The following is a 57,671-nucleotide window of genomic DNA, read 5'->3' on the forward strand; positions in this document are numbered from 1 at the left end:
GCCCCCCCCCCCCCCCCCCCCCGTCGCGATCCACCTCCTGACCGACCGCTTCCGGACCGGCGCCCTAATCAACATGGGCCTCACGACCGGGGCGCACTTCGCCATGCTGTTCATGATCGCCCTCTACCTCCAGCGGACGCTCCACTACAGCCCACTGCTGGCAGGACTCGCCTTCCTGCCCCTAACTCTGACCGTCTTCATCTTCACCAGGTGGGTCCCGCGACTCGTGGATCGCTTCGGCAGCCGCCTCGTCCTCGTCAGCGGCGGTGTGCTCGTCACCGTGAGCCTTATGCTCTGGTCTTCCTTAAGCAGCACGAGTACCTACATCGGCGTGCTCCTGCCGCTCCTCGTCCACGCCTTCGGCGTCGCTCTGATATTCACCGGCGGCACGCTTGCGGCCATGGACCGCGTGGCCGACAGCGATGCAGGGGCCGCATCCGGAATGCTTCAGATGGTGCAGCAACTCGGCGGTTCGCTCGGAATCGCCGTCGTCGTCTCCGTCTACGCCGCCCACGCCACTCCGGGCAAGTTCCTCCCCGGCGTCTCCGTGGCGCTTCTCACGGCCGGAGGGCTGGCAGCCCTAGGCGGAATCGTGGCGGTCGTGATGCTTCGACGACGCCCCACGCCTCTCGTCTCCGATAGTCGGTCTCGCCGTTGAACGGCCTGTGCTGAGGGACGCTAGTAGCCAGCAAAATGGATGGGGGTACTCATGGTGAGTCCTTCGTTCGGTGCTGCCCGGTGGTGGGTCGATGTCGTCTCGCAGGGAAGCTACCCCTGGAGGGTGGGACGGACGATGATCTCGTTGACGTCCACGGACGACGGCTGCGTCACGGCATAGGCGATCGCCTCTGCGACGGCCGAGGCTGGCAGGCCGAGCTGCTCGGACGCGGCGCGGGCGGCGGCTCGAGTGGTCTCGTCTCCGCCACGGTCGGCGAGTTCGCTGATCGTGTAGCCGGGGCTGATGATGGTGACGCGGACGACGGTGCTCTCCTGGCGCAGCCCCTCCGACAGAGCTCGTACGGCGAACTTCGTGGCGCTGTAGACGGCCGCGGTTGGGTCGACGCGAAGGCCGGAGACCGACGCGACGTTAATGATGTGCCCGTGGCCCTGCGCCTCCATGAGGGGCAGCACGGCTGCGATTCCGTGCAGGGTGCCGCGCAGGTTCACGTCGATCATCTGATTCCATTCGTCGATCCGTAGCGCACTCACCGTGGACAAGGGCATGACCCCGGCGTTGTTGACGAGCACGTCGATGGTGCCGTTCGCTTCGCGGGCGGCGCCGACGAATGCTCGGACGCTGTCGATGTCCGTGACGTCGAGTTGACGCGAGTCGGCGCGACCGCCGGCCTCACGGATCTCATCGACGATGGTCGTGAGGCGGTCGGTGCGTCGGGCCCCGAGGAACACCGGATAACCGAGGGAAGCGAGGTGCCTGGCCGTGGCCTCCCCGATGCCGCTGCTTGCTCCGGTGATGAGGACGGCGCCGTCGTGCGAGGTGGTCGTTGCAGTCATGAATACTTCTTCTTTCTGTAGGTGGTGCGGGTGATTCGTGCGTAGACCGTGGTGGCAGCGAGGAAGAGCGCGGCTCCTCCGGCCGCGGAGATCCAGCTGAAGGATCCGGGCGGTTCGCCGCTCCCAAGGCGTTCGATGACGCCACCGAGCCCGAGGGAGACGAGCAGGATCCCAGCGACGATTCCGAAGTGCAGGTAGGTGCCGATGGTTGCGATGGCCGTCCTCCGATTGCCGACCAGGGTGTCGATATGACCCTCGGCCGAACTGGAGACGCGGCCGAAGTAGATCCACCACATTCCGAGGGAGACGGACACTGCAGCCAGGGAGACGAGCACGGTGCTCGGGGTGAGGTCCAATCCCGATGCCGCCAGGCCGATCGAGATGATCGACTCTCCGAGGGCGAGGATGACGACGAGTCCGTGACGTTCGGCGTAGTGAGCGGCCGAGGGCAGTTGCCACGCGCCGCCCTGGGAGGTTGCGAAGACGGTGATGCCCTCGAGGGCGACCGCTGCAAGCCAGAGGACGATCTGCGGGATCCCGCCGACGAGGGCGCCCACGATCAGTGCCGCGGCGACGGGGCCGACAGTCGCGCCCATGGTGCGAATGACCTGCCTGCGAAGGGGAGAGTCGCGTCGCGCGGCCACGACATTCACAGCCGTGTAGGCCAGCGAGAGAAGAACGAAGCCGATGGCGAAGAGCAGAGCACCGGATCTGCTTTCAAGCGTGTGGGGATAGGTCTTGGGGATGGCGATCGAGAGCACCAGCACGATGGCAATTGCGACGAGGATCCCGACCCGGACGGCGCCGCGGTCGGCGATCTGCTGGTTGGCCAGCCAGGCATGAGACGCCCACGACCACCAGAGAACGCCGAGAACGGCGAGCCCGCTGAGCACGCTTCGGACACTCTCGCCGTCGGCCATCAGGTGAGTGACTTGCGTGAAAGCGAACACGTAGACGAGGTCGAAGAAAAGTTCCAGGGGTGTGGCCCGGTTGGATGACGCGAAACCGGTGGCTGTTGATGCCGCCTCAGACATCTCAGCTCGCGTCGATGCCGTGGGCCAAGGTCGTCAGTTTCCAGTCGACGGTGGAGTGGTCGATGCTGGCATGGACGGGCGATGCCGCCATTTCGTCGCTAATTCCGGCGGCTCCCGAGCGGGCGTGTTCCATGCTGTCGTAGGCGACGATGTCGATGATGGTGCCGTCTGCGCTCTCCATGATGCGTCGCCATTCGAACCCGGGCTGTCGCTTCAGGTACTCGTCGATGTCGGCGTTCGCCGCGACGAAGTCCGCTGTGCTGAGGCCGGTGGACAGTCGGAGGGTGGTGACTTCGAGCGTTTCGGTCATAGTGTCAGTTCCGTTCGGTGTTGAGCATGTTGAACTTGCTGCAGAGCCCGGACGCGTCGAAGTGGAGCGTCCAGACGTTGTCGAAGTCGCCGAGCTCGACGTAGTGGCCGATTCCGGTGATCAGGACGGTAGGACCATCGATGCTGGCGATCGACCAGTCAGAGTCCCATCCGCCCTGCTGCCAGTCCCAGCGGCCGCGCCATCCCTCGACGATCGCGTCGCGGCCGATCCACTCCGTGTCGAACGGTGCCTCGTGGTACTCGGCGTCTTCCGTGAAGAGGTCTTCGATGTCCGCCTTCTCGTTGCTCCTCCAGGCGAGAAGGTAGGAGTCGACCCATGTCGTGATGGTGTCGGTGGTCGGCGGGAAGGGGAACGTGTCGGTCGTCATGTCGATTGCCGTTTCTTGTCGTCGGGCACGGGCGAAGATTTTGCTGTGGCGAATGGCTCGCTGAGACGAGTCTTCGGGCTCGGCAACATCGGAGGAAGGTCGCGACAAGGGGGGTGCGGCACACCCTCCATCACACGGTTGCCGCGCTGCGGAACATGTGCGAACGGCGCACGGGTTATGCACCCATCGCCGGGTCTTTTTCGCCGCAGCGAACGGCGGCGTCAAGCTGGCCGCGCGGACGACCGGGGCTGCTCAGGCGGCGAGCGACGCCAGGAAAGCGAGCGAGTCGGCACTGCGACTGCCAGGCGCTGCGGTGCCGACGAGCAGCTGCTGACCCGGTGCGTCGTGCACGTCGAAAGTCTGGTACGTCAGCTCGATGCGCCCGGCCTCCGGATGCTCGAAGACCTTGAAGGCGCGGGTCAGGCCGCCCACCTTCTGGTTCTCCCACTCCTCGCGGAAGTCGCTCGACACCTCGAGCATCTCGGCGACGAGCGTCGAGATGGACCTGTCGCCCGGGTAGAGCCCCGAATTCAGGCGCAGGGCGCTGACCGTGGAGCTCGCGACGACCGGCCACTCGGTGAAGACGACGCGCGACTCCGGGTCGGTGAAGAGCACGCGGACCATGTTCTGCGTGCCGGCGAAAGGCGCCAACAGAGCGGCTGCGATCGCGTTCGTCGCCAGGACGTCGAACGAGGGGCTCAGGACGTAAGCGGCCGACGTCGGAAAGGCGTCCAGAAGACCCAGCAGCGCGGGGTGGACGAGGGTGCGGCCGCTTTCGGGCGCCATGCTCGGGTTGAGACCGGCGATGCGGAACAGGTGCCCGCGAGCGTCGGCGTCGAGACGGAGGGCACGGCTGATGGCCGTGATGACCTGCGGCGACGGGTTCGTCTCCCGCCCTTGCTCTAGGCGTGCGAAGTAGTCCGAGCTGACACCGGCGAGCACGGCGACCTCTTCGCGCCGGAGGCCCGCGACGCGTCGGGTGCCACCACCGGGCAGTCCGACCTCCGAGGGTTCGATCCGACCCCGGCGGGCTCGCAGGAAGTCGCCGAGTTCGTTCACCGCGCGCGCCGTCATGACCTCCACGCTACGGCTCTCGCCGTAATCCTCTCTAGGTGCGTCGCACCCCGGCTCACCCGGCCACGCGGTCGCGGCCCCGGTCTGCCACGGTGGGCCCATGCCCTTCGCAGACGAACTCATCGGAACGCACACCGCCCTTGCGCTCATCCATGCCATCGAGGTCGCCGCGCCCGACCGTCCGCTGACTGCCCTTCGGGCTACGCCTTCGCTCCTGGCTCCGCTCGCCCTCCGCGAACGTAGCGATCTCCTCCGGGATGCCCTTCTCACCGACCTGGACACGACCTACCCGGCGTTCGTGGCGGTGATACAGCGGGCGGCTGCAGGCTCTGCCCACTTCGCCGGCTGGCTCATCTGGCCCGTGACCAGCGCGGTGGCGGCGCGCGCCGTCGAGGACGGCAGCGACGCCGCCTTCGATGACGCTTTGGCGCTACTCGCGCAGCTCACGTCGCGGCTTTCGTCGGAATTCGCCGTCAGAACCCTCCTCAGGCACGACCTCCCCCGGGCGCTGGCCGTGATTCTGCGCGACTGGGTTGGATCCGATGACGTCGATATCCGCCGACTAGCCTCCGAGGGAACACGCGCCTACCTGCCCTGGGCCACGCGCGTTCCCGGTCTTCTCCAGGATCCCGCGGCCACCGTTCCAATCCTTGACGCCCTCTATCGAGACAACAGCGAGTACGTCCGCCGCTCCGTCGCCAACCATCTCAATGACCTGAGCCGGGATCACGCCACCCTCGTCGTGAAGACGGCCGCCGCGTGGCTCGAGAACGCCGACGAGAACACCCCTCGTCTCGTCGGCCGCGCCCTGCGCACGCTCGTCAAGCGCGGCGACGCGGGCGCTCTTGGCCTCCTCGGATTCCATCCGGCGCACGTGGACGTCACCGCTTTTACGCTTGACCGCCCGAGCATCAGAATCGGGGAGGCCATTATGTTCGCTGCGGTCGTCGCCAACGTGGGCGACGAGCCCGCACGTCTATCGATCGACTACGTCGTCCACCACCGCAAGGCCAACGGCCTGACCACCGGCAAGACCTTCAAGCTCGCGGTTCGGATGTTGGAGCCCGGCGAGCACTTCGACGTCACGAAGACGCACTCGTTCCGAGTCATCACAACTCGCACCTATTACCCCGGCGTCCACGCGATCGAGTTGCTCGTGAACGGCATCTCCGCTGGCCTGCGGGAGTTCGAGCTCACTCCGGCGTGACGCCTCGTTCTAGTCCTCAATCGCTGCGGCCAATAGTTGCGGTGAAGTCCTCGGGGATGTGAGCCTGACGGACTTTGTCAGCCGGCACTGGAGGTCAAACTCCCCTCGAAGGGCGTCTCAAAAACACTATTTTCGGAGACGTCCCAAGCGATCACCGTGACCATCTGATTGGCACAGCCACTCCCCCGCACTTGCACGGCTGTCAGGGATCACTGACTGTCCTGAAATGTTGTCTGGACGGATTTGCTGACGTTGAAGCGCTCCTAAAGCTTGTCGAGACACGATCAGCGCACAGGACCGCTCTCCCGGAGCCGCACCAGAGAACCACAGCTCCAGATCGATTCACGCCCCTCCGCGTCTTCGGGTGTCCGAATAACTGACGGGCTAGACCACGCGCCGGAAAGAGTGGCGAGGTTTCCCCGTTGTATCCGCAAGTCGGCTCTGATTAGCTCGCAACATGAGACACACGTTGAATGGAAGTCAGCGACGGGACGGCAGCGTCGTCGCGCTCACATGGGCCGTCGTCGTCTCCTGGCTCCTGGCCGTGGCGGTGGCCGCCTGCATTCTCGTACTCCTCAGTCACGCGCCAGATACATCCCCGGCCAGAACCCTCCTCATCCTCGGCGGAGCGTGTGGTGTCTTCGCGATACCAGCGGCCGCGGCGACTGTGGCACTTATCGTCATCCGAGTTCGTCAGCGGCGTTCGCTAATGACGGGCTAGGGAACGCAAGAGAGTGCTCTCCCGCCGGCGTCAGGGGTTCGACCTCAGCCCTCGGAACCACCTTGCCGACGACAGATCGAAGGCCGCTCCCGATAGGAGTGCGATCCGTACAGGCCGGAAGCTGAACCCCAGAAGCACCAGACACCCACAAAACAAGAAAACCCCCGTCTGAACGGGGGCTTTCTGTGGCGGCTGATCCGGGCCTAGTACCTAGCCCCGCATTCATAGGCATGCCTGAGGACATCGAAGGCGGTGGAGCATATTTCCGGAAGCATGTTTGGCATACATCACCGCGGATTGTTGAACCGGGATGGGCATGGAGCCGAGTGTCGCCCATTGCGCGTCGCTGCCTTCGCGCGGAACATGGACGCTAGGAACGGCTTTTACGCAAGGCGCCCAGGTGGCTGGCGGAACAGATCGAGGCCGAGTCCGGCCATCGGGAGTCGTTCGAGACGGTTGACAACATGATGCGCCGGCCAGGAGTCTACGAATGTCAGGTGTCCGTAGGTGAAGCTGCGTCAGATTCTTGAGTCACCTTCGATAGATGCGATGAGGGTCCGCAAAACCGTCAGATCAAGCGATTCACTCTGTGTAGCAAATTTGTTCTCCGCTGCATCCACGGAATCGTGCGGTAGTCCGGAGAGGACGCTCCCCTTATTGGGCACGCTGATGTCCCAAATGGCGGCTTGGATAACCTGCAGATTTTTGGCCCTGAAAAACGATCCTGTTCGTACGCCGTCAAACTCGGGTTGAGACAACCGCCCTGTCATATGGAAGACCACATTAAGACTGAGGGGGGAGCGCAAGCCGCGTCCGATCTCCTGAGAACGCATGTGGAGCCTCCCGATGATTGGCTGCCACAGCAGGCTCTGAGAGTCGGAGTCTCCGAACACGGCCCCGATGGCGAGGGGTGACTCCACGTGACTCAGCTTTCTTCCCAAAGCTCCGGACGAGGAAGCGCGTTGCTCTATCTAGCGCGCTTTTTGGCTATGGATTTCTTCAGTAGAGCCCGCGCCTCGCGCGCCAGCTCCTCGTCTTCTACGTACCTCTCGACCGTAGCGCGAGCGTCTTGTCCACCCAGAGTCAGGATGGGCCGCAGGAACAGAACTCGCGACTCCCCATTTCGCGGCTCGTCCGCGAGCTGAATGAGATCATGCACTTCGGTTGCTGTGGCAATGGCGGCAAGCGCTGCAGCCAACCCATCCCTGCGGTCTCGCGTTTTCGACGCAGAGTAGAGCGCTACAAGGTCCTTCCACGCAAATAGCGAATCCGGGACGGCCATTGCTCTCGCTAGACCCTCATCTATTCGTGCGGGATAGTCCCCGTGCTCCAGGTGCCAGAGCAGAACCGGCAAGGCCTCCGGGTAAGGTTCAGCCCGCGGCACCAAATCCCATACGGACTCGATGTCGTAGCCAATGTTGCGCAGTTCGCTGACGATGTCCTTCTCGGCATCCGCCCAAACGGCTCGCTGACGGAACCTCTCGAGTTCAGGTTCTTTCGCCTCAGCGACGAACTGCAGGTTCGCCTCTAGCTCTGCCATGATCTCCGCCGCCGTCTGGCCCGTTCCTTTTGTCATGGGATGCACATTAGAGACGTTTGCATCCTGACGAACGTTTCAAGGCCTCTGCTTGAAGGTGCCTCAGGTGCGCCAGCGCCGCGGGCTTCTCTTCCGCATTCAGCGTTGCGCAAATCACGTATTCGAGTTCTCCGACCGAGGTCTCCAGCAAGCGAGCAACGGGGCTGCGCTGAAGAGATGAGGCTTCATATGCCTGAGAGAAACGAGGTTGGCGCCCTGCGGGGGGCTCATCCAATCCTTCATAGCGGGCCATGTTCCGAAGGACAGCCCACAGAGTCCACACATCGGCTTGAATCGTTTAGCGACCACAATGACGACGATCTTCTCGCTGAACTCGCCTACGACAGCGACGACTTGGTGCAGGCGGGAGCATCTCGCGAGATCCCCGACCAGAGACCATTTCGGGTAGATGAAACAGTGGGCACGTCAGTGGCTTAAACGCATAGCGCACGCACGTGCACACCTGGGTCCGGCATCGGCTGGTGCCAGTTCCGCGTCGCGCCTCTCTCCAAAATTTTTGAGAAGTGCCCAAGCATCAAAGTCGCTCCTCGGCCTTCTCGAGGAACCACATCAAGGTCGTCAACGGTATCGCCTCCGCCCGGAAGGCCGAGAATGTACGAATTTTTGTGTCGCCGTCCTCGAATACTTCCGCTACGCGCTCACCATCCACGTCACTAAGCAACTCAAGTCCCATACCGTCTCGTTCCCCGACGGAGCTGGCCAGGAGGATGTGGTACCCGCTTACGGCGCTCATGGCTCCAAGAATCCCATGAAACTACCGTCGATTTTGAATCGAAGACCTCTCCCTCGGGAATCGAAGACGTGGATGACGTTGGTAAGGGTGTCTGTTCGCTGCGCGTCATTCAGGATCTCATCAAAGAGCGCAAGCCCTTGTTGGTTGCGTTGAGGAGTGGTTCCCGTTGACAGACCCCGGAAAACGCTTCCTACACGGTCGGAGTGTTTCTGAAGAGCGCGTCCCGCTTGTGTAAAACCGGCCCGGTCGGCTGCCTGGGCGGCCTGCCTCAACTCAAGGCCTGAAAATCGTCCAAACATTTTCGCGGATGCCGCTCCACCCGCTCGAAGAAGGGTACCGGCCGCTCCACTAACCACCCGAGAAGATATGACGTCAACGGCTCCCCCGCCCGCGGCGCCCGCAACAGCACCGAAAGCAATCTCTCCTGCACTAGCTTGACGATTCTCCAAGACGGCCGGTGCCGCGTATGAATAGGCAGCGCCTGAGTAGGCGCCGACGGCTACGGCTCCCCCGAGTCCACCCGTGGCGGCAGTGAGAACGACAGTTCCGGTGACGGCGCCGGCGATGGTTCCGCCCTTGTACCAGCCGGAGGTGTAGTTGACGGTGTCCTGATAACCGAACAGGCTCGAAGCCGCCTGACGGCCGCTGCGCGTCAGCCCGAAGGTAAGTCCATCGGCCGCTCCCCAGAGGAAGTCAGAGAACGCGTTGTCACTGACAGACCGGAGCCCGAGGGGGTCAATGAGGTTGAGCGGGTTGTTATTGGCGTAGGGGTAAGGCGTGGCCGTGGCAGGATCGCCGGGCACCGGGTCGAGGGGGTCCGTGGCAGCGAAGCGGCCCGTCTGCGGGTCGTAGGCTCGCGCCCCCATGAGCGGCAGGCCGGCAACGGTGAGCTGTCCTCTGTATCCGAACGCCAGCGCGAGGTTGCTCGTGGCACCGGTATCAGCGCCCGCCCCATAGGCGTCGAAGGAGGATGCGTCCGTGATCTGCGCGGTGCCGCTGCTAGCGAGGCTTGAGCCGAGGGCGTCGCGAGACAGATCCGTACCAGCAGTACCTGTTTGAGACTGAAGGCGGGTGCTGGAGTCACCGTAGAAGAAGTCCGTAGGCGTTGCACCACTCGTGTCCGGGGCCAGTGTTGCGACCTGGCTCAGGCCTTCAAAGCTCAGCCAGTTCAGCTTGGACGTCTTCTGTGTGCTGGTGGTGGCGCCAGCGGCCTGCTGTGTGGTGGCGATCGTTGTCGGGTCGCCGTCACCGTTGCGGGTGAGGGCGGCGACAAGGTTACCGGCCTTGTCGGTCCGCTCGATTCGAATGGGCGCAGTTCCGCCGTCGTAGCCGAGCTTTAGCGCGGTGCCATCCGTGCCCGTCTGGTTGGTCAGGCGTCCGGCACCGTCGTAGGCCAGGGTCGCCGCTGCTTGCCCGCTTTTACTAATGCCGGTGAGTTCGTTGGCGGCGTCATAGGTGTAGCCCTGATCCGTGCCCCCCACGGTGCTCGCGGTCCGGTTGCCGGCAGCGTCGTAGGCGTAGGTGCTGTCGTTGTTTCCGGGGCCGTCGGCTGATGTGAGCTGGCCGGCTGCGTCATACCCGTAGGAGGTAGTTCCAGCGGAGGTGGCGAGGGTGCTGATGCGCCCGGCCGCGTCGCGGGTGATGTCCGTTGTCGCGGTGTCTGCTTGCGGGTTGAGCTGCTGGGTGTACTTCGACAGCTGGCCGTCCAAGTAGGTGAAGGTGCGAACGGCACCCGCGGCAGAACCCTCGCGGGTGACTTTCCCGTCGGGGTCGACGGAGTAGGTCAGGGAGTGTCCGTGGTTGTCGGAGACGGCTGCCAGGTTCCCGTCGGCGTCTCGCCCATAGCTGACGACGGTGCCGTCGGGGTAGTTGATGGTGGCGGGTCGGCCGTCGCCGTCGTAGGTGAACGCGAACGTGGATCCGTTCGGGTTGTCGAGTTTGGTGAGCTGGCCAGCAGCGTCGTAGGTGTATTTGGTCGTGCCGGTGCTGTCGGTCATTCCGGTGCGGTGGCCCCGGTTGTCGTAGGTCCACGACACCTTCTTGCCGCTCGGGTCGGTCCGGGAGATCAGCTGCCCCGTGCGGTCGTATCCGTAGGAGGTCTGCTTGTTGTCCGGGTCGGTGGAGGTCAGCACGTTTCCGCTGGCGTCGTATGTGAAAGCGGTCTTGCGCCCCAGGGGGTCTGTCTTGGCGGTGAGCTGCCCCGACGGGTCGTATGCGTATGTGGTCTTGTTCCCGAGAGGATCGACCTGGCTGGTCATTCGACCTGCGGCGTCGTAGCCGTACTTCGTTTTCCCTCCGGCGGCATCGGTAGCGGAGTCCATCTGACCAGATGCGTCGTATGTGTACGTGCTGGTGCCCTTGGTCGCGTCCGTGACGGAGGTCACCTTCCCGGCGGCACTGTATGTAGTTGCAACAGTCCCCTGACCCGGCTGGGAAACGGAAGTCTGGTTTCCTGCCGCGTCGTAGCCGTACTGCGTCACGAGCCCGTTGGGACTGGTGATGCTCTTCTGCCGGCCCGCCGCGTCGTAGGCGTAGGACCAGACGTGGTTGCCCGGGGTGGTCTTGGTGGTCAGGTGCCCGGACGCGTCGTAGCCAAGCTTGGTGACGTACCCCATCGGGTCGGTGGAGGTCGCGAGGAGACCGGACGGGGTGTATGTGGCGCTGGAGGCGCGTCCCAGTTCGTCTTTCGTGCTGGTGGCGTTCCCGTTGACGTCGTACCCGGTCGACACGGTGGTTCCGTCCGGAGCGACCGTTCGTGTCAAACGCCCAAGAGCGTCATACACATACTTAGTTAGGTCGCCGTCGGCGTCGGTGGACGAAATCAGGCGTCCCGCGTCGTCGTACTGCTGCGTATCAACCTGGCCGCCCACACTTGAGGCCGTCTGGCGTCCAGCGGAGTCGTACGAGTAGGTCGTCGTCTTCCCGTCGAGGGTGGATGTGGCGGCGCGACCGAATGCGTCGTAGGTCAGTGTGGTCACCGCCCCGGTCGGGTCGGTTGCCTTGGTGAGGTCGCCCTTGGCGTCGTAGCCATAGGTGGTCGCAGCACCACCGGGGGCGGTGGTCGTGGCCAAACGCCCGGCGGTGTCGTAGACGAAGGTCGTGATCAGACCATCGGCGTCCGTAGTCGACGCCACCCGCCCAGCGGGGGTGTATGCCGTTTTGGTGATCGCCCCGCGGGGGTCCGTCACCGACGTCTGACGACCGGAATCGTCATAGCCGTAAGTCGTCGTCTTGCCAGCACCATCAGTGACCGTCTTAGTCCGGCCAGAGCTGTCATACGTGTAGGCGGTGACGTCACCGGTCGGGGTAGTGATCGATGCGACGTTGCCGTTCGGGTCATACGTGTATTTGCTGACCTTCCCGTCAGCGTCCGTGCTTGCGTTCAGTTTCGAGCCGGAGACATCGAACGATGTCGTCGATCCGTCCGGCAGGGTAGCGCCGGTGGGAATGCGAGAGGTTCCCGTGAAGGTGTAGCTGACTACCTCGCCGGAAGGGCCGGTGATCTTCGTGTTCCGCCCGGCAGTGTCATAGGCGTACTTCGTCGTCGCACCGTTCCGGGTCACGGACGACACCAGCCCGGCAGCGGTGTAGGTGGTGTCGGTGGCGGCGCCGGAACGGTCGGTGGTGTGGGTGGGGAATCCGGACGCGTCGTAGGTGCGGGTGGCGGTGGTGCCATCGGCTGCCGTGACGGTCGTGAGCCTGCCCAGCACGTCGTATTCGTAGTGCATCTGAGGGGTGCCGTCCGCGGCGGTCACATCGGTGGCGCCGTGGGCGGTGTCGTAGACGAACTCTTCGGTCGGATCCCCCGGACGCAGCTGCTCGAGAACGCGCCCATCCTTGTCGTACCGGTTGGTGACGATGGTCTTGCCGTCGGCGTCCGTGGCGGTGGTGAGGTACCCGGTGGTGTCGTAAGCGAAGGTTCGCTTGCCGCCGCTCGGGTCGGTGATGGAGGTGAGGTGACCGGTGGCGTCGTAGCCGAGGGTGGCAACGCGACCATCAGATCCCTGCACCGTGGTGATCTGCGACCCGGTGTAGCCGAGGCTGATGGAGTGCCCGTCCGACGCGGTCAACCCAGTCGGCTTGTTGGCGGAATCGCGGGCGATAGAGAGGGTCCGGTTGCTGGCATCCGTGAAGCTCGTGACTCGGCCTGCCGCATCGAACTTCTCAGTGCTGCCGTCCTGACGAGAGACCGACCATCCGGTGGAGCCTTGCGTGAGCGCCGCTGTGATGCCCTTGGGCGCGGTGTAAACCGTTCCGTTCTGGACGTACTGGGCAGTGGACCCGTCCGGCCAGCGGACCAGGACCTTTCCGGATCCCTGGTCGGTGACGCTCTCGGAAAGGAGCGATGTCCAGCCCGTCCCAAAGGACCCGGCTGTTGTGTTCCTGGAGTTGTACGAGAGGGATACCCGCGGCGACCAAGCGTCCGCGAAGTCGAGAATGTCTTCGTCGTCGGTGTAGTTACCCGTGGCGACGTTCACCGGATCGTCGGAGTACCCGGCGAAAGTGGCCTTCCCGAAGAGCGAGTCGACGGAGGTCGTCATGGGCTTGCCGGACGCGTCCGTCGAGCCGCTGAAGGGCGCGACGGTCATGTTGGCGCTACGGGGGCTGTCGGCGTTGATGCTGGGGCTGAACTCGGCGACGTCGTCGAAGGCGAACCCGTAGGCGTTGCCGTTGCTCTCGGCGAGGTGCATTGCCTTGGAGTACAGGTTGGACTTCACACCCGGCGGGTAGAACGCGGTGGCGTCATAGGTCGCCTGCGTGTCGGAGCCCTTGATCGCAGCCGTAGACATGGTCCCGCGGTTGAACGCGGCACAGAGGCGCGCGCCGATCGCGAGAGCGGCGTCCTGGTTCGGTTGACCGGTCGGCTGGGTCGCGCCTTGGCACGCCAGCAGATCGGAGGTCGTGGGCTGGGTAAACGTGCCGACCGTGGCACCAGCCGCGTTGGTGAAGACGAACTTCCCGCTCTTCACCTTGCCGGTGAATTTACCGAGGGCCGTGACCACCGTCAGGGGTTTGGACGTGTAGTACGTCCAAGCGTCGGTGACGTACTGCGCCATGTAGCTGGCCGAGATGGTGCCGGCCTCGACACCATGGATGGGCGCCATCGCCCGAACCGGGGTTTTTCCGTCAGCGCGGTACTGAATCAGGTTGCCCCACCCGTAGGACTTCAGGGCGTTGAAGATCTTGTTCCGGCCGTTGCCGACGAGACGCCCCTGGGTTTCATTGGAGCCATCAGCGTTGGTGACGCTCACGGAGATCGGGACACTGAACATGTCGACCATGGTGGTGTTGATGAAGATCCGTGAACCGTCGCGCGCGAACTCGACCCAGTCGTAGATCGTGCCGTAGTTCGGGTCCGTCTTGACCCATCCAGCAGGCTCGACGAGCCCCTTGGGGGTGAGGAAGAACTTCAACTTTGTCGAGAACGACATGTAGATGCGCCCGGCAATCAGACCTGAACGCAGCTGCAGCGTCTTCGTTCCACCCGTCGCGGGGCCCGCAATCGATGTGTCAGGAGCAGCCGGCGGCGCCGTGCCACTAGGGACGCTGGTGGGGAGAGTGAACTTGTGCCAGGTCCCGGCCGCGTCGACGTAGCCCTGCGCACCGGTGGCCTGGTCCTTGGCCATGATGTAGACATACGTCGCATCGGTCAGACCCGAGTTATTGGTGACCGTGTACGGCAGAAGATCCGCCGCCGACGCTCTCAAGGGGCCGTATGACAGCCCGACCAACGCGAGAAGCAACCCTGCAACGACTGCTGCAAGCACGCGAGAGCGCATAGAAATAGCGCGCATTTTTGACCCCTGTTTCCCCTCAAACACGACCGTCCCCCACCGGGAGGTCACGACATATCGGGGCAGATCAAACATCGTCAGGAGACGTATGGAGTCCGCCTCAACTGCCAACACTTAGACATTGGCAGAACCTGTGAATTAAGTCAAAATCACATGCGAACCGCAGAATTGGTTTGGCTTTTGCGAGACGGTGCCGTCTTCCGTGAACCCGACGATCAATCACCACTTCCTAACGCTTGCAGATTAGCTGCCGTTAGAAGCACCCATGAAACCTCAACGCACGCCCGCCTACCCCTCGAACGCGCCAGATCTTCTAATGAATGAGGGAGCCTTCGTGCGTGTCACGCTGAAGGTCGATCAGATAGGTAGCGAGATCGAGATTGACGGCGCTTCGTTGACCGTTTTCAACGCCAGAAACGTCGTGTTATTCAGTATCGAATTCGGGCCTGATCGCGAAATCACGAACTTCGACGACGCTGTCGACATGGCTCGTGAGCAGATTGCACTCCTGGGGACCGCAATAGGTAAAGAGATCGAAATGGGAGACGAGATAGAGGACTTTGAATCGCCATCAGGCTCGAGGGACTTCGAAATCGTAATCACCGTTTAGGCGGACTGCCGTCAAGTCTGTCGACTCGCGTTGCAAAAAAAGGTCGGCTCCGTCCAGGTCATAGCGGACTACAGGCGGGGGAACGGATCTCGAGATGGAAGATGAAGCCAGGGATTAACCCCCGAGCCCGAGCACTATTGCCATCTGCGGCACCGCAAGGAGGCAATACGGGCGCATGACCGAGAACGACTCACACGTCGAAGTTGTCAAGTCGCACGGTTTTGGCGAAGTTGTCAGGAGAAACCCTGTCGCATGGTCCACGGTTCCTAACCACGACAGAGAGATGATCATCTCTATCTACCCGGTGCCACTGGCTTCCGCAGAACTGCGCTTGTTACGCCACGCGGCCTTGAGGCTGGCAGAGGAGCGACGTGGCGTTAGTCGACTTGACGAACGCCTACACGGGCCTCTCGTCCGAACACACCATCACCTGAACCATCGATCTCGCCCTACTTAATCCTCTTCGTACCCGAGGGTTCGATTGGATTGCGCAGCTCGCCAGACCTGACCTCGAATCCTGAGGGTAGTACTTCGATGCCAACCCGCTAGTCGCGAATACCATGGGCTCGGGCTATCTGATCGGCATCGTTATCCACGCCCCGTGCCCGCAGCTCGGCCACGAGGACGTCCCGTGGCGGCACATTGCTTGTGTACGTCTGATCACACGGTCCTACGTAGAACCTTCATCCCACTGCAACAGAAAACAAGAAGGTGGCCTACCTTATTGCAGGCCCAAGGGGAGTAGGGTTCCAGAATGGCAAAAGTTAATGTGGGCGACATCGTGGAAGTAGAGCTACCGAACCGCGGAGGACTAATATCCGGGGTGGTGAGTTCCGTCGACTCTGATGGAACATCCTTCAGCATGACTGAAGATGGAACCGGCGACGAACACTCGTTCGATTGCCAAAATTCAAACATAACCGTAACTAACCACTCTTCATAGATAGGGAAATCAGCTGAGCGCTTCATTCTCAGCGACGCCGAGAGTCTGCGGCGGTGGCTAAGAAACAGGACCTCAACATCCCGTCTTCGGCGGTATCCTGCGATCAATTATGAGGTCAAGTCGACATCAGTCTTGACACGATGTTTGCAATGCTGAGCCCAGGAGCGCTGTAGCAACCCACTCGCAAAGCTCGTCATCTCAGGAAACCCTATGGGAGCCACCATCGCAAGAGGCAGGCCTCGCCATTGCGCGCCAAAGGCTTGGCAAGCCCTTTCCGAAAACCCCTGATTAAACGCACCTCGTCAAGACCCGCAACGTCGGTCTCAGCACATATCGCTGGCGCAAGAAGCACAGCTAGCCTCTTTGGGGGCGGGCTCGAGCGAGAGCAGGAAGCCTGCAAGCCGCTTTCCAGTTTCGGGGCTTCGCGTTATTGGATGTCCGGACGAATAGTCCATTCAGCGCGGCGAGTGAGGAAAGCCCAGTTCTGGGCTGCGCTTCATTCAGATTTACCGGATGCTGACAATAGAAGCTCGGCCTCAATGGCGAGCTGTTGTCGAGACGTTCCGGCCTCTGTTCGGGCTTACTCAATGAGATCGGCAAGGGCATCGGCAGCTGCCCGCGGGCCTTTCCTGGCTCGTGCCACAGGGGTCGATGCGAGCGGACGGGGCGGCTCAGTAACCCGGCTAAACGCCGCCCACCAAGCTGGAATATCGCCCGGAGACTTTGGACGGGCACGTCGGACAAGCTCCCGACTCGTGAGGAATCATGAAGGCCCAGGGGCCTACACCTCGGGTACGACAATCTCGACTTTGTTGTTGCCCCAGGCGGCCACCGCCTGGGCCGCCTCCTGCCATGTCGCAGCTAACTCGAAATGCCTGTCGACGGGGATGTGTCCAGAGCGAATGATCTCGGTCGCCCATCGGTCGGGAGCGGATTCGTGAATAACGGCCACGGTCCGACCGTCGAGCCGAGCCGTGACCTCGATTGTGCCGTCATCCTGGGGTTCGGCTATATAGCTCGTCTTCATTTTGTCCTCCTAAGGGAAGCAGACACTTCTACCAGTTTCTGATCGGCAGCGACCTCTCCTGCCAACTCGTGGCCGTGGTCCGCGACGAGACGAGACGATAATCGCGTTCTACCTCGTCGCGACCGGCGAACTTGTCGTCGAGCATCCCCTGCCGGCCCGAGGGGTCACCCACACCAGCAATGGTCGACCCCGCGGCCCAGGGACCGCACCGTCACCAAAGTCCTGACACAGCAACCGTCACCGATGTCTCGACGCAGAAACATCACCGATGACCGGAGACATCACACTGCCAGCGTCGCGCGCAGACCCTAAAGTAGACCAGACACCGCGGCTCGCCACCACTCCTCTGTCCTGCTCCGCTCGTGCGGACCTGTTGCCCGTCCACAGATAAGCGCATGCCATGGAGGATTCGCGCGTCTTGATCCGCGTGGTGCGCTCGGCGATCCATTAGTCCGCTGGTACGCCTCTGCCCTCGTCGGTGTCGCCGTCAGTACCCGGCTGGGATACACCTTCGGCTGCCGCGATCTTCGCAGGTCCGGTATAAGTAGCGGCTTGCTCGTGGTCAGAGAATTGTGGCAACAGAAGGAGAAGCTCATCGACGGCTCTTCTGACGTCGTGTCGAGGCCCTGAAGCTCCCTGACTCCTGTGGAGCAACGAGCGAATATTCCGGACCTTGCGATCATCCCAACTAATATCTGCGGGCAACAGATCGATCTCGATGCGGGCGAGAGTCACCAACGAGTGAGCAATGTGCTTGCGAATACCCAAATTCTCACCGATAGACACGCTAAGTTTGGCATTTCGGCGCGCCGCCGGCAGGTCACGATTTCGCCTCTGGATACTGGCCAAAACGTTCAAAGCCAGAGCAGCTGGTTCGTCGCGCCTCGAAACGATCCCGCCAGTTCCGATGACTTTCTCATTGAGAACATCGAGCACTTCGGGGATTCGATCTAAATCTTTGTAGAACTGGGCCAGAACTGTTCTGGCGAAGAGCTTCTCGTCGGAGGCCGAACCAAATGCGTCCAAGGCACGCCGACCATACTCCAGAGCTGCCGGGTGGTCTCCCTGATCGAAATAAGTTTGCGCCATGCCGAGGTGGATGCGACCAAGCGACTTGGCATAATCAGCGGAATCGTCAGCAGGTGTCTTCTCCAGCGAGGTTTCTGCTCTCCTGTACTGGCTAAGAGATTCAGTCAGACGCTCAGGGTTACTCTCGGAGCGAGCCAAATCACGGAGCACCCGCCCGTGGGACGAACGAGTAATGGCAAGACCACGATTGTCATGCGTTCGCTGAAGGGCCGCTTCCGCGCGTCGAAATAGCTGCAAGGCCTGTGTACGTCCCGACTCGTGAGCTTGAACGCCCAACAGGTGTGCCGCGATCCCTTCGGCTTTGTCTCGATACTTGGTCTTGAGCACGCCTTCGAATAAGGGAGCTGCCTCACGTCGCTTCCCGGCCTGCCACAATGAAAGACCCTCGATGAACATCAAGCTGCGGTCGTCAGCTGAAGAGAAACGTCGAAGCAAAACAGCGGCCGAAGCGGAATCGTGGGGCCGTCCGAGCCGCGACGATCGATGGACGGTCTCGATCAGCTGATCAAACCGCGTCGAGTCCTCCGGTGCCGCAATGACGGCAAGGCTCTCTAAAAGGACCCGGGTTCCCCGAGGTCCAACAATCGCCTGGAGGGCGCTCCCGAGCTGCCCCTGCGCATTCTTCGTGTAGATCTCCAACGCCTCGGCAATGAGGTTGTCGTCTCGCTGGCGAACGGCCTCCAGCATCGAATCGCGAACTAACTCCGGCACACGGAGCAAATCTTTCACTGGCTCAAGAATGCCGGCTGCAGCCAACTCGAAGAGATAGTCGGCCGCCCATTTGGAAGAAACAGTGACGTCCAAACGCTCCTGGATCAAGGTCACGACGTCGACGCCAGTGTCGAAATCGAAGTAGGGAACAGCGCTCAGCAACTCAATCGCTTGCCGTTTAGCGAGGATCTGATCGAGTGCCATCTACCGAGTCCCGATCTCGCTCATGTCTTCACTGAATTTTGCCTTCATAGCTTCCTCGTAGTTGAGGAAGTACTGGGTGAGCAAGTCGGTTCGTCGGCCAAAGAACTGGGCGGCGAAATCGCGAAGTGCTCTCGGGTCCGTCTTTCCCACATTCAGAACGGTCCAAGCTGAGTCAGACACTGAGGACTCCTGTTCGCTGTGGGAGGTGATGAAGGAAGACACGAGATCAATCGCAGTCAAGTTCTTCAGGGCTTTGTTAATCAGCCAGTCTGAATCCTGCTCCGTCAAGGATTCCATGCCTGACAGGGCGAACACAATCCGGATGGTGCTTTCGGAGGCGGTGTCGAGGAGCTTCCCCAGCAGCTCGCCGCGTTGCGCCCGCTCGTCCGCGTCGTCGAAGCCGTTCGAGACCTCGGCGCGTCTTGGCGTTCTCGGCTTTGATTACAGCGAGCACATTGGCGGTGACTCGCTTATTTGGGATATCGATCCACCGTCGTGTGACTGCTACGCGGGGATTCATCTGCATCTTGCCGTTGTAGCCGGCGTCGAGTTCGCCGTCGATCATGACCATTTGGATCATGAGCTTGTCGACGATCCAGGCTTCCACTTCGGCCGCGTCTGATCGGATCAGATTGGCCGGGAACGCGAGGTCAAGGTTGATCGTGACGCCGCTACTCTCGTCGGTCAGGTGCACATGGGAGACGCACTGGTGCTTCAGCCAGTGCGCACCAGACTCGGGCGACAGGTCGGGCTGGCCTTCGTAGTCGAGAGCGCGTTCGTTGTGGAGGTCCAGCTCGTCGCTCAGGAGGAGCAGGGCGGCGAGAAGGTGGATCCGGATTTTTTCACCGCGAAGGTGTTGAACCTCGTCGGTACCGTCGAGAACATCTCGATAGAAGCTAGTTCCGTGCGCGTGGGCGACGATGCCGATGGCACTCAACAGCAGCGCGTCCTGCAGCTTGAAATCGAACTCTTTCGACTTTAGGAGGTCTCGGGTTCGTTGGGGATGGTTTCTGCGGACATCGACGGGACGGTCATCCTGGCCGGCGTTCTGCATGCCGATGTCGTGGACCCAGGCGGCTGCAACCAGGACGAACCGTTCGACGAGGTTTAGCTGAAGTCTGTCGGGGACGCCAGAAACCTCGATGAGTTCCTCGGCGCGGTTCGCCACGCGACGGGAGTGAGTATGCGAATGATCCGTGAAGCCCCATTGTGTGGCAACGCGCCACCATGCCGTGGTCTGCCGCTCCAGCTCATCGAGAACATCAGCAAGGTCGCTCAAGCCCCCACTGCGAAGTTCGTCCTGCAACAAACGCTTGATCCCCTGTCCCCACCAACCAATGTATTTCACAGTACACGAAAGTGAACTGCCGTCACATTTGTTTCGCCCGCTGCCCCAGGGCGGCTCAGGGGTCGCGCGGCGTGTTGGCGTGATCCAACGCAGTTAGGCGTCACCCACTGGCAAGTCTCTTCGGGGAGAGAATGAGTTCTCCTGTGGCTTGGCCTCGTAGTCAAACGGAATATGGAGCGGCGAGGTGGAGGAGTGCGTGAGCCAGCACTCGGCGGCCTTCGACACGAATGGGTCCAACGATCTGAAGCCGCCGACTTTGAGGGCGAACCACGCCCCGCGGGGTCGAGAGCCCGGTTGAGACGAGAGAGCGGCACCGCTTTGCGCGTCCTTCCTGGACATTCGAGTCCACCAGGACGAGGTTCCCGGCCAATACTTCGCCGCCACCCGCGCAAAGAACGAGAAGACGATCGGAAGCGTCTCCGTCTGAACACGGAGCCACACGAACAGGATGCCGTCGCTCGAGTGCTGGCCTCGCTCCTCGTCGCGCGGGGCGCGCTCGACGACCACAACCAGGTACCGCATCGCGTATGGACGCGAGCCGTCCCAGACGTTCCCGGTGTCTAGTTTGGCTACAAGAGTGTCCTAGCCGACCGTTCGGGCAGAGATCCTCGGCTCGACGGTCGCGTGTTCACCCCTCACGACTTCGAACCGGTGTTTCGCCGTCTCGTCGAGGCAATAGATGTCATGTCCGAGTCCGTCGCCCTGTCCGGCTCCCTCACTCGACGCGGCAAGCATCCGGAAGTAGATCGCTGAGTGGCTTTACCGGGGTCGCGAGCAGGGAAGAGAGGCGCATCCGTCGAACAACGCCCCGGCTTTGCTAGCCGGATCGGACGGCGGATGACGGCCGCCGAGCCCCCGGACATCTCCTTTCGGCCCCTCACACGACGGGCTGACTGGTTTGGCGGCGAAGGCGCTTGACCGATGGGCGCCGCCGTGATCAGTCGGTGGCGATCGCGGGCAACGAGGGGAACGTCACTTGCGTTCCAGGCGGAAACTGCTTCGGCCGCCGCTGGTTCGGCGAGGAAATCTTGCCTGCGAGCTGAAGGGGCACGAGCGTTCTCGTCTTCAAATGCGACGACACGTAGGGGGTCGACGTCACCACGAAATCCGCCAACGTGCTTATGTCCACTGTCTTACCGGCAAAGGTCTCAAGCAACTGGGATTGGAGGGGCGCCGTGTCCGGTTCCGGTTGGAAAAGCACCGGCTGACCGCCCAGGCTGTCTCGGAAACGAAAATCGCCGGATGGGGCTGCCTTCCACATGGCACCCTTCATTCTGTCAAACCCGACGCTGCTGTTCGTGCAGAAAAAGAGGTAGTTGATGGCCTTTCCGTTCGCGCCAAGCATCTCGAAGCTTCGCACATGCTTGAACCCGCAGACATTCTTGAGTTGCCGCTCATAAAGGTCGTGGAGAAACTGTTGACGGCCAGGGTCCCCGGCCGCGGGGGCATTCTTGAACTCAGTCGTGCCGTAGAGCGCCTCGAAGTGGACGTCCACCTGTTGGCCGGCGGTAGCGAACCTGTTCAAGCTGTTGATGTCAAAGTAGATGAACAGTTCGCTTTTGGAGTAGCTCATCAGGCGGCGGATGACATCCATCGGAACGTCCTTGTAGCCGAAGGGATCAAGGAACGCGAAGGTCGGGGCGAGGTCCTTGTGGCCAAGACTGCCGAGGATATCCTCGGCGACCTCCGTAAAGTTCTTGTTCTCGACGATGACTTTTACGTGCTCAGGCCACCCGCCGCGGGCGACACGTTCGGCCTCAACGACTTGTTCTAAGGACGCGAACCGCTCCGCATGGTTTTCGGTGAACACGAAGATGTACTCGGTGCCGGACAAGTTCGCGGCGTAGTTGTGGTCCAGGAACGTTCCTAGGGCGATGGCAGGTGACCCCGGCTCACCGTTGAGGTAGCGGCCCGGTCCGGCAAAGCCGTCCATGAACACGACGCGCCGGTTGAATTTTCCCAGGATGGGGAACCATGCGCCCAGGTACGTGCGCAGCAGGTCGTGCTTGACGCTGGTGTGCGCGGCAATGTCCCAGATAGCTTCCTTGCTCATGTGCCCCCCAAAAGGCGTAGTGGTGACTTCCCGTAGAACATTGTCACCGGGTCGAAGGGACTTCACAGCCGGCGACGCGCTCAGTCCCACATATCAGGGTGGGCCTGGTCATCCAAGGATGCTGGCGCCAGAAGCGCCTTACGGTCCCGCTGCCGCGACCGACAGTGTGAGAGGGGGAACTGGATCGTGCCGCACAGGGCGCACGCCCCTGAGGGGAAGCCGGTACGGGCATGGCCAAGCACGATGCGTTTTTCGACGTCAACAAGAAATCGGCGGCGATCCTCAAGCATGCGATTCTTCGAAAGTATCTGGCGGTCTTTGCTGCGCGGCTCGGCTCAACATTAGTCGGCCACCGAGTCGGATTCGTCGACGGATACGCCGGACCCGGAAACTACGTCAACATTCGCACCGGCACGGTCTCAGAAGGATCGCCGCAGATCGCTCTCAAAATCGCGACCGGCCTACTGGCAACCGGCCGAAAGCTGGACTGCGTCTTCGTCGAGAAAGACCCTGCGATTTTCTCCCGCCTCAACGCTCTGGTCAGCACGGCTCACACACCCGCCGTCGCGTGGAAAGGCGATATCGCCCACCATCTGCAGCAGGCAATGGCGAGACTCGACGGAGTGCCCACGTTGGTGTTCCTCGACCCGTTCGGCGCGACAGTCGACGTGGATATGACGATCAACACCATCCTTAAGCGGCCCGGCATGGTCACAACGGAGCTACTACTCAACTTCAGCCTCGATGCCCTCCGCCGCATCGGCGGCCGCCTCTTCGAAGATGATGCGGCGCCCGGACGCACCAAAGCCCTCGAACGCGCCGATGGCTGGCTCGGCGGCCCCTGGTGGCGGCAGCATTTCTTCGACGCGGCATCCACCGAAGACAACGACTTCATCGACAACGCCGCCACGGCCGTGGCCCGTGAGTACAACAAACGCATCCAGAGGGCCACCGGCTGCTCGACCTTCAGCGTTCCCATTCGGCGCCGCGCCCACCATAAGCCGATCTTCTTCCTCACCCTTTTCTTTCCCCGGAATTTGGCCGGATACGCTTATAACGAGGCCGTCAGCCTTGCATTGCAAGAATGGCGAAAGATCATGGGCGAACTGGACGTCGACGATGCAGCCAGACGCCAGGAGAAGGAAGGCTTCGTCCTCGGCGAGCCTTCACCAGAGGAGCTGACGCAGATTCTCCAAGCCGCCGCCGTCCAATTCGATGCCGACGTCATCGCCGACATCAAGGAGAATCTGCGGCAGCAGTTCGTCGAGCACGCCTCCTTGTCGGTCGAATCGCAAGTGAAACTGGTCCTCGGTAGGTCCCTCGGAGCGGGCCGCGAAAAACACTTGCGGGCTGCGTGGAACCAGCTCTACGCCGAAGGAGTCACTGCCGGAAAGGCGCCGAGCGGGAAGCTTGACCGGGTGATCATTCAGCGCCGCACGGCGCCCGTATTCCGCTGACCGCACGCCGGAGCACTGCGGCTAAGTGGACCGGGACGGCTCGTCCTGGTGAAGCATTGCCGTCTCGCGCGCGCGCTGAGCCAGCTCCCGACACCACTCCCACGCTGAACTGGCGTTCCGGACGTAAAACTTGCTGCGGGAATCTCCCGAGTCCAAGGGTGAGATCAACCCTGTTGCCAGCAACGCTTTGATCGGGTCCTGGACGTTACTCGTGGACACATCCAACGCCTTCGCGAGTGTGCTCAACGTCACCATCCCGTCGCCGGACTCGGCAATGGCGAGCATGCACTCCAGACGGTACTTCTGCCCGAAAGCGGCACGCGACAGCTCCCGCACAGCATCGACATATGCCTCCATTTCGGGTATCCTATTACACGATTCCCGTTACGGGAATCGCGTAACGGAAATTACGTAGGGGGAAGAGATGGCAGCGAAGACCGGCATCGAGTGGACTGAGGTGACCTGGAACCCGACCACGGGATGCGATCAGGTGTCGCCTGGGTGCGACAACTGCTACGCGTTGACGCTCGCGAAACGGTTGAAGGCGATGGGTGCCGAGAAGTACCAGAACGACGGAAACCCTGTGACTTCCGGTCCCGGCTTCGGTATCACCCTGCACGAGAAGGCGCTGTCGCAACCGTTCAGGTGGAAGGCTCCCCGCACCGTATTCGTAAACTCGATGAGCGACCTGTTCCACGCGAGGGTCCCCCTGGACTTCGTCAGCCGCGTGTTCGACGTCATCAGCGCCACCCCGCAGCACACCTATCAGGTTCTCACCAAAAGGTCATCGAGGCTCCCGCGCATCGCCGACAAGCTGAACTGGCCCACCAATCTATGGCTCGGAGTCAGCGTCGAGAATGAGGACTACCTGCACCGAGTCGACCACCTCCGCCAAGTGCCGGCCGCGGTGAAGTTCCTGTCCTGCGAACCGCTGATTGGGCCTCTGTCGGCCCTGGACCTCACGGGAATCGATTGGGTCATCACCGGTGGCGAATCGGGGCCGAATGCCCGCCCGCTTGATGCGGGATGGGTGCGAGAGATTCGGGACAACTGCATGGAGCACGATGTGCCCTTCTTCCACAAGCAGTGGGGTGGCCGCACGCCCAAGGCCGGCGGCCGCGACCTCGACGGCCGCATCTGGAGCGAGATGCCAGCTCTCGCCAGCGCCTGATCATCTGTTTAGCGGCTAGCATTCCGGTTCGCCGGGCTCGGCCAGTCGTCGATTCAACTCGGCACTCTTCGCGGCAATCTGACCTGCCAGGGCCGCCACCAATGTGGCGGGTTCAGCCTCGTGGTCGTCCGTCGAGTCCTCGGGCATCCTCTGCTCCCTAGGCTCGCGGACGACCGACATCAAGGTCGGCGACTAGGCATCCGCGGGCTTTTGCGAGGGACGACCCAGGGCGCGCATCAGGTCGTCCACATTGTCGGATGAACGCCTGGGCCCGGCCTGGGACACCTCGATCTGGCAACGAATTGCGTCCGTGACCCACCCGTTCGGCTGATCGTCGCGAGCATCCATGAAGTCATGGTGGACGGCGATCCGTGGTCCCGCAAGTGCCATCGCCCATCGGAGCCAGCGCGCGCTGCCGCTGCGTGGCCTCTCCGGTCACGCCCACGTCCATTCCAAGGTGTCTAGCGTCAGGACGCCGACGTTGCCCGGACGGAAGTCACGGTCCAGGGAATACACGCGTCGACCGTCGGGTAGTTTTCCGGAGGCGCGCTGGTGCAGGTGCCCGTGGAACAGCACCCGAGGCCGTACACGGTTCCACAGGTCGGTGGTGAGGCGCCGTGACTCGGCGGAGGCGGCCAGGCGGTCGGCGGGCCAGCCGTATGGGTTTTGACCAGCGGCGATCCCGTCCGTGGCGGATGTTCCTCCATCGACGGCCTCATGCGTGAGCATGACGTCCGCGTAAGCCCCAGCGGCAGCCTGGTCGAACTGCTTCGGCGAGGCGACCTCTTCGGGCCACCAGTCTTTGCCCTCGACGCGATCGTGGCGATCCAGGGAAGCTGCACCTCCGAAGGATAGGAAGGTGCGACCTCCGATTGCGAATCGGTACCCGCGGGGCAGGCCCCAGATGCGTTCCGAGATCTGAGCGGGACGCCCCTCGTGCCAGCCTTCAATGCTTTCTAGGCGCCCCCAATGGTCGTGGTTCCCCGGCGTGATGAGGAGGCGATCAATACCCTGTCCACGGCAGAGCGAGTCGGCCATGTTGACGAACGCTTTGGCGTGGCGACCCATGCCAATATTGAAGTCCCCGAGCTGCAGAAGTGTGCGCGCCACCGGGGACGCCGATCGGGCTCTTGGAATGACGTTCAGGAGCCAGCTCAGGTTGCTGTGCCAGTCGCCGGCAATGAGGACGTGTGTTTCGTCGTCGAGGTGAAACATGCCTAAGGCCTTTCAATCGAGGGGTAGGTGGAGGTGACGGTGATGTCGCGGCCATCAAATGCTGTCGAGGTCACGACGTCGTCACGGGTGATCCAGGTGTTTCCCGTGCCAAAGAGCCGCCCAAAGGTCTCCGCACCGCTCTCCGCTATCGCGGGGTTGCTAAAGGCGCTGGCCTCGACGATCTCCGAGAACCGTCGCAGGTCGAAGTCGCCTTGCCGGACGGCCTCTTGCAAGTTGTCCCGGATGGCGTCTTCGTCGGCCTGGGCAAGGACCATGTCCGCGATCGCCGTGGCAGGGCGGGCCACTGGGAGCCCAGCCGTCCAAGTCCAGTCCTCTGGCTGAATGGGGTGGACAACGACGTCGATGGACGCGGAGTCTGTTGATGTCGGTTCGGAGAAGAGGAAGAGGCCTCGGGGATAGAAGGGGAAAAAACCCTGCATACTGAGTGCCCACTGCCCAGTGATGACGTCTCGCGGCTGTCTGTACGAGCTTGTTCTTTCGTCGGCGAACTGCGCCGGATGGATCGACGCCCACTCCGCGCGGTAGAAGCTTTCGTACCAGGGCGCCTCGCTTGCGAGATGACGGTAGATGGAAGGCTCGTCAACAACTTCGACAACTTGGTCTGTGACTTTGCGGCGCAGATATTCCGGGGTGAGGCCGACGCGGCGGGCTTGTTCCGACGTGAAAGTGCCGTGTGTACTTGCGGCCAAGCGGGTCAGGCGGCCGTCCAAGCTTTCGGCCTCGTAGATCCACTCGACAACGCTCACGAGAGGACTCCGACGATGTGGCGCCGACCTGTCGCAACGGCAACGATGAGGTCGCGATTGGACGCATGGACCTGCACCAACTGACGCGTCAAGTCGGCGTTCGGAGGTCCAACATTGGCAACAGGACGGCGGTCGATGTGCGGGTCCCGGATGGTTGGGCGAACGAGCTGCTGATGAGACAAGGGCTTTACCTTTCTGGTGGGGAAGACAGGCGGTGCCAGCCGAGTAGGGCTGGCMCCGCCGCGGGTGTGATCAGCGCCGACGACCTTGCGTGACGGGCTGCGGTCCCGTCAGGCGCTTCTTGCTGCGCGCCCTGCGCTGGTGCAGCGCACGGGCTGCGCCCCTACGACGTCTCTTTGGCGGGACGTGCTCGGACTTGGTGGTCTTGATGGTGACCTTGTCGTCGTAGGCGTCGTGGAACAGGCTGACGTTGATCGCGGCGCATTGAAGGGCAAGCAGGATCGCGTTGGGCGTGGTGCCGAAAACGAAGCTGCTGTGCCGGTGCAGGACGCCGCGCCAGATCTTGAAGTTGGAGTTGACGCTCTCCACGGCGGTCCGCATGCCGTACAGCTCCGCCCACCGGGTCGTCCCGAACGGCATCGGCTGACGCTCCCGGGCGCTCTCCTGGGGGTAGACAACAATCGTCGAGCCGCAATCGCATGAGTTCGGTTGGCACTTCGTCTCGGGCTTGCTCATGGCATACCGCCTAGAAATCGCGACGTTCGGGCATCGAAGGCGGCCCGAGATCGCGGGGCCCTTGAGCTGCACGCTGCCGTCAGGCCGCACAGGGCCATTGGCCATGAACGCGTACTGCATACGGCGCTCGTACTTCTCCCGCAGCTTGGTCTTGTTCTCGTCGCTCATGTCGATGGCGAAGTTCTCCAGCTTCCGCAGCTCTTTGGGCAGGGCACTCGTGAACAGCACCCCGTCGATCCAGATCGCGGCCTTGTTGCGGATAGGCATCTTGGAACGCCGCTGGTTCGCGTGTAGGTCATGGATGTACTTGATGCCCCGCTCGTCCAGTCGGCGAACCCAGTTCTCGGCTTTGCAGTAGCTGTAGCCGCGATCAGCGGCGAGCCACTCGGCCTCGAACCCATACCGAAGCGAGTCGATGAGGGCGATGCCGCAATCGGCCTTGTAGGTTCCTGCGGGCCGGAACAGCATGCCGCGGATGAAGTAGACGATCGTTTCGTAGCCAATAAACCCTGCGTCGACCAGCAGGTGCAGGTCGTGCCCGTTGAAGGCGTGGGTGTCATGGTCTTCGGTCTGCGTCCGCCACCCGAGACGGGCATCGAGGTCCAGGGAGCACTGGAGTCGCCCGTCATAGCCGACGCGCGGCCAGCCCTTGGAGCCCCGTTCCTCTTCATCTTCCGGCTCCGGGGCGGGCGGCATGTAGTCGCTGTCGACGACCGGATCCGGCTTCTTGGGCCAGAACTGCTTCTTCGCCGGCGTTGGCACGTCGGTGGAGTCCAACGCTTGAACCTGGGCGGGCTGGAAGACCGGAGGGATGCTGGCCTCGACGATTCGGTTGCAGAACTGGTCGAGGGTCATCATTCTCACAGGGCGAGGCCTGACCTCACCGGTCTTCGGGTTGGCACGATGGAAGCTGCCTTCCGGTTCCAGCAAGCGGGCCATGGCTCTTAGGGCGGTCTCGATGTGATCAGACGTTCCAGCGAAGTCAGCAAGACCAGCAAGGGCCCTTTCTGCCCGGTTGAAGGTGTGCACGAAGCGAGCGATGTTGGACAGGTTCCAGTTTCGGCATGGATCCTGGATCTTGTAGGCGAGGCCGACGATCAGCAGAGTCCGGAAAGACACCAGACGGGACTGTCCGCGGCGCGAGCGATCAAACACCAAGGCGCCGTCGTCCAGCTCCGCCCTGTCGATGATGGTCCGGGAGACGCTCAGCGCCTTCCGGGTGGTGTGAATCGTCATCAGTGGCTGATCGGACTTCACCGGGCGCGGCGCCCGGAATCCTGCGCCCCTCACAATGATCCTCCGGCGAGGCGCATAGCCTCGTCATCGGGATCGTCGCGCTCAGTTAGGTGCGGGACGAGGTCCCGGAGGGAGTGTCCCTCGACCCCTGCCGCCTCGAGGACCGCTGAAAGGCGCACGTCACCGTTGAGGACGTTCACCATCCAGGTGGTGCGAAGGCGAGCAGGCACAAAGCTCGGCGACCAATCGGGCACCTTGAGGCACCGCTTGAGCTTGGAGGTGATGTCCTTCTCGTTCTCACGAACGTGGCCTACTAACGGGCCCTCCGGGTACGCCAAAGCCAGCTCGAACAGCTGCTGGGCGTACTCGTGACGGATTGGGACGTCACGAGGCTTGGGCCCTTCAACGCGTACCGAGACATAGCCGTCGTGGCGAGTGACGTGGTGCGCATGCACCAGAGCCACCTCCGGACCCCGCAGACCCGCCCCAAGGCACAGGTAGAGGATGGCGGCAAAGATGCGACGGGCTTTCTCCGTGGGTTGGTCTTCGAGGATTCGGTCGAAGCCGGTCGTCTGACGGACACTGTAGGGCGCCTTGAGCTTGAGACGCGTGAACGCCTCCGGCTTCGGCCTCCACGGCGCACGTCGAGTGACCTCAGGTCCGATCCGACGCAGCATGGACCTGTGCGTCGTTGCCCGGAGAGGACTAAGCCGGGCGAGGTAGTCGGAGATATACCACTCGACAGTGTCGGGATGGAACAGATCCTCCATCTCCAAGGACAGGTGGTTCTCCACAGCCCAGCGGAAGAAGTAGGACACAGCCACCATCGCGTTCAGCGCCGCACTCGGCGTCGCCGGGTTGATGGATCGCGCACACCCTTCGATGGTTCTGCGGTGCGCGACGAACCATCCCTTCTCGTGGAACCGGGGGCGGTACAGGGAGTACACCTGCTCGGGCTCGTAGATCCACACCCGCCGGAGCAGGACGCGGTTGTGACTCATGCCGCACCTCCCGCAGGACGTGGAATGGGCCCGCGGGAACGGTGTCTCCCCGGGGCGGATGACGGCCCAGGCGGGCGCCGTCGACCAGGCCGTCTGACGAGGCGGCGGGGCCCATCAGTGTCAATAGCTCGGGGCGTTGAAAAGGGAATCTGGGTACGACGCAGAGAGGCTTGCGAACCAATTACAGCTGGAGTACCTTCGAAGCATCCGGGGGCACTGGATGCTTGAAGGCTCTTGCTGGGCGTGCAGATGCACGTATCGGTAGGAGCCTTACTTGCGCCGCTTAGGCGGCTCTTCATGGGGGCAGGTGGGCCTTTCTGGTTTAGGTTGTTCGCTTTTGTCGGTAGATGCCCTTCGACACTCGCTCCAACTGCTTCTGCCGGTAGAGCTGGCTGAGAGTCGAGGCGACTTGTCCACGATTGACATCCGGTCTCGTGTCGCTCATGCGCATGAAGACCTCGGCGACCGTGGTGGGCGTGTTTCCGACGAGACGCCGGACGTGTTCAGTTCGGGACATGTGGCTCAGCGCGAGATCACTCGCTGCGGTTTCGGTCCCGAAGCTTTCGGCAAAGAACTGCCTCAGCTGAATCCACTTCACGTCGTGGGTGGGCGAGAAGTCGTTCCGTTTGGCGATCGACAACTCCAGTTCGGCTCCGAGCGTGAGCAGTTCACCCACGGCAGAAGCAAGCACATCGAGCGTTGCCACACGTTCCTCAGAAGTCATCTCGTCCCTCCACAGACCCAACATTTCCAGGCGGACGGCACCCACACAAGAAGCCAGCGACTCGACCGACTGAGTCTGACTTTTGTGTAGCAGGCGGTAATGGTCGATTACGTCGCGCATACCCATTGCCGTCTCTGGGTTCCTCAAAAAGCGCCCCACATCAGCACTTGTTAGCCAACGCGTCCCATCGATGGTTCTCATCACGCTCGACCGGCTTAGGCCAAACCGAGCCGCAAGTGCGCCCATAAAAACGGCACTCGACGTTGTTTTTTCACGTGATTGCTGCAAATCCTCGTGTTCGTAAAAGCGATCACGGAAGTAGCGGGCGGCAAAGTTCGTGACGGCCCATTCGTACGGAACCTGTTGGTGGCTAGGTGGTTCCCCGTATCCGGGCCATTCCCATTTCTTCGCCCCAGACGGCAAATCGTAAGGAACGACTTTGGGAACGCTGCTTTTTGTCACCACGGAGACACACTATGCCCGGTTCAGGAATGAACCGAAGTGCAAGGAAAGCAGTCGGCGACCCTATCCATGTCGCGACCGTCCGGCTCCCCGTTCTTGATCCCGTTCTTACGTGGGTCTTCTCGATAATGAGGGTGCAGATGAGGGTGGAGTCGCGTGATGGCGTCCACTGAAAGATTTACGGCGGAGCAGATCGTCGCGAAGTTGCGCGAGGCAGAAAAGCTTCAAGCGCAGGGCCTGGCCATCCCGTAGCTGTGCAAGAAGCTCCATGTGTCCGATCAGAGGTTTAACCGCTGGCGCTTGATTTACGGGGCATTGGAAGAGGAAGAGGCGCAGCGGTTGAAGGCTTTGTAGTCGGAGAACGCCCGGCTGAAGCGAATCGTCGCGAAGCGGACTTCTCATGGCGGAGGGAGCAGTGAATGTGAACGTGTCGAGCGGCTTCGGCGGTTAGTGCCGTTCCGGGTCCCGCCACGACGCTTGGATCGTGGTTAGAGGGCCGGCGAGATGGTCGGAAACTCCGCCTGGGCGCTACCCGTGTTCGTCCCTACGTCCACCAATCTCGTAGACCCGCTGGTGCGTGATCCGCCCACCATTGGAAGGGGCCAAGCTTCGCCTCCTGCTTTTCCCGTCAGTACTGGAAAACGCAGGAGGAGTTGTTACAACGCTAGGGGGTGCCGCGGCCCGTGAGGGCGTTCCAGATCAGCCAATGATCTTCGGCCGCTCCAGGAGATCTCGTCAACCTCAAAGCGGTCGACCATTCCGTCAGACTGCGACTGTCGATCCATTCGCGGAGCTGCCCATAGGACTGCGGAGTGCCCTGCTGCGAAGACTCCCAGAGGTACGCGGCCGCACGCGCGGAACTCCGCGGGAGCCCAACCATGCGCATCCAGATCGCCTCGCGCGTGTCGACTCCGAAGTACACCATCGAGGGCACGTGCAGCAGCAGGTCCGAGTCGCCGGTTGAGTTTTGGTGCGCCAGGCTCACCCGCTCCAGCGCGCCCAACCCCCAACTCGCATTCGTCGACAGCCTGCCGTAGAGGTAGGAGGCGAACATGGTGACTTTGTCCTCCCCCTCGCGACCGGGAGCGCCGAATTCTTCACCCAGCTCCGCGATGCTTGCCCCGCCCACCCACGCGCGAAGGGCCTGCGCGATGCGCTCCGCGTTGAACGGCCCCGCATTCTCATCCGGCGCCAACGTCATCTCGGGCACGGAGGCGATCAACTGGATGCGTTCCGTCAGGTCCGCCACGTCCGACCCGAAGAGGCGCGACGGTTCCCAGCTCTCCGGGGTGAAGTCGGTAGGCGCGTCCGTCACGGCACGCTGAATGTGGCCGACCGACGGGGTGGAGAATCCGGTGCCGTCAGCTAAAGCAACTAGGCCTTGTCTGCCCTGCAAGCTGTCGAGGTACCTACGGCAGAGTTCGATAAGACGTCGACCACCGCCGGCATTCTGATCCTGTACGTCCTGGAAAAGAAGGCTCGAGCGAAGCAGATCCTCAATGTCGTCAGATGCTGATGCTGCCCCGCTGACGTGCATTGCGTGAGCGAGATACTGCAAGAAGGCCGACAGCGTCGGGTGGTCCCGGAGGTTGGCGAAGTTAAAGTTCTGACCGATTTCGTCGGCGGCGGTGACGAGTTCTGCGAGCTGGCTGGCGATCCTCTCCGCACCTTGCTCGAAGAAGTCCACCCAATCCTTGCGTTGCTCCGCCGTGTGCACCGGATACGCCACAACGCCGAGGTCGGTATGCAGTCCTCGACCAGCGCGACCGGCCATGTTCCAGAACTGCGCATGGCTGTACTTCTTGCCGTCGCGCCCGCTCGTGCGTCCCTCGACGATGACGTTGCTGATGGGGAAGTTGACGCCCTGGGCGAGGGTGGTGGTACCGCAGACGACGTCCACTTCCCCGTCGCGGATGAGCCGTTCCACGAGGCGACGTGCTTCGAGGGACATTCCGGCGTGATGATAAGCGACGCGGTGCTCCAGGACACGAGACAGCGCGTTGCCGGCGCCAAGTTCGGCTTCCAGGAAACGACGGGTCGCGTCGCGCAGTGCTGACCCGGGGACGGCTGGTTTCGTTGCGGCGATCTCCTGCGCCCGCTGGGCTGCTTTCATGCGCCCGTAGACGACCACGAGGGTGGTGCCGCCGCGATGGCTCAGGGCATCGACGGCGGACCGAGTGATGGCACCGATACCCGAAGGTTTGTTGCCGACGGCGATCAATTCGATGTGTTCGCCGGCCGGCAGATTGGACTGCTCGACCGCCTTGGCGGTGACGAGGTCGATGAAGTTGCGGCCTCGTCCTTCGGATCGGATTTCCAGCGCGCCCACGACTCGCTTGTTGGGTCGCCAGGACACGGTGATGGGGTCCAGTTGCCTAGTGCCGCCGAGCCATCGCACCAGGTCCCGCCCGTTGGGTAGGAAGGGAGACAGGAGGAGGTAGCGGGATCCGGGGCGGTCGCGCTGGATGGTCGCTAGGACGAGTTCGAGGCGTGCACCGCGTTCGCCGTCGTTGAGGTTGTGTGCCTCGTCGACGATGACCATGGACAATTCCTGCATGGCGGGATGGTTGGTCCGAATGAGCAGGTCGAGTTTCTCGGCCGTTGTGACGATAACGCTCGTCTCCGCCGTGAGGAGCTGGTTCTCGGACGGATCCATTTCGAAGACGGGTACCCCCTGCTCGACGGTGATCCCCAACGGGTCCAGGTCCACCCGGAGGTCGTCTGTCACTTGGTTGACGAGAACGCGGGTGGGGACGACGTAGGCGATTGTCGCTGTCGGGTACAGGGCGTTCGTTTGCAGGATCGCCAGTTTGGCCAGGAGCGATTTGCCCGCGCTGGTGGGCATCTGGACGAGCAGCGCCCGCCGGTACGTGTCGAAGAAGTTGCTTTGCAGAGCCTCCTGCTGACTGGGCCACAACTCCAAAAGCGGGCTGCTGGCGTGGCCGGCGACTTGCTGGGCGAAATCGGAGAAGGACTGCCCGAGCCCGTACAGCTGGGACCAGATGGAATTGGAGACGAGGGCAGTCAGACTGCGGTGGACCAGTCGCGTCTCGGTCTCCGTGTCCATGTCTCCGGCCGCTTCGAATGCTTGAGCGGCGCGACTAGCGTGACGGTCCAGCTGCACCGTGATGCGTTCGGTGACGCCGTCACCCGTTTCGAGGAAGCGTCCCACGACGGTGACCATTTGTGCCAAGTGGTAAAGCCCCACCAAGTCCAGAGCAGCGTCGCGTTGCTGCTCGACCTGGTCGAGGAATTCGCTTTCCAAAGCTTGTTGACGCTCGCGCAGTCCGCGCAGCAAGGCGAGGGCCAACGCGATGTCCGCCCACCCGCCATTTTTCCGCGTGAGCAGGATCAGGCTGAGGCGCACATCGCCAAGAACCTGGTCGCGCCAGTTGACGTCCCGGACGGCCGTCGGCGAAGCCAGCACCTCGGAGAGTTCTTCTGCAGACGGGATTGACGTCCCGAGAACCTGACGCACCTCGGTGACGCGCTTGGCAAGGGTGCCGGACATCGCAAGACGCAAACCCGCCTCGTAAAGGTCTGCTTCGCCCAGTTCCGCCTGGCGTTCCAGAAGAAGGCGCCAGAAGGTGAACGCCTGCTCGTACAGTTCTTCCGCGGCGGCACCTTCCGTGTCGAGGGCGCGGAGTTCCAGCACGAGCGCCATCCGGCGAAGCCCCCGCAGGTCATCGACCTCGGCGAACGCTCGAAGCGGGCTGATTCGGCCCCGGATCGCGCGTTCTTCGGCGGCACGGGAGACGTCATCGAAACCGGCGGCGCGAACCACCCGGTCGATGATGTCGGTCATGACTCGCCTTCCTCGGGTGCATCGGGATCTGTCGATGCCAGCTGGTGGAACAAGTCGATCGTCGCTTCGATGTCCGCCGCGTCAGTACGGACGATCATGAAGTCCACTTTGCCAGGATGAAAGTCATCCGGCGCGCTCCGGAAGGAACCGAAATCCGTCTCCGCGCCGTGGCCTGCGGGTCGCACCAGCAATGAGGCGGAACGGAGGTGGACCTGGTCGTGATTGCCCTTCTCCAGGTGCGCTAAGGCGACCTGGAACAACATGAAGGCGTCGCCGCGCGCCCGACGGGAGGCGCCAGCGATCTTGCCGATCAGCTTATCCATGTCGGACATGTGGTCAAGGTGCTGATTCCGGAGGGAATCATCTTTCGTCTCGACGACCGCAGGTGGGCTTTTGGCCTCCGCCGACACCTTCGCCTCGCCGATCAGGACGACCACCACGTCGCGGCCTGCGGAGTCGACGCTTGTCGTCACGCCGATCTGATCGACGCCTCGGCCGGGAAGGTGGACGAGTTCCCGGTCGCGGGTCGACCGGTAGCCGTAGAGATAGCCGTGTAGTTTCTCGCCGAGGTACCCCATCAACGCTTCCGCGAGGTCGGACCGGATGACGCTGAAGTTGCCCCCAGCTCGCGGTGGAATCATCGTTCGCAAGTACCTGGCCTGGATCTGCTGGACGTCGACGACGTCGATGTCCGCGAACACGCTCGGGTCGAGCACCTCATCGGTTGACGTCCGAAGCTCGCGGTAGATCGCCGCGACGTCCATAAGCCAATCGGTTCCAGTCGCTTCCACGATGGTGAGCCGATGGTCCCCGCTCTGCTCCGACCACACACTGTCGAATTCGTCCGGAAGCGTCGCCGTCATCGTCGCCGCACAGCGGTAGTTTCCGTGTCCCCCACAGCGACGAGCGTATGGGATGGGCGACCGCACGGTCGACCCCCCGCTCGGGGCGGGCCGCGAAAGCGGCCGACGAACCGTGACCATGTTCGCTCCAATCCCCGACTGGTGTACTTATAGTGTAGCAATACTGCTACGTAATGGAGAGGTCAAAGGACAACGTGATGAGTCCCCGACCGGCGCGGTCTCCTCGCGAACCGGAGCTTTCTCGGTTGCGAGCGGCCGGCGAGCTGCGGAAAAGAGCTGACGCGAACTTGAGAGTGGCGGTGACGTCGGCGGCACGGGCCGGAGGATCCGTGAGGGAGATCGCGCGCGCGGCGCAGTTGAGTTCAGCGACCGTTCGGGCATGGTTGCAGGCGCCGAAAGAGGGCGCGTGACGAGCGCTTCTGGAACCCCAGCGCCAACGAAGTCATGCACGCTCTCGCCGGCACGACGAGACCGTGCGCGCATGCGGAGATACGTCGCCAGCGAAAGGATGGCTCCTCAGAACCGGCAGGGGCATCCCGCTCCCGAGCGAGACGCTAACTGGGTGACGGCTCGCATGAGCCACGCCCGTGCGCGCGTCTTGAATCACCGCGGTGCAGGCCTACTCACGACGAGTGGTGAGACGGGCATGCTAGCTATCCCTCGACGCGCCGAGCGATGATGTCGACGACAACCCGTGGCTACGCGCCTCATCGGTGCCCGCTTCGGCAATGCGGGTCGTCGTCGTTGCTCACTCGATCCTCCAGTGAGACGTTCGAGCGAGGGCCTGCGGCGCTCCCGTCGGCAAGCCGCAGGTTCAGTTCGCGGCTTCTGTGGACGATCGTGGCATCCAGGACTTCCACCAAGCCGGCTCGATCGAGCATCTGACCGATCGCGATCCAAACCAGCGCCGATAGAGGCGCCGCTTCGCGATGCGGACGAGGACATGAAGGTCACACCACTGCTCGTTGGCGAGAGCGACGGAGACACGACGACACAGGACCCCAGCTCGGAAGAGGTTGTGCTCGCCGACAGTTCCGCTCATTCCTCTCTCCCGTACGTCCGGCCGTCGGCCTGCTCCTCGTAAGCGTGCGGCGCCCTGGCCAAGGGCTGATTGTTCTTATACAGCCCTTCGAGATGCGATGCACTGATCCCCCGCGTTTGACATGAGGCAAATCCGCCAGCGTCTGAACGTCCACGACGGCACCGGGCAACCGCGCGGCTCCAGGCCAGGGGCGCGTCATCCCAGTCCGCAAATGGGGCGACCGCCCAAGCGCGGCTCACAAGCCACAATGGCCGTCAACATCGCGAATGCACGGCCGGGCGTCATTTCGGAATGAATGAAAAGCGCCATCATGCTCGAACGAAATGGGCGCGCAGTTCCGCATAAGTAAAGGCGGTCCGCTTCTAAAGGGCTAGAAGCGAACCGCCTAAAGGGCTGGATCAGCCTGTGGCGGTACCGGTGGGATTTGAACCCACGGTGGAGTTAACCCCCACACATGTTTTCGAGACATGATCCTTCGGCCGCTCGGACACGGTACCGAGAGCGAGTTTAGTACAGATTCGGGAGCTTGCCGAATCGCCCGGATGAGCCGACGGATCCTGCGCTTCGGCCAGGCGCAGACGGCCGAGCGGCCGCACACCCGCGAGGGCGTATCGTGCCGGAATGACCAACACGAAGGCGATCGCCGGAGCGGTCGGCGGAGCAGCCGCAGCAGCCGTCGCGGGCACGGCCTACTACCGCCGCTTCATGGCCCGCCGCCAGGTCGCGGCCGACGTGCTCAACAGCACCTTGCCCGTGCATTCGAAGTGGTGGCGCGAGCGCTTCGCCCAGCAGGGGGCGCTCAGCTACGTGGCTCTCGGCGATTCGGCCGCCCAGGGCATCGGTGCGTCGGCTCCGTCGCGCAGCTACGTCGGCCGCATCGGTCAGCACATCAAGCGCACCACCCGCTCGACAGTGGGCGTCAAAAACCTCGCGGTGAGCGGCTCCACGACGCGCCTGTGCAAGATCAATCAGGTGCCGCGCCTCGCCGATCTGACTCCTGACATCGTCACGGTCGCGATCGGCTCGAACGACGTCGGAGAGTTCAACGCCGCGAAGTTCGAGAAGAACATCCGCGCCATCTACGGGGCCCTCCCCCCGCACGCGATCGTCGCCGACCTGCCGTTCATGCTGCTACCCGACCTCGAGAAGAAGGTCGCCGTCGCGAACGAGATCGTGCGCCGTGTCGCCGGGGAGCTCGGCCTGACCGTCGCCCCGCTCTATGCGACCACCCGCCGACAGGGCTACATCGGCACCTACCGCAACACTGCGAAAGACCTGTTCCACCCGAACGACAGGGGCTACACGGTGTGGGCGTCGGCGTTCTTCCCCGCCATCGACGCCCGCCTGGCCCGGATCGCCGCCGAACGGGCAGCAGCCGACGTGACCGCGTCGCGCCGGGTCACGAGCGTTGCCTCGGCCGTCGCCGACCGGGCTCACGGGGCTGCGATCGCCCGATCCGACGACGATGTCACCGCGACTTCCTGAGCCGAACGCCAAACCCAACAAACCAAGGATCCGCGGCCACCCCCGCTCGCTCCACCCGCACCAGCCGGGCCCCTGTGAGCATCACCCGCCGGTGTCGGTGGCACCACCTAGAGTTGCCCCATGGCTCGCCCCACCTCCACTTTCCGCTGCACCGAGTGCGGCTGGTCGTCGATCAAATGGGTCGGCAAATGCGCCGAGTGCCAGTCGTGGGGCACCGTCGTCGATGCGTCGGCCGCGGTCGCCTCGAGCCGCGGCGTCAGCGCGATCGCGGTGCCCGCCGATCGCGCCGCACGACCGATCACCGAGATCCCGGCCGAGAGTGTCTCGCACTGGCCGAGCGGCATCGCCGAGTTCGACCGGGTGCTCGGCGGCGGTATCGTTCCCGGGGCCGCGATCCTGCTCTCGGGCGAGCCGGGCGTCGGCAAGTCGACCCTGTTGCTCGAGGTCGCGTCGCGTGCCGCCGCGCAGGGTGCTCGTGTGCTGTACGTCACCGCCGAAGAGTCGGCCTCGCAGGTGCGGCTCCGCGCCCAGCGCACCGGCGCCATGCACCCCAACCTCTTCCTCGCCGCCGAGGTCGATCTCGCCGTGATCCTCGGCCAGATCGAGCAGACCAAGCCGTCTCTCGTGATCGTCGACTCGGTGCAGACTGTGTCGTCGTCGGCCAGCGAGGGCATGGCGGGCGGTCCGTCGCAGGTGCGCGAGGTGGCCTCGACCCTGGTGCGCGTCTCAAAAGACCGCAACCTGCCGATCCTGCTCGTCGGTCACGTCACCAAAGACGGCAGCATCGCCGGTCCGCGCCTGCTCGAGCACCTCGTCGACGTCGTCTGCCAGTTCGAGGGCGACCGTCAGACCGCGCTGCGCTTCATCCGCGCCCACAAAAACCGCTTCGGCCCGACCGACGAGGTCGGCTGCTTCGAGATGACGGGCGACGGCATCGCCGAGGTCAAAGACCCGTCGGGCCTGTTCATGTCGCGGGGCGGCGCTCCAGTGAGCGGCACCTGCATCACCATCTCGATGGAGGGCCGCCGTGCCCTACCGGTCGAAATCCAGGCGCTCATCGTCTCCAGCACGGCGCCGCAGCCTCGCCGCGTGGTCAACGGCGTCGACGCCTCCCGCGTCGCCATGCTCCTCGCTGTGCTCGAACGCCGCGCGGGCATCCGCCTCGGCGATGCCGACGTCTACGTCTCCACGGTCGGCGGCATCAAGCTGACCGAGCCCGGCGCCGACCTCGCCATCGCACTCGCCCTCGCCTCGGCCAGCCGCGAACGCGCCTACCCCCACACCCTGGCGGCCGTCGGCGAGATCAGCCTCGCGGGCGAGATCCGACCCGTCTCCTCCGGCAAGCAGCGCGCCTCCGAGGCCGCGCGGCTCGGCTTCACGCAGATCATCGACTCGTCGTCCGAGCACCTGCGCGAAGCGCTCCGGCAGGCGTTCTCGAGCGCGTCCAGCGACCGCGACCGCGAGCTCGACGCCGCGTTCTAAGCCCCGACCGTTCAGAAGTCTGGCAAAACCGGCCGATCCGGGCCCTGGAACCGTCCCTCCGGGCTACTTCTGCCAGAGTTCTGAACCGTCAGCCTACGATTTCGGCGCTTTTAGGCCCGCAACGCGCCTCAATCGCCCGATTCGGTAGGCCGGAGGCCCGCCAGCAGCACCTACGCGCGCAACGCCCGCAGCAGATCTTCCGGGTTCGCGGCCATCGTGTGCGGCCCGGCGATGTCGAAGAACACCTGCTCCAGCACGTCCAGGTGCGCTTCGATGAAGTCGCGCAGCTTCGCCCCGTCGTAGAGCATCACGAGTCGCACCTTCTCATTCGGCACCATGGCCTTGTACGTCTCGGCCGACGAGAACAGCAGCAGGATCCGCTTGTCGGTGTTCTCCCGCCCGAAGACCCGCACCTGCTCGTCTTTGCGGTCGGCGAGCACCAGGCGCGGCACGACCACCACGTCGTTGCGGAGCGCGAACGCGACCGCGGCGACGTCTTGAGCGGCGAGCGCCTGCTCGAGCTGCTCCGAGCGGAATTCAGGTTTCGGGGATGCCATTCGATGGTGCCGTTTCAGTTCAGAATCATGAGCGCCGACGTGGCCGATTTGATCGACCCGACGGCGACGGACAGGTGGTAGCTGGCTCCGCCGGCCGGCACCGATGCCCGCGAGCTGTTGCAGGTCGACGACGAGGATCGCGTGCGATCCCAGGCGATGGCCGGGGTCGTCAGCGTCTGGCCGGCCTTCACCGTGATCTTCTGGTGGGTGCCGTTGACCTGGCAGTCTTTCGACGACCAGTACGTCTCGGCGCCGGAGGTGATCGACAGCACCTGCTCGGCCGATCCGAGGTCGAGCGAGCACGCCGACGTCGACGTGTTGGTGATCGACATCGAGATCTGCGGCTGCTCCAGCGAGGTGTACGAGGCCTGGTCGGCGACGGGCTTGAGCGTGATCGCATCCGCGTCGCAGGTGGCATTCGAGGCCGAGGCCGTAGGGGCATCGGTGGCTTTCGACGTGGCGGCGGCCGTGGGGGCGGGCTTCGGCGTGGCAGTGCGTGAAACTGCAGGATCCGACGTGGTCGGGGTCGAGGCGGGCGTCGCGTCGGATCCTGAACCCGGCTTTGCCACGATCAACACGACGATGATCACCACGAGCACCAGCACCCCGATGACGATCGCGCGGCGACGCCAATACACCGAGCTCGGTTCCGAGCCGACGGGATGCTTGATCGACGACATGCGCACAGGCTAAGCGCCTGCCGGTACCGCGACCCGGATGTGCCCGGCGAGTCACGCGGGCGTGCGGCGGATCGTCAGGCGGAGCCCCGGTCAGACGGGTCGACCGCGGCTCAGACCGGGGGCAGCACCTTGAGCATGCGCGTGTTGCCGAGGGTGTTCGGCTTGACGCGGGCGAGGTCGAGGAACTCCGCGACGCCCTCGTCGGACGACCGCACGAGCTCGGCGTAGACCTCGGGCGAGACGACCGATTCGCCGATCTCGAGGTAGTCGTGCTTGACGAAGAAGTCGACCTCGAAGGTGAGGCAGAAGATGCGGCCGACGCCGAGCGAGCGGGCGTCGTTCTCGAGCCCCTCGAGGAGCTTGTGGCCGACGCCGTGGTGGATCCACTCGGGGTCGAGCGCGAGGGTGCGCACCTCGGCGAGGTCGTCCCAGAAGACGTTGAGGGCGCCGCAGCCGATCGGCACCCCGTCGGGGTCGAGCGCGATCTGGAACTGTTGGATGCTGCCGTACAGCGTGACGTTGTCTTTGCCCAGAAGGATCCGACGGCTCACGTACGGCGCTATCAACCGTTGGATGTGGGGCACGTCGCTCGCCAGCGCCTTGCGGGTGGTGATAGCGGCAGACGTCATAGTCGCAAGCCTACGGGAACGCCGAAGGCGGCCCTCCCAGTGGGAGAGCCGCCCTCGAAGTGGTGCGGTTCAGACTTACGCCTCTTCAGCGCCCTTGTCGAGCACCAAGACCTCTTCGCGGCCCGGCTGACGCCCGGTCTCGAAGGTGAACTTGCCGTCGACGTAGTCGACCTTCACGTGGTCGCCGGCGTTGAGCTCACCCTGGAGGATGTGCTCCGACAGCTGGTCTTCGACCTCGTGCTGGATCGCACGACGGAGGGGCCGAGCACCGAGCGACGGGTCGAACCCGACCTTGATGAGCTGCTCCTTGGCCGCGAGCGAAAGCTCGGCGGTCATGTCGCGGTCGAGCAGGCGGTCAGAAAGACGCTTGACGAACAGGTCGACGATCTGGAGAAGCTCCGGCTGCGTGAGCTGCGGGAACACGATCGTCTCGTCGACGCGGTTCAGGAACTCGGGCTTGAAGTGCTTCTTGAGCTCCTCGGTCACCTTCGAGCGCATGCGCTCGTAGGAGGTCGCCGTGTCGCCCTCGATCTGGAAGCCGACGGGGCCACCGGTGATGTCTTTCGTTCCGAGGTTGGTCGTCATGATGATGACCGTGTTCTTGAAGTCGACGACTCGACCCTGACCGTCGGTCAGACGTCCCTCCTCCAGAACCTGGAGGAGCGAGTTGAAGATGTCGGGGTGAGCCTTCTCGATCTCGTCGAACAGAACCACGGAGAACGGCTTGCGGCGGACCTTCTCGGTCAGCTGGCCGCCCTCTTCGAATCCGACGAATCCGGGAGGGGCACCGAACAGACGCGAGACGGTGTGCTTCTCGCCGTACTCCGACATGTCGAGGCTGATGAGAGCGTTCTCGTCGTCGAAGAGGAACTCGGCGAGCGCCTTGGCCAGCTCGGTCTTTCCGACGCCGGTCGGGCCGGCGAAGATGAACGAGCCCGAGGGGCGCTTCGGGTCTTTCAGACCGGCGCGGGTGCGTCGGATCGTCTTCGAGAGCGCGGCGATCGCCTGCTCCTGGCCGATGACCCGCTGGTGCAGCGCCTTCTCCATGAAGACGAGACGCGAGGTCTCTTCTTCGGTGAGCTTGAAGACCGGGATGCCCGTGGCCTGAGCCAGAACCTCGGCGATGACGCCCTCGTCGACGGTGCCGGAAGCTCCGACATCGCCCGAACGCCACTGCTTCTCGAGGCGGAGACGCTCACCGAGGAGCTTCTTCTCCTCGTCGCGGAGCGAGGCGGCCTTCTCGAAGTCCTGATCTTCGATCGCGGCCTCCTTTTGGCCGCGGACGACGGCGATCTTCTCGTCGAACTCGCGCAGCTCCGGCGGGGCCGAGAGGATCGAGAGGCGCAGGCGGGCGCCGGCCTCGTCGATCAGGTCGATGGCCTTGTCGGGCAGGAAGCGGTCGGCGACGTAGCGGTCGGCGAGGTTCGCCGCGGCGACGATCGCGCCGTCGGTGATCGAGACCTTGTGGAACGCCTCGTACTTGTCGCGCAGTCCCTTGAGGATGTTGATCGCGTGGGGCAGCGAGGGCTCGTGCACCTGGACGGGCTGGAAGCGACGCTCGAGTGCGGCGTCTTTCTCGAAGTGCTTGCGGTACTCGTCGAGCGTGGTCGCGCCGATGGTCTGCAGCTCGCCTCGGGCCAGGAGGGGCTTGAGGATCGAGGCCGCGTCGATCGCGCCCTCGGCGGCACCCGCACCCACCAGGGTGTGGATCTCGTCGATGAAGACGATGATGTCGCCGCGAGTGCGGATCTCTTTGGTGACCTTCTTCAGGCGCTCTTCGAAGTCACCGCGGTAGCGGCTTCCGGCGATGAGCGACCCGAGGTCGAGCGAGTAGAGCTGCTTGTCTTTAAGCGTTTCGGGCACGTCGCCCTTGACGATCGCCTGGGCGAGGCCCTCGACGACGGCGGTCTTGCCGACGCCGGGCTCACCGATCAGCACGGGGTTGTTCTTGGAGCGGCGGGAGAGGATCTGCATGACGCGCTCCATCTCCTTCTCGCGCCCGATGACCGGGTCGAGTTTGTTATCGCGCGCAGCCTGGGTCAGGTTGCGACCGAACTGGTCGAGCACCTGCGACCCACCCTGCGGGCCAGCCTGCGTTTCTCCGCCCACTGCAACCGCCTCCTTGCCCTGGTACCCCGAGAGAAGCTGGATGACCTGCTGGCGCACCCGATTCAGGTCGGCGCCCAGCTTGACGAGGACCTGTGCGGCAACCCCTTCACCCTCGCGGATGAGGCCGAGCAGGATGTGCTCGGTGCCGATGTAGTTGTGGCCAAGCTGCAGCGCTTCGCGCAGGCTCAGCTCGAGGACCTTCTTCGCACGGGGCGTGAAGGGGATGTGTCCGGTCGGCTGCTGCTGGCCCTGACCGATGATGTCTTGGACCTGCTCGCGCACGGCGTCGAGCGAGATGCCCAGCGACTCGAGCGCCTTGGCGGCGACGCCTTCGCCCTCGTGAATGAGGCCGAGCAGGATGTGCTCGGTGCCGATGTAGTTGTGGTTGAGCAGCTTCGCTTCTTCTTGAGCGAGGACGACAACGCGACGGGCACGGTCGGTGAATCTCTCGAACATCTTCAAACTCCCTTGGTGACGGGCTGGAACGTCACCGATATGACGGTCGACGCCCCGAGGGGGTGGGCGTCGCGTATGTCGAGAGTAACCACGGCACGGGCGGGAGTCTGCCCCTGTTCGCTGGCGGCGTGACGGTCTTCCAAGCGTCGCTCACTAGCCTCGGGTCATGGGCAACTACACGGTCGGTCTCATCCCCCACCCCACGAAGCCGGTCACGCCGTCGATCGACGTGCTGCGCGAATGGCAGGGGCCGGCCGGCGCCCACCTGATCGCGCTGACCGACGATGCGGCACGGGTCGGGGAGGGCATCGAACTGGTCGACGAGGCCACGTTCGTCGAGCGGGTCGACGTCGTCGTGTCGCTCGGTGGTGACGGCACGATGCTGGGGGCCATGCGCCTGGTCTCGCAGCGCCCCGTGCCGGTGCTCGGAGTGAACTACGGCAACGTCGGATTCTTGGTCGAGATCGAGCCCGCCGAACTGCCTGGCGTGCTCGACACGCTCGCGTCGAACGAGTTCTCACTCGAGTCGCACCACGCAATCGAGGTTGTCGTCTCGTCGACCGGATTCGAATCCTCCTTCCTGGCCTTCAACGACCTCTCCGTCACGCGCCGCCCCGGCCAGGGCGTCGTCACCGCCGATCTGCTCGTCGACGGCACCCCCTACGGCTACTTCAAGGCCGACTCCGTGGTCGTGTCGACGCCCGCGGGCTCGACGGCCTACAACTACGCCGCGGGCGGCCCGGTCGTCAGCCCCGCGGTTGCCGCGACGATCGTGACCCCGGTCGCTCCGATGGCGGGGATCGACCGGACCATCGTGCTCGGGCCCAAGGAACTCCTCAAGTTCGTGGTCGGCGCGGGCACCCGGTCGGCGGCACTCGAGCTCGATGGACGCGTGGTGTCGGACGTCGGCGAGGGCGCCGTCATCAAGGTGCGCCTCCGCGAAGACGCGGGCATCGTGGCCCGCCTCGACGCGGGACGCCACGGCCGCAAGGGCCGACTGAAGCTGAGCCTGATGGACCTCCCGCTCCGAGAAGACCAACTGCTCGAGTTGGTCCCCCCGGCGGTCCGGGCCCGCTTCCTGCGCCAGCACTGACCCGCTCGCAGACCCCTCCCAGCCCAGGCTCGGGCTCTAGCTCTGGCTTGGGCTCTAGCCGCCGAACACCTCCCCCAGGCATTCCGCGAACAGCTGCTCGACGTCGCGCACGAACCCCCTTCGGGCAAACCACGCGGCTACGTTTCGGCAGTCGCGTTCGAGCAGGGCCACCCCGTTCGGATTGCTCACCACGTCGACCAGCTGCGGCAGATCGATGACCACGACCCGCCCCTCGTGCACCAGCAAGTTGTACGGCGAGAGGTCGCCGTGCGCATACCCGGCTCTCGCGAACCCGAGCAGGATCTCGACCACCTGTTCGTACAGCGGCTCGAGGTCCGCCCCGTCGGCCTTCATCTGAGCCAGGCGCGGCGCAGCGGTAGCCCCGTCGCCGATGAACTCCATCAGGATCTCCGTGCCCGAGATCTGCACCGGGTACGGCACCGGCAGACCTCGCGCGTAAAGGCGAGAGAGAGCCTCGAATTCGGCCCAGGCCCAGAGCCCGGCCTGGACCGAGCGGCCGTGGGCGGATCCTCGTGCCATCGCCCTGCCGTCTCGGGTATTGCGGGTGCGGCGGCCCTCGCGGTACTGAGCTCCGCGGTGGAAGTCGCTGGTCTCGGGGCCCCGGTATCGCTTCGCGGCGAGAACCGAGGATCCGGCACTCCCGTCGCTCGGCCTCACGTCGAGGGGCACTCGGCGTTCGATGAGAAACACGTCGGCCTCCTTGCCCGACTTGACGATGCCGAGTTCCGTGTCGATCGCGGCGGCGCTCGTCACGACCCAGTCGGGGAACGGACGCGGGCCTCGTTCGAGCGGTTGCGTGGCCGGCCAGGTCGACCAGCGTTGGCCGTCGCCGAGAGCGGCTTCGGTGAAGGTGGGTACGACGAAATCGTCGGAAAAAGTCAACGGATGTCTCCAGGACGGAGGCCACCGCGGCTTCTAGAAGGCGGCGACCTCGGGGAAAGAAGGATTCATGGCGCTCTCGTTCGATGCAGTCATGGTCTTCACCTCTTTCGGTCGCTCGTGGGCGTCTTCCGCCGGTGCTCGTCACGCTATCGCCTCCGATCCGATGTGTCGAGAGAGACGGTCGATCAGTGCCCTGGGCGCACCGAAGTCGTCGTCGGTCACTCGCAGCACTCGCCAGCCCGCGTCGTGGAAGCTCTCGTAGCGCAGCACGTCTCGACGCCACTGGCCCCGGTCGCTGCGATGCTGATCGCCCTCGTACTCGATCACCTTCTTCTGCCGCCGGTACACGAGATCGCCGTGCCCCAGCACCCGCCCGCCGTCGTCGGTGACCTCTCCGTTGAGCTCGGGTGGCTCGGGCAATCCGCCCCGCACGATCAAAAGCCTGAGCTCGGTCTCTTTCGGCGACCACACGTTCGGCCGGATCCACCCCAGGGCCTCCCGCAGCTTCCGAGCCCCGCGCCTGCTGCCCCAGCGCCGCGCCGCCGCCTGCAAGCGCTCGACCGGGAGCTCCCTCGCGGCTTCGAACGGCGACCACCGCCCGGCGAGCGCGTCGCCCATGATGACGACGTCGTCGAGCGGCAGGAGCGCGGCGCACTGCAGCCAGCACGTGACGGGGTCGACAACGGGGAGGATGTCGACGAACCGACCGCGTACACCCAGGGAGCGATGGGCGACGACACCCGGGCGGCTCGGATGCGCCCCACTCGGGCTGATGACGTGCAGCGGGCCGGATCCTGCGCCCCTGGGAAGAGGGAGACCCCATAACGCGGCGGCCGTGAGGTGGCTGAACAGATGATCCGACCGCAGAGCGGGCATGAGCGCCGCACACCGTTCTTCGATGGTGGAGACCGGCCCCGCGACGCGAATGCCGTGATGCGGCACTAGAAGATCGGGGGCGTCGATCCGTGCCCGGCGGAGGCCCAGAGCGCGTGCCTCTGCCACGGCGAAGGGAGCGCCAAGCAGGAGGGGAGGGAGGGGAGATCTCATGCATCAAGCCTGGCGATCGGGGCTACCCCCGGACGGCGAGCACCCAATTCTGTGGAGAGATGCGGGCGCGTAATTCCCTGTGGGGGCTTGGCCGCGTTCTCGAGTGCCGCCAATTGCAGCCGCCCTGCCTCGGGCGGCGGCATTAGGCGGCACTCGCACACCAGCCGCCGAACCCGCGCACCCCGAGTGACGGCAAATGCCGCCGGGCAAGGCCGGGAGGCGACATTAGGCGGCACTCGGCGGGCCGGCCGACCACCGCCCACCACCCACAGCAAAGGCCCGCCCGTGCTCAGCACGGACGGGCCTAACAACGCCGACAAACGGGACGGGGCGGCCCCGGGAGACGCTCTTACTGCAGGTACAGCTGCAGGTCTTGCGACACGGCCTTCGCGAACATGCGCAGGCGGGCTCGCGACTCGACGCGCGAGACGGCCTGGCGCGACGAGTGGACGCGCTTGGAGATCTCGTCGAGGGTCATCGGCTGGTCGTCGTCGAGGCCGAAGCGCATGCGGATCACGCGGGCTTCGTCGTCGGGCAGGCCTTCGACGAGCGAGTGGATGTCGCGGTTCAGCAGCGACGTCTCGGTCGCTTCGCCGGGCGAGGGGGTCTCTTCGTCTTCGATGAAGTCGCCGAGCTCGGAGTCTTCGGCGTCGCCGACGACGGTGTGGATCGAGACGGGCTCGTGCGAGCGCGACTTGAGGTCGACCAGGTCGGCGACCTCCATCGCGACCTCGGCGGCCACCTCGTCGACGGTAGGCGCACGGCCCAGGTCGACGGTGAGGTCGCGCTCGGCGCGAGAGATGCGGTTGATGCGCTCGACGGTGTGCACCGGAATGCGGATGGCACGCGCCTTGTCGGCGAGGCCGCGGGCGATGGCCTGGCGGATCCACCAGGTGGCGTAGGTCGAGAACTTGTAGCCCTGCGTGTAGTCGAACTTCTCGACGGCACGAACGAGGCCGAGGTTGCCCTCCTGGATGACGTCCATGAAGGGGAGGCCACGCTGCGTGTAGCGCTTGGCGATCGAGACGACCAGGCGGAGGTTCGCCGTGATCATGCGGTCTTTGGCACGCTCGCCATCGTGGATGAGCCAGCGGTAGTCGCTGCGGTCGGAGGCCGAGACCTTGCCGGCGGCGTCGAGCTCGGCGAGCTTCTCCTCGGCGAAGAGGCCGACCTCGATGCGGCGGGCGATTTCTGTCTCCTCCTGGGCGTCGAGGAGGGGCATGCGGCCGATGTGGCGGAGGTAGTCGCCGACCTGGTCGGTCGAGGCGCCTCGCACCTGCCCGAGGACTTCGACTTCGACGTCGTCGTCAGCGGAGGTGGTGGTCTGTGCGGCGGTGGTGGCGCCCTTGGTGTTCGCGCGGACGTTGCTATCGATAGTTGTCGACATGTTTTCTTCTCCATCCCTAGCGAAATCAGGCCCCTGCTGAGACCCCGATTCGACGGTGAAGCTCCGATGCTCGGATGTTTTCGCCGCACTACGAGTCTTCCGAGCGGGTACAGCCCTCCCAAAATCGTTCAGGGCGTTCCCAAGTAATCTTTGGGGACGCTCCCAGAAAAGACGGCGTAGTGGGGTACGCCACTGCACATTCTTTGACATGCAGTGCTGTTCGGGTGTACGACCCGTTCTCTCTCAACGGGGTACGCCAGACCCAGGCAATAGCGCTGATTTCCCAAGGTTCCGTACCCCCGCTCTCGCCGATTGGGGGACGCCGGGGGTCACGAAGGTGTCCGGCGCATTTCGTTCGGATGTCCAGAGCCCCGCCCAGAAGGGGGACACCAGGATCCGCGACACCGCCGCTCGACCCACCGTCCGCCCCGCACGACGACACCCCCGCACTCGAGGTGCGGGGGTGTCGGTTGCTGCGGGGGTGTCGTCGCGGAAGCCCGCTTACGCCGCCGGCCGGGCCTCTTCAGCTTCGGCCTTCGCGCGCTCTTCGGCCTCGATAGTGGCGTAGGCCGTTCGCTCGTTCTTGTCGGCGCGGAAGATCGCGCGCATGGCGAACCAGAAGATCAGGCCGACGAGGATTGTCGGGGCGATCGAGAACACGATCCCGCCGACGAGGGAATCAGGCATGCCCCAAGGGTACGGTGCCGAAGCCCGGACGCCTACCGAGCCGAGCGCCCTTCTCTCGACGTCGGCCAAGACGTCGCTACGGGGCCAGCCGTGTCTCCGGCGCGAAAGGAGACGGGCAGCACGACGCCGCCGGGTGAGCCCCCCTGCAGCAACTCGCTCACCAGTCTGCCGGCCACTCGGCCTCGTTCGCGGAGGGGTTGCTCGACGGTCGTCAGGCGTCGGTCGAGCCACGGGAGGTCCGCGCCGTCGAAGCCCGTGATCGTGAGATCCCGGGGTACGTCGAGGCCGCGGGCCGCTGCCGCGCGCAGGGCTCCGGCCGCCAGCAGGTCGTTTTGGGCGAGAAGCGCCGTCGGAGGTCGGGCGACATCGAGGAGACGGGCCGCCGCGGCTTCTCCGGCCTCGAGGTCGCGCCCACCCGCCTCGACTCGCACTGCGTCGGGGAACACTTCGGCCGTGGCGGCGAGGCGACCCCGGATCGTCCGGTTCGCGATCGCCTCCAGTTCGAATGCGATCGGCACGACCTGGCCCGCGGGCGCGGACGCACCGAGACGGGTCGTGCGCATCACCACGCCGACCCCGGTATGCCCGAGCGACCGGACGTGCCGCGCCAGCTCCGCCGCCCCGCGGTCGTCGTCGATGCCGACGAGCACGATGTCATCGGCGTGCGGTCCTTCGATGCCGACCATGGGGATCCTTCGCGCCCGGAGGCCTGGCAGCAGATCGTCGAACTGCTCGCCGCGCGCGAGAAAGACCACAGCATCGACCGGCATCGAGTCGAGGAGGCGCGACGAGCTCGCCCCCGCGCCGATCCGTCCGGGCACGAGCAGCTGGCCGACGTCGAGGGCGTCCAGCTCTTCGCTCAGGCCGTCCATGGTCGCGATCGTCACGGGGCTCTGGAACGCACGTCGGATGCTCTCCGCCACGACCACCCCGACGATGCCCGTTCGTCCACTCTTGAGGGAGCGTGCCACGGGGTTCGGCCCCGCGTAACCGAGCTCGCCGGCGGCCGAGAGGATCCGGGCACGCGTGCGATCCGTGATGGATCCCGTGGTGCGGAACGCGAGGCTGGCGGTAGAGGTCGACACTCCGGCACGGGATGCCACGTCGGCGATCGTGACGGAGGACCGCCGTCTGGTACTCGTCACGCTTCTCCTCGACTGAGCCGGGGTCGGCTCTGGCCGCCCCCGAAATCACTGTAGTGAGAGCCTTCGCCACCGTGGTCCGTGTTCGTGAGCACCACACCGAATCGCAACGTTTCGTTAAGACGGTCGCAACCGCCTCTCCCGAGAATCGAAACGGTGCGATTAGCCCCCCGAGTCGCCCTGAAGGTCGGTTCCCGCAACCTTGCGCGGAGTCCGATCGAACGAACCCCACCCCCAACCGAAGGAAGCCCCTCCCGTGTTCAGACGCCGCTCCATGCTCTCCGTCGCCGCGGCCGCGACCGTCACTCTGGCCCTCGCCGGCTGCGCGCCCACGACAAGCGCCTCCGCTGGGGGCGATTCCCAGTCCGCCGGTGCCAAGGGCACCGTCACCGTCTTCATCTCGGGCGACACCAACATCCAGACCCTCTGGCAGGACGCCCTCATCCCCGCGTTCGAGAAGGCCAACCCGGGAACCACCGTCAAGACCACCCTCGATCTGCACGGCGAACACGACGCGCAGACGCTCGCCAAGCTGGCCAGCGCCACCAAGGCCGGAGACGCCCCGGGGTACGACCTCATCGACTCCGGCTTCATCCAGGCGGCGGGCGACTCCGGGCTCCTGACCAAGGTCAGCAGCACGACGATCCCGAACCTCGCATCCGTCCCGTCGACGACCGTCGCGGCGGGCAAGGGCTACGGCATCCCCTACCGCGCCTCCAGTGTGCTCCTCGCCTACGACTCCACCAAGGTGAGCACCCCACCCAAGACTCTCGACGCGCTCCTGGCCTGGATCAAAGCCAACCCCGGCCAGTTCGCCTACAACTCGCCCTCGACCGGCGGTGCTGGAGGCGCATTCGTGACCACCGTGCTCGACCGGTACCTGTCGGACGCCGACCGCACCACCCTCGAGACGAAGTACGACAAGTCTCTCGAGTCGAAGTGGGACAAGGGCTTCACTACGCTCGCTGCTTTGAACTCCTCCGTGTACCAGAAGGGGGTCTACCCGAACGGAAACCAGCAGGTGATCGATCTGCTCGGGTCGGGCGGCATCTCGATGGCGCCGGTGTGGAGCGACCAGGTCATCTCGGCCCAGGACAGCGGGACCCTGCCCAAGACGATCAAGTACACCCAGATCTCCGACCCCGCCTTCACCGGCAGCCCGTCGTACCTGGGGATCCCGAAGACGTCCACGCACGCGGCGATCGCCGAGAAGCTCGCCGACTATGTCCTCTCCCCCGCGGGCCAGGCTCTGATCGCCTCCAAGATCGCCGGCTACCCCGTGGTCAAGGTGGACGGTCTGAAAGCGTCGACCGTCGCGAAGTTCTCCGGCGCCGACCCGAACAACCTCCGCCCCGGGTACTACAGCGAGACCGCGTCTGACATGAGCAACCTCTGGGATCAGAAGGTCCCCGGCCAGTGACCGCTCTTCGATCCGGCGCAGGTGCGCGGGTCGTCACTCGTCGGCGGGTCTCTTCGGAGTCCCGCCGGCGGGCCCTCGGCCTCACGCTCGCGCTGCCTCCCGTGCTTCTCCTCGCGGTCTTCGTCGGCATTCCGGTGGTCTTGGCGATCGGCTTCAGCCTCGGCCACAACGGCGGCCTGAACTCGACGATCGCCGACATCGGAACAGGCACCCACTCCGCCACGAGCTGGTGGGGCACCGGGCAGGCCTATGTCGACGTCTTCACCGATCCCCGCTTCCTCCGAGATCTCGGGGTCACCGTCTTCGTCACGGTGGTCTCGACGCTCCTCGTGATCGCGACATCGCTCGCCATCGCCCTCAACCTCCGACTCCGAGGCGGGCGTCTGGCCACCGTCTTCGCCGGTCTCGCGGTCGTTCCCCTCTTCATTCCCGTGGTGATCGCCTCCTGGGCCATCCTGACCTTCTACTCGGCCGACGGATTCGTCCGTACGGCCTTCGCCCTGGTGGGGCTGGAGGGGCCAACCTGGGGATACACGACCATCGCCGTGGTGATCGGCTCGGTCTGGACCTCGTTGCCGTTTGCGACACTGATGGCGACCTCGGGGCTCCAGTCGGTGCCGGACGCGATGATCGAGGCGGCAAAGGATGCCGGGGCGTCCACGAGATCGATCGTGACGCGGATCCTGGTGCCCCTGGCCGGTATTCCGCTCGTCATCGCGACGACGTTCACCGCCATCGGGATCCTCGGGCAGTTCACCGTTCCCTACTTCACCGGGCCGAATGCGCCGACCGTGTTGGGAGTCGACATCTCGAAGTACTTCCAGGCCTTCAACCGGCCGCAGGAGTCCGCCGTGATGGCCGTCGTCGTCTTCGCTCTGGCCTCGGGCATCGCGTTCGTCTACGTGCGGGCCAACTTCCGGTCGGCGAAGAAGGAGGGCCGGATCTGATGCGCGCCTCCCTGTTCGGCCGGCGCGCCACGTCTCTGGTGTTGTTCGCCCTCGTGGCGGTCTTCATCCTGGGCCCGCTGCTGTGGCTGGCCGCTCACGCCTTCGCCACCTCGTGGACGTACCCCAGCCTTCTTCCCGAAGGGCTCACGTTCCACTGGTGGTCGGTCGTGTTCAGCGACCCCCAGCTCGCGGCCTCCGTCAAGAACTCCCTCTACTTCTCACCGCTCACCGTTCTCGTCTCCGCGATCGTGTGCCTGCCCGCCGCCTACGCGTTCTCTCGCTTCGAGTTCCCCGGCAGACGCGTCTTCCTGATCGGTCTCTTCGCGACCAACGCCTTCCCGAAGATGGGCCTCTTCGTCTCGATGGCGTCGCTCTTCTACGGCCTCCACCTCATGAACACGATCGCCGGCATCGTGATCGTGCAGTTCATCGGCACGGTCGTGTTCATGACCTGGATTCCGGCGGCGGCCTTCTCCTCCGTGCCGAGGGCGCTCGAGGAGGCCTCGCGCGATGCGGGAGCCGGAGCGTTCCAGACCTTCCTGCGCGTCACGCTGCCGCTCGCTCTTCCCGGGATCCTCGTCGCGCTCCTCATGTCGTTCCTCGCCTCGTTCGACGAGGCGCAGGGCACGTATCTCGTGGGCGCCCCGGTGTTCATGACGATGCCGACCGAGATGTACTCCCTGGTGCTCAACTACCCCAAGCAGGTGGCGGCCGTGTTCGCGATCCTGCTGTCGATCCCCTCCGTCGCCCTGCTTCTCGTCGCCCGCAAATACATCCTCGGCGGACGCTTGGCCGAGGGCTTCCAGATCCGATAGGTGCCTCACCATGACCCTCGAAACCTCCCGCCACACACTTCCCGTCGCCCCGCTCGGGGCCGCGTCCCCTTCGGCAGATCACCGGGCGGGCCTCGTCGTCTCCGGTCTGACGAAGTCGCTCGGCGGACGCACCATCGTCGACTCCTTCGACCTCCGTCTGCGACCGGGCGAGCTCGTCACCCTGCTCGGCCCGTCCGGCTGCGGCAAGACGACGACCCTCCGCATGATCGCCGGGTTCCTCGCGCCCGACAGCGGAACCGTCACGATCGACGGCCGCGTCGTGACCGACCTCGGCCCCGAGAAGCGACCGAGCGCGATGGTGTTCCAGAACTACGCCCTGTGGCCTCACCTGACCGTCTTCAAGAACGTCGCCTTCCCCCTCACGGTCAAGCGTCTGCCGAAGGCCGAGGTGATGGCACGAGTCATGAACGCGCTCGAGACGGTCGGCCTCACCCACCACGCGCAGTCCCGGCCGGCGCACATCTCCGGAGGCGAGCAGCAGCGCGCCGCCCTGGCACGCGCGATCGTGCAGGAACCCGGCCTGCTGCTGCTCGACGAGCCCCTTTCGAACCTCGACGCCCAGCTGCGCGTGCGGGTTCGAGAAGAGATCCGCGAGATCCAGCAGCGCCTCGCGATCACGACGGTGATGGTCACTCACGACCAGGAGGAGGCCCTGGCCATCTCGGATCGGGTGGCCGTGATGAACGGGGGCCGCGTCGAGCAGGTCGACGCCCCGTCGGCGGTCTACGCCACCCCCGCGACGTCGTTCGTCGCGTCGTTCATCGGAAGCATGAACGTTCTCACGAGCGCCGAACTCGATCGGGTGCGGCACGGCCGGGCCGAGGCCGCCGGGCCCTTCGAGACCGGCGGGCCCTTCGCCGCCGGCGAGCCCTTCGACGCCGAAGGCGAGACGTGGGCGGTGCGCCCCGAGCACGTCGTGTTTCGGCCAGCGCCGGGCGGTCCGATCGAGGTCCGCCGGATCCTGCCCCACGGCCACTTCACCGAGGTCGTCCTCGACGCCGGCGGTCTCGAGCTGAGAGCCGTCGTGACCGGCGAAGCCCCGCGCGAGGGCGATCGCGGCGACGTCACCCTGACCCGGGTGCAGCACTACCGCGACGGGCTCCTCACGGCGAGCGGAGAAGCCCGATGACCCTGGTCGCAGCGCACCGCGGTGACTCCTCCCGCTATCGCGAGAACACGATTGCCGCCATCCGCTCGGCGCTGGCGGCCGGTGCCGACATCGTCGAGATCGACGTCCGCCTGACCGCCGACGGCGACGTCGCGCTCCTCCACGACGCGACCCTGGAGCGGCTCTGGGGTGACCATCGGGCCCTCTGCGAGGTCTCGACCGACGCCGTTCGCGGCTTCGGCGGGGGCGACCTCCGGATCCCGTTCCTCGACGAGGTCCTGCCCCTGTTCGACGGGTCGGAGACCGCCCTCCTCATCGACATGGACTCCGACGTGCCGGCGCCGGCCGCGCACCGGGTCGTCGCCCGGCACGCCGGCTCCGCCCGCATCGCCTGGTGCGGCGACATCGACGCCATGCGACTCCTCCGCGGCCTCGACCCCGACGCCGAGATCTGGATGCCCTGGTCACGTTCGACGCCTCCGACCGCGAACGATCTGGAAGAGCTCCGGCCCGCCGTGGTCAACCTCCCCCACCTCGTCGTCGGCGCGGCGCTGGTGACGGCGGTCCATCGTCTCGGTGCCCGCGTCTCGTGCTGGACCGTCGACGACGCGGTCCAGGCCCGGCGTCTCCGGGCGATCGGCGTCGACTCGATCACGACCAACGACCTGACGAGGATCCGACAGGAGGTCACCGGCGAACTCATCCCCCTCTCTCCCGCCGATGAGCGCCGCCGTCACCGCCTCGTCGCGCGCGAGCTCGCCGAGTGGGCCGTCGACTACGTCCGGACGCACGCGATCATCCGCGTCGACACGAAGGCCAACCCGGCCGACCACGTGACCGAGGTCGATCGGTCGATCGAACTCGGCGTCCGCGAGATCATCGGCGCCCAGTTCGAGGATCACGTCTTCATCGGCGAGGAGTTCGGAGGAGCGGAGGCCGACGGGGCGCCCTGCTGGTACCTCGACCCCGTGGACGGTACGGCGAATCTCGCCAACGGAGTGCCATGGACGAGCTTCTCGCTCGCCCTCGTCGAAGACGGCGTGCCCGTCGTCGGCGTGGTCGCCGACCCGTGGAGAGACCTCGTGGTCGAGGCGGCCGCCGGCGAGGGCGCCTGGTCAGCCGGGCGGCAGCTCGATCTCGGCTCCGCCCCCAGCTCGTCGCCCGCCTCCTCCGACCCTCTCCGTGGCGCCATCGTCTCGACCGAACTGGCCGGGCACCGACCGTGGCCGGGGCTCATCCGGCTCGTCGACGAGCTCGCCGCCCACTTCTGCACGACCCGCATCATGGGCTCGGGAACACTCACCGTCGCCGGGATCGCCCTCGGCTACGGGACGGCCTCGGTGATCGGATCCTTCGGTCCCGTCGACCACCTGGCGGCCTGCCTCATCGTGCGGGAGGCGGGCGGTGTCGTCCTCGACGAAGACGGGCGCGACACACTCTTCCCGGCCCGGGGCGGCGTGCTCGCCGCCCGCGATCGGGCCTCCGCCGAGGCGCTGTTCGCGCTGTGGAGCAACGCCACCGCCTGGGCCTCCTACGACCCGATCGGAGTGTGAGGGCCGCTACTTGACGAGCGGGAAGAGGATCGTCTCACGAATGCCGAGCCCGGTGATCGCCATGAGCAGACGGTCGACGCCCATGCCCATGCCACCCGTCGGCGGCATGCCGTGCTCCAACGCCTTCAAGAAGTCTTCGTCGAGGCGCATGGCCTCGACGTCGCCGCGGGCGGCGAGCTGCGCCTGCTCCACGAAGCGCTCGCGCTGCACGACGGGATCGACCAGCTCGGAGTAGCCGGTCGCGAGCTCGAAGCCGCGGACGTAGAGGTCCCACTTCTCGACGACGCCCGGCTTGCTGCGGTGCGCGCGCACGAGCGGCGAGGTGTCGAGCGGGAAGTCCATCACGAAGGTGGGGCGCTCGAGCGCACCCTTGACGAAGTGCTCCCAGAGCTCTTCGACGAGCTTGCCGTGGGTCTCTTGGGCGACGCTGATGCCGAGGTCGGAGGCCATGGCCTGCAGCTCGGGCAACGGGGTGTCGACGGTGATGCGGGTGCCGGCGGCCTCGCTGAGCGATTCGTACATCGAGATGCGATCCCAGTCGCCCCCGAGGTCGAACTCGGTGCCGTCTGCCCAGGTGACCACGTGGGATCCTGCGACCGCGAAAGCGGCCTTCTGAATCATCTCTTGCGTGAGGTCGGCGATCTGGCTGTAGTCGCCGTACGCCTGGTACGCCTCGACCATCGCGAACTCGGGCGAGTGCGTCGAGTCGGCGCCCTCGTTGCGGAAGTTGCGGTTGATCTCGAAGACGCGCTCGATGCCGCCGACGGCCGCGCGCTTGAGGTAGAGCTCGGGCGCGATGCGCAGGTACAGCTCGGTGTCGAAGGCGTTCGAGTGCGTGGCGAAGGGCCGGGCCGAGGCGCCGCCGTGCATCGTCTGCAGCATTGGGGTCTCGACCTCGAGGAACTCGTGCTCGTCGAACGTGGCGCGGAGCGACTTCATCACGGCCGCACGAGTGCGAACCGTGGCGCGCGCCTGCTCGCGGACGATGAGGTCGAGGTAGCGGCTACGGACGCGCGTCTCTTCGCTCAGCTCGGAGTGGAGGTTCGGCAGCGGCAGGATCGACTTCGAGGCGATCTGCCACTCTTTGACCAGCACGGAGAGCTCGCCCCGACGCGACGAGATGACTTCACCCGACACGAAGACGTGGTCGCCCAGGTCGACCATGGCCTTCCAGCGCGCGAGCGACTCGTCGCCGACCTCGGCCAGCGACACCATCACCTGGATTCGTTCGCCGTCGCCCGACTGCAGGGCCGCGAAGCAGAGCTTGCCGCCGATACGGAAGTGCACGATGCGCCCCGCGAGACCCACGATGTCGCCGGTGGCGGTGTCGGTCTCGATCTCGGAGTATTGCGCGC

45 protein-coding genes and 1 tRNA gene (1 of these 46 running past the window's edge) are annotated in these 57,671 nt (G+C 64.5%); 13 read left to right on the plus strand and 33 right to left on the minus strand.

Features of this window, described 5'->3' with window-relative positions; all coding sequences use genetic code 11:
• Nucleotides 1–37 precede the first annotated feature (37 nt).
• The gene (locus VH571_RS15665) at nt 38–658 is read left to right on the plus strand and encodes an MFS transporter (RefSeq protein WP_423265387.1); all 621 of its coding nucleotides are present in this window, start codon (nt 38–40) and stop codon (nt 656–658) included.
• Between the two features lie 110 nt (nt 659–768).
• Here the strand turns inward: VH571_RS15665 and VH571_RS15670 are convergent, their stop codons facing one another.
• From VH571_RS15670 to VH571_RS15690, 5 genes are all read right to left on the minus strand, one after another.
• Nucleotides 769–1,512, minus strand: a complete 744-nt coding sequence (locus VH571_RS15670) for an SDR family oxidoreductase (protein ID WP_423265342.1) — start codon at nt 1,510–1,512, stop codon at nt 769–771.
• Entirely contained in the window at nt 1,509–2,546 is a 1,038-nt protein-coding gene (locus VH571_RS15675; RefSeq protein WP_423265343.1) for a low temperature requirement protein A, read from the minus strand. The genes VH571_RS15670 and VH571_RS15675 overlap by 4 nt, the downstream gene beginning before the upstream one ends.
• A gap of 1 nt (nt 2,547) precedes the next feature.
• Nucleotides 2,548–2,856, minus strand: a complete 309-nt coding sequence (locus VH571_RS15680; RefSeq protein ID WP_423265344.1) for a hypothetical protein — start codon at nt 2,854–2,856, stop codon at nt 2,548–2,550.
• A 4-nt stretch (nt 2,857–2,860) separates the two neighbouring features.
• Nucleotides 2,861–3,244: a nuclear transport factor 2 family protein gene (locus tag VH571_RS15685; protein ID WP_423265345.1), complete on the minus strand. Its 384-nt coding sequence runs from the start codon at nt 3,242–3,244 to the stop codon at nt 2,861–2,863.
• A gap of 252 nt (nt 3,245–3,496) precedes the next feature.
• Nucleotides 3,497–4,318 carry a helix-turn-helix transcriptional regulator gene (locus tag VH571_RS15690; protein WP_423265346.1) on the minus strand — a complete coding sequence of 274 codons (822 nt, stop codon included), beginning with the start codon at nt 4,316–4,318 and terminating at the stop codon, nt 3,497–3,499.
• A gap of 100 nt (nt 4,319–4,418) precedes the next feature.
• Between VH571_RS15690 and VH571_RS15695 the strand changes: the two genes are divergently transcribed.
• Nucleotides 4,419–5,525 carry a DNA alkylation repair protein gene (locus tag VH571_RS15695; protein ID WP_423265347.1) on the plus strand — a complete coding sequence of 369 codons (1,107 nt, stop codon included), beginning with the start codon at nt 4,419–4,421 and terminating at the stop codon, nt 5,523–5,525.
• A gap of 1,688 nt (nt 5,526–7,213) precedes the next feature.
• On the opposite strand, the gene VH571_RS15700 is transcribed toward VH571_RS15695, so the two are convergent.
• The 3 genes from VH571_RS15700 to VH571_RS15710 all read right to left on the minus strand — a co-directional run bounded on the left by VH571_RS15700 (nt 7,214) and on the right by VH571_RS15710 (nt 14,371).
• Entirely contained in the window at nt 7,214–7,822 is a 609-nt protein-coding gene (locus VH571_RS15700) for a hypothetical protein (protein WP_423265348.1), read from the minus strand.
• Nucleotides 7,823–8,357: 535 nt separating this feature from the next.
• Nucleotides 8,358–8,576, minus strand: coding sequence for a hypothetical protein (locus VH571_RS15705; protein WP_423265349.1), 219 nt, complete (start codon nt 8,574–8,576; stop codon nt 8,358–8,360).
• On the minus strand, nt 8,573–14,371 hold the full coding sequence (locus tag VH571_RS15710) for a beta-1,3-glucanase family protein (RefSeq protein ID WP_423265350.1): 5,799 nt from the start codon (nt 14,369–14,371) through the stop codon (nt 8,573–8,575). Before VH571_RS15710 ends, VH571_RS15705 begins: the two co-directional genes overlap by 4 nt.
• Nucleotides 14,372–14,636: 265 nt before the next feature.
• Here VH571_RS15710 and VH571_RS15715 point away from each other — a divergent pair, with 265 nt between their 5' ends.
• Nucleotides 14,637–14,981, plus strand: a complete 345-nt coding sequence (locus tag VH571_RS15715; protein WP_423265351.1) for a hypothetical protein — start codon at nt 14,637–14,639, stop codon at nt 14,979–14,981.
• Between the two features lie 1,724 nt (nt 14,982–16,705).
• On the opposite strand, the gene VH571_RS15720 is transcribed toward VH571_RS15715, so the two are convergent.
• The 4 genes from VH571_RS15720 to VH571_RS15735 all read right to left on the minus strand — a co-directional run bounded on the left by VH571_RS15720 (nt 16,706) and on the right by VH571_RS15735 (nt 22,356).
• Nucleotides 16,706–16,951 carry a hypothetical protein gene (locus VH571_RS15720; protein ID WP_423265352.1) on the minus strand — a complete coding sequence of 82 codons (246 nt, stop codon included), beginning with the start codon at nt 16,949–16,951 and terminating at the stop codon, nt 16,706–16,708.
• A gap of 447 nt (nt 16,952–17,398) precedes the next feature.
• Nucleotides 17,399–18,955 carry a hypothetical protein gene (locus tag VH571_RS15725; RefSeq protein ID WP_423265353.1) on the minus strand — a complete coding sequence of 519 codons (1,557 nt, stop codon included), beginning with the start codon at nt 18,953–18,955 and terminating at the stop codon, nt 17,399–17,401.
• A 256-nt stretch (nt 18,956–19,211) separates the two neighbouring features.
• Nucleotides 19,212–20,234 carry an HD domain-containing protein gene (locus VH571_RS15730; RefSeq protein WP_423265354.1) on the minus strand — a complete coding sequence of 341 codons (1,023 nt, stop codon included), beginning with the start codon at nt 20,232–20,234 and terminating at the stop codon, nt 19,212–19,214.
• Between the two features lie 1,006 nt (nt 20,235–21,240).
• Nucleotides 21,241–22,356 (minus strand): three-Cys-motif partner protein TcmP, encoded by a 1,116-nt coding sequence (locus VH571_RS15735; RefSeq protein WP_423265355.1) that lies wholly within the window; start codon nt 22,354–22,356, stop codon nt 21,241–21,243.
• Nucleotides 22,357–22,586: 230 nt separating this feature from the next.
• Between VH571_RS15735 and tcmP the strand changes: the two genes are divergently transcribed.
• Nucleotides 22,587–23,813 (plus strand): three-Cys-motif partner protein TcmP, encoded by a 1,227-nt coding sequence (tcmP, locus tag VH571_RS15740; RefSeq protein ID WP_423265356.1) that lies wholly within the window; start codon nt 22,587–22,589, stop codon nt 23,811–23,813.
• Nucleotides 23,814–23,834: 21 nt separating this feature from the next.
• Here tcmP and VH571_RS15745 read toward each other — a convergent pair whose 3' ends face one another.
• A complete protein-coding gene (locus tag VH571_RS15745; RefSeq protein ID WP_423265357.1) occupies nt 23,835–24,170 on the minus strand; it encodes a MarR family transcriptional regulator in 336 nt (111 codons plus the stop codon).
• Between the two features lie 67 nt (nt 24,171–24,237).
• Between VH571_RS15745 and VH571_RS15750 the strand changes: the two genes are divergently transcribed.
• Nucleotides 24,238–24,984: a DUF5131 family protein gene (locus tag VH571_RS15750; RefSeq protein ID WP_423265358.1), complete on the plus strand. Its 747-nt coding sequence runs from the start codon at nt 24,238–24,240 to the stop codon at nt 24,982–24,984.
• Nucleotides 24,985–24,999: 15 nt separating this feature from the next.
• On the opposite strand, the gene VH571_RS15755 is transcribed toward VH571_RS15750, so the two are convergent.
• From VH571_RS15755 to VH571_RS15795, 9 genes are all read right to left on the minus strand, one after another.
• A complete protein-coding gene (locus tag VH571_RS15755; RefSeq protein WP_423265359.1) occupies nt 25,000–25,131 on the minus strand; it encodes a hypothetical protein in 132 nt (43 codons plus the stop codon).
• Nucleotides 25,132–25,419: 288 nt separating this feature from the next.
• Nucleotides 25,420–26,199: a metallophosphoesterase family protein gene (locus VH571_RS15760; protein ID WP_423265360.1), complete on the minus strand. Its 780-nt coding sequence runs from the start codon at nt 26,197–26,199 to the stop codon at nt 25,420–25,422.
• Nucleotides 26,200–26,201: 2 nt separating this feature from the next.
• Complete coding sequence (locus VH571_RS15765; RefSeq protein ID WP_423265361.1) at nt 26,202–26,966, minus strand: type IV toxin-antitoxin system AbiEi family antitoxin domain-containing protein; 765 nt, start codon at nt 26,964–26,966, stop codon at nt 26,202–26,204.
• 252 nt (nt 26,967–27,218) lie between these two features.
• Entirely contained in the window at nt 27,219–28,898 is a 1,680-nt protein-coding gene (locus VH571_RS15770; protein WP_423265363.1) for a hypothetical protein, read from the minus strand.
• Nucleotides 28,899–28,948: 50 nt separating this feature from the next.
• Nucleotides 28,949–29,899 carry a hypothetical protein gene (locus VH571_RS15775; protein WP_423265364.1) on the minus strand — a complete coding sequence of 317 codons (951 nt, stop codon included), beginning with the start codon at nt 29,897–29,899 and terminating at the stop codon, nt 28,949–28,951.
• Nucleotides 29,900–30,221: 322 nt separating this feature from the next.
• Nucleotides 30,222–31,088: a hypothetical protein gene (locus VH571_RS15780; RefSeq protein ID WP_423265365.1), complete on the minus strand. Its 867-nt coding sequence runs from the start codon at nt 31,086–31,088 to the stop codon at nt 30,222–30,224.
• Between the two features lie 661 nt (nt 31,089–31,749).
• Nucleotides 31,750–34,890 (minus strand): DEAD/DEAH box helicase, encoded by a 3,141-nt coding sequence (locus VH571_RS15785; RefSeq protein ID WP_423265366.1) that lies wholly within the window; start codon nt 34,888–34,890, stop codon nt 31,750–31,752.
• Entirely contained in the window at nt 34,887–35,753 is an 867-nt protein-coding gene (locus VH571_RS15790) for a hypothetical protein (RefSeq protein WP_423265368.1), read from the minus strand. Before VH571_RS15790 ends, VH571_RS15785 begins: the two co-directional genes overlap by 4 nt.
• A 1,448-nt stretch (nt 35,754–37,201) precedes the next feature.
• Nucleotides 37,202–37,292: transfer RNA gene (locus VH571_RS15795), tRNA-Ser, on the minus strand.
• 124 nt (nt 37,293–37,416) lie between these two features.
• Between VH571_RS15795 and VH571_RS15800 the strand changes: the two genes are divergently transcribed.
• Both VH571_RS15800 and radA read left to right on the plus strand, forming a co-directional pair.
• Entirely contained in the window at nt 37,417–38,280 is an 864-nt protein-coding gene (locus tag VH571_RS15800) for an SGNH/GDSL hydrolase family protein (RefSeq protein WP_423265369.1), read from the plus strand.
• A gap of 120 nt (nt 38,281–38,400) precedes the next feature.
• Nucleotides 38,401–39,762 carry a DNA repair protein RadA gene (gene radA / locus VH571_RS15805; protein ID WP_055964531.1) on the plus strand — a complete coding sequence of 454 codons (1,362 nt, stop codon included), beginning with the start codon at nt 38,401–38,403 and terminating at the stop codon, nt 39,760–39,762.
• A 170-nt stretch (nt 39,763–39,932) separates the two neighbouring features.
• On the opposite strand, the gene VH571_RS15810 is transcribed toward radA, so the two are convergent.
• The 5 genes from VH571_RS15810 to VH571_RS15830 form a co-directional block, all read right to left on the minus strand.
• Nucleotides 39,933–40,319, minus strand: coding sequence for an SseB family protein (locus VH571_RS15810; protein ID WP_055964528.1), 387 nt, complete (start codon nt 40,317–40,319; stop codon nt 39,933–39,935).
• 14 nt (nt 40,320–40,333) lie between these two features.
• Nucleotides 40,334–40,999 carry a hypothetical protein gene (locus VH571_RS15815; RefSeq protein WP_423265370.1) on the minus strand — a complete coding sequence of 222 codons (666 nt, stop codon included), beginning with the start codon at nt 40,997–40,999 and terminating at the stop codon, nt 40,334–40,336.
• A gap of 110 nt (nt 41,000–41,109) precedes the next feature.
• Nucleotides 41,110–41,628, minus strand: coding sequence for an amino-acid N-acetyltransferase (locus VH571_RS15820; protein ID WP_055964522.1), 519 nt, complete (start codon nt 41,626–41,628; stop codon nt 41,110–41,112).
• Between the two features lie 75 nt (nt 41,629–41,703).
• Nucleotides 41,704–44,193, minus strand: a complete 2,490-nt coding sequence (locus VH571_RS15825) for an ATP-dependent Clp protease ATP-binding subunit (RefSeq protein WP_055964520.1) — start codon at nt 44,191–44,193, stop codon at nt 41,704–41,706.
• Between the two features lie 2 nt (nt 44,194–44,195).
• The gene (locus VH571_RS15830) at nt 44,196–44,336 is read right to left on the minus strand and encodes a hypothetical protein (protein ID WP_194601028.1); all 141 of its coding nucleotides are present in this window, start codon (nt 44,334–44,336) and stop codon (nt 44,196–44,198) included.
• 23 nt (nt 44,337–44,359) lie between these two features.
• On the opposite strand from VH571_RS15830, the gene VH571_RS15835 reads away from it, so the two are divergent.
• The gene (locus tag VH571_RS15835; RefSeq protein WP_123939933.1) at nt 44,360–45,286 is read left to right on the plus strand and encodes an NAD(+)/NADH kinase; all 927 of its coding nucleotides are present in this window, start codon (nt 44,360–44,362) and stop codon (nt 45,284–45,286) included.
• A gap of 54 nt (nt 45,287–45,340) precedes the next feature.
• Here the strand turns inward: VH571_RS15835 and VH571_RS15840 are convergent, their stop codons facing one another.
• The 5 genes from VH571_RS15840 to VH571_RS15860 all read right to left on the minus strand — a co-directional run bounded on the left by VH571_RS15840 (nt 45,341) and on the right by VH571_RS15860 (nt 50,455).
• Nucleotides 45,341–46,189 carry a serine protein kinase RIO gene (locus VH571_RS15840; RefSeq protein ID WP_423265371.1) on the minus strand — a complete coding sequence of 283 codons (849 nt, stop codon included), beginning with the start codon at nt 46,187–46,189 and terminating at the stop codon, nt 45,341–45,343.
• Nucleotides 46,190–46,330: 141 nt separating this feature from the next.
• Nucleotides 46,331–47,236, minus strand: a complete 906-nt coding sequence (locus VH571_RS15845) for a hypothetical protein (protein WP_423265372.1) — start codon at nt 47,234–47,236, stop codon at nt 46,331–46,333.
• 349 nt (nt 47,237–47,585) lie between these two features.
• On the minus strand, nt 47,586–48,623 hold the full coding sequence (locus tag VH571_RS15850) for a sigma-70 family RNA polymerase sigma factor (RefSeq protein WP_423265373.1): 1,038 nt from the start codon (nt 48,621–48,623) through the stop codon (nt 47,586–47,588).
• Nucleotides 48,624–49,124: 501 nt separating this feature from the next.
• Entirely contained in the window at nt 49,125–49,310 is a 186-nt protein-coding gene (locus VH571_RS15855) for a hypothetical protein (protein WP_055964510.1), read from the minus strand.
• Nucleotides 49,311–49,342: 32 nt separating this feature from the next.
• A complete protein-coding gene (locus VH571_RS15860) occupies nt 49,343–50,455 on the minus strand; it encodes a substrate-binding domain-containing protein (RefSeq protein WP_423265374.1) in 1,113 nt (370 codons plus the stop codon).
• A gap of 253 nt (nt 50,456–50,708) precedes the next feature.
• Between VH571_RS15860 and VH571_RS15865 the strand changes: the two genes are divergently transcribed.
• The 5 genes from VH571_RS15865 to VH571_RS15885 are packed head-to-tail and all read left to right on the plus strand — an operon-like array spanning nt 50,709 to nt 56,316.
• Nucleotides 50,709–51,872, plus strand: a complete 1,164-nt coding sequence (locus VH571_RS15865) for an extracellular solute-binding protein (protein ID WP_423265375.1) — start codon at nt 50,709–50,711, stop codon at nt 51,870–51,872.
• On the plus strand, nt 51,869–52,819 hold the full coding sequence (locus VH571_RS15870) for an ABC transporter permease (RefSeq protein ID WP_423265376.1): 951 nt from the start codon (nt 51,869–51,871) through the stop codon (nt 52,817–52,819). Before VH571_RS15865 ends, VH571_RS15870 begins: the two co-directional genes overlap by 4 nt.
• On the plus strand, nt 52,819–53,634 hold the full coding sequence (locus VH571_RS15875; protein ID WP_055964499.1) for an ABC transporter permease: 816 nt from the start codon (nt 52,819–52,821) through the stop codon (nt 53,632–53,634). Before VH571_RS15870 ends, VH571_RS15875 begins: the two co-directional genes overlap by 1 nt.
• 10 nt (nt 53,635–53,644) lie before the next feature.
• A complete protein-coding gene (locus tag VH571_RS15880) occupies nt 53,645–54,784 on the plus strand; it encodes an ABC transporter ATP-binding protein (protein WP_423265377.1) in 1,140 nt (379 codons plus the stop codon).
• Nucleotides 54,781–56,316, plus strand: a complete 1,536-nt coding sequence (locus VH571_RS15885) for an inositol monophosphatase family protein (protein ID WP_423265378.1) — start codon at nt 54,781–54,783, stop codon at nt 56,314–56,316. Before VH571_RS15880 ends, VH571_RS15885 begins: the two co-directional genes overlap by 4 nt.
• A 6-nt stretch (nt 56,317–56,322) precedes the next feature.
• On the opposite strand, the gene lysS is transcribed toward VH571_RS15885, so the two are convergent.
• Nucleotides 56,323–57,671, minus strand: the 3' portion of a protein-coding gene (gene lysS, locus VH571_RS15890; RefSeq protein ID WP_423265379.1) for a lysine--tRNA ligase. 145 nt of this gene lie beyond the right edge of the window; the window shows 1,349 of its 1,494 coding nt (coding positions 146–1,494); its start codon lies off the right edge, out of view; it ends in the stop codon at nt 56,323–56,325.

Source organism: Frondihabitans sp. 4ASC-45, assembly GCF_049472575.1.
GTDB lineage: Bacteria > Actinomycetota > Actinomycetes > Actinomycetales > Microbacteriaceae > Frondihabitans.

Excerpts from the sequence above, each read along its gene's own strand:
- VH571_RS15755 (WP_423265359.1), bottom strand. The coding sequence starts at position 25,131 with ATGCCCGAGGACTCGACGGACGACCACGAGGCTGAACCCGCCACATTG.
- VH571_RS15680 (WP_423265344.1), bottom strand. The coding sequence starts at position 2,856 with ATGACCGAAACGCTCGAAGTCACCACCCTCCGACTGTCCACCGGCCTC.
- VH571_RS15855 (WP_055964510.1), bottom strand. The coding sequence starts at position 49,310 with ATGCCTGATTCCCTCGTCGGCGGGATCGTGTTCTCGATCGCCCCGACA.
- VH571_RS15785 (WP_423265366.1), bottom strand. The coding sequence starts at position 34,890 with ATGACCGACATCATCGACCGGGTGGTTCGCGCCGCCGGTTTCGATGAC.
- VH571_RS15685 (WP_423265345.1), bottom strand. The coding sequence starts at position 3,244 with ATGACGACCGACACGTTCCCCTTCCCGCCGACCACCGACACCATCACG.
- VH571_RS15810 (WP_055964528.1), bottom strand. The coding sequence starts at position 40,319 with ATGGCATCCCCGAAACCTGAATTCCGCTCGGAGCAGCTCGAGCAGGCG.
- VH571_RS15885 (WP_423265378.1), top strand. The coding sequence starts at position 54,781 with ATGACCCTGGTCGCAGCGCACCGCGGTGACTCCTCCCGCTATCGCGAG.
- VH571_RS15720 (WP_423265352.1), bottom strand. The coding sequence starts at position 16,951 with ATGAAGACGAGCTATATAGCCGAACCCCAGGATGACGGCACAATCGAG.
- VH571_RS15845 (WP_423265372.1), bottom strand. The coding sequence starts at position 47,236 with ATGAGATCTCCCCTCCCTCCCCTCCTGCTTGGCGCTCCCTTCGCCGTG.
- VH571_RS15790 (WP_423265368.1), bottom strand. The coding sequence starts at position 35,753 with ATGACGGCGACGCTTCCGGACGAATTCGACAGTGTGTGGTCGGAGCAG.
- VH571_RS15695 (WP_423265347.1), top strand. The coding sequence starts at position 4,419 with ATGCCCTTCGCAGACGAACTCATCGGAACGCACACCGCCCTTGCGCTC.
- VH571_RS15735 (WP_423265355.1), bottom strand. The coding sequence starts at position 22,356 with ATGAGCAAGGAAGCTATCTGGGACATTGCCGCGCACACCAGCGTCAAG.
- VH571_RS15875 (WP_055964499.1), top strand. The coding sequence starts at position 52,819 with ATGCGCGCCTCCCTGTTCGGCCGGCGCGCCACGTCTCTGGTGTTGTTC.
- VH571_RS15850 (WP_423265373.1), bottom strand. The coding sequence starts at position 48,623 with ATGTCGACAACTATCGATAGCAACGTCCGCGCGAACACCAAGGGCGCC.
- VH571_RS15820 (WP_055964522.1), bottom strand. The coding sequence starts at position 41,628 with ATGACGTCTGCCGCTATCACCACCCGCAAGGCGCTGGCGAGCGACGTG.
- radA (WP_055964531.1), top strand. The coding sequence starts at position 38,401 with ATGGCTCGCCCCACCTCCACTTTCCGCTGCACCGAGTGCGGCTGGTCG.
- VH571_RS15760 (WP_423265360.1), bottom strand. The coding sequence starts at position 26,199 with ATGTTTCACCTCGACGACGAAACACACGTCCTCATTGCCGGCGACTGG.
- VH571_RS15880 (WP_423265377.1), top strand. The coding sequence starts at position 53,645 with ATGACCCTCGAAACCTCCCGCCACACACTTCCCGTCGCCCCGCTCGGG.
- VH571_RS15750 (WP_423265358.1), top strand. The coding sequence starts at position 24,238 with ATGGCAGCGAAGACCGGCATCGAGTGGACTGAGGTGACCTGGAACCCG.
- VH571_RS15800 (WP_423265369.1), top strand. The coding sequence starts at position 37,417 with ATGACCAACACGAAGGCGATCGCCGGAGCGGTCGGCGGAGCAGCCGCA.
- VH571_RS15770 (WP_423265363.1), bottom strand. The coding sequence starts at position 28,898 with ATGACGATTCACACCACCCGGAAGGCGCTGAGCGTCTCCCGGACCATC.
- VH571_RS15675 (WP_423265343.1), bottom strand. The coding sequence starts at position 2,546 with ATGTCTGAGGCGGCATCAACAGCCACCGGTTTCGCGTCATCCAACCGG.
- VH571_RS15825 (WP_055964520.1), bottom strand. The coding sequence starts at position 44,193 with ATGTTCGAGAGATTCACCGACCGTGCCCGTCGCGTTGTCGTCCTCGCT.
- VH571_RS15670 (WP_423265342.1), bottom strand. The coding sequence starts at position 1,512 with ATGACTGCAACGACCACCTCGCACGACGGCGCCGTCCTCATCACCGGA.
- tcmP (WP_423265356.1), top strand. The coding sequence starts at position 22,587 with ATGGCCAAGCACGATGCGTTTTTCGACGTCAACAAGAAATCGGCGGCG.
- VH571_RS15690 (WP_423265346.1), bottom strand. The coding sequence starts at position 4,318 with ATGACGGCGCGCGCGGTGAACGAACTCGGCGACTTCCTGCGAGCCCGC.
- VH571_RS15835 (WP_123939933.1), top strand. The coding sequence starts at position 44,360 with ATGGGCAACTACACGGTCGGTCTCATCCCCCACCCCACGAAGCCGGTC.
- VH571_RS15700 (WP_423265348.1), bottom strand. The coding sequence starts at position 7,822 with ATGACAAAAGGAACGGGCCAGACGGCGGCGGAGATCATGGCAGAGCTA.
- VH571_RS15775 (WP_423265364.1), bottom strand. The coding sequence starts at position 29,899 with ATGAGTCACAACCGCGTCCTGCTCCGGCGGGTGTGGATCTACGAGCCC.
- VH571_RS15745 (WP_423265357.1), bottom strand. The coding sequence starts at position 24,170 with ATGGAGGCATATGTCGATGCTGTGCGGGAGCTGTCGCGTGCCGCTTTC.
- VH571_RS15705 (WP_423265349.1), bottom strand. The coding sequence starts at position 8,576 with ATGAGCGCCGTAAGCGGGTACCACATCCTCCTGGCCAGCTCCGTCGGG.
- VH571_RS15725 (WP_423265353.1), bottom strand. The coding sequence starts at position 18,955 with ATGGCACTCGATCAGATCCTCGCTAAACGGCAAGCGATTGAGTTGCTG.
- VH571_RS15815 (WP_423265370.1), bottom strand. The coding sequence starts at position 40,999 with ATGTCGTCGATCAAGCATCCCGTCGGCTCGGAACCGAGCTCGGTGTAT.
- VH571_RS15710 (WP_423265350.1), bottom strand. The coding sequence starts at position 14,371 with ATGCGCGCTATTTCTATGCGCTCTCGCGTGCTTGCAGCAGTCGTTGCA.
- VH571_RS15715 (WP_423265351.1), top strand. The coding sequence starts at position 14,637 with ATGAAACCTCAACGCACGCCCGCCTACCCCTCGAACGCGCCAGATCTT.